The following is a 57,376-nucleotide window of genomic DNA, read 5'->3' as shown; positions in this document are numbered from 1 at the left end:
AAATCCCGATGGATCCCGCCGGAGCCGACGGCGCCGTGGGTGTCATTCTCGAAGAGATCAAGCGTCAAGCCCGCACGGCCCGGGAACTCGGCCCGATCGGGGGGAGGTTCACGCGGTACCCGCAGAAGTATGCCGTTCACACGGAGCCCTTCACCCTGGTGCATTCGGTCCAGGCCGTTGCAACGGCGCTCTGGAAACCGGATCACGGGAACTACGCCGATACCCGGGGTATCCACCTGACAGTTCCCGGAGCGCTGCCGTACCCCGGACCGCCCGATGCCGCGGCAGTCCGTGCGGTCGTCGAAGAGTTGAGGGCGGTCCTGGATGCCGTCGGAGCTGCCGTCCGGAGGGTGCCGAAAGATCGCCTCGAACGGGGCTGGATCGCATCGCTCGACCAGAAGGGGCTGCGGCTGCGCCTGCCCGAACTCGGTCTCGTGAGCTTCGTCGGCGACGGGACGCTGCCGGCGCGCCAGTACACGGAGCACCGCTGCTACTACCGCGTCGCAGGTCCCAAGGAGGGGATCCATGTCCCCTTTATCTGCCCGAGCGATCTCGCCCCCGTTGAGGTGGAGCTCTCTGCGAGCGGAGAGACCGCGACCGGCCTCGGCATCCGCAGGAGAGAGGTCTTTGCAGTCACCGGCTCCAACGCCGAAGGGAAGAGCACGTTCCTGCAGGCTGTGATTGCCGGCGAGGACGATCACGCGATCGGGGACGGCCGGGAGCGCGTGGTAACGGTATGGGGTCTGCGGCAGGCCTGTGCCGGCTGCCGGGAGTTCCGCGGAGAGCGCATCGACATGTTCTTCCGCACGCTGCCCCCCGGTCTGCAGGGAACCCCGTCGTCTGTCCACGGCCAGGGAAGCGGCTCGATGGTGATGGCAGAGCAGGTGCAGAAGGCGGTGGAGGAGAAGGCGCCCCTGCTGATCATCGACGAGGATCAGGCGGCCACGAACCTCCTGGTGCGGAGCTGCCTCCAGAGCGAAGATATCACCCCCCTCTCCGCGATCCTGTCCGAGAATCGCGGGGCTCTCGGGGAGACCGCTCTCCTCTTCGCCGCCTGCAGCATGGACATCCTCACCGCGGAGGCCGACCGTATCCTCCTCCTGGAGCGGCACGCGGCGAGAGCGGTGGACAGGAGCGTGTTCCGGAGGATGGTCTGCATCCACCTGGAGCAGACGCTGGAGCGGCTGCGGGAAACCCCGTTCCGCGGCGCTGCGGAGAGCGGACAGGAAGAGGAACGGGATGGAGGCAACCCTCTCTCCGGTCTGCAGCGATCCGGCACGCTGCGGGTGCAGCGCCTCAGTTCTCGGGAATGACGTGGACGGTCGACGCCTTGAAGGATGCATAGACCTCCCGCCCGATCCGGAGATCCAGATCCTCGGCGGAGCGGATCGTGACCAGGGCAGTGATCGGGACGCCGCAGTCGACGACCACGTGCGCGAACGGCCCGGAGGGGACGGTGCGCACGATGGTTCCCCGGTAGAGGTTCCGCGCACTCGTCTTCCCCCGCTCTCGCAGATCGAGTGTTACGTCTTCGGCACGGAACAGGACGCTCACCCTCTGCCCCGGCAGTGCGGCTGAAATGCCGTGGACGATGGTCCCGCCTACATCCACATCGACCTCGCCGTTGCGGTTCGAGGTCACCGTGCCCGGCAGTATATTCTCCACCCCCACGAAGCGGGCGATGCTCGTCGCCCGCGGCCTGTGGAAGATCTCGAGGGTCGTCCCGACCTGGGGGATCGTTCCCTGCATCATCACCCCGATCCGGTCGGCGAGGCGCTGCCCCTGGCGCATATCGTGGGTGCTGAGTACCACCGTTGTGCCGGATTCCCGGTTCAGCCGCTGCACAAGCTCCTCGATCTTCTCCACCGAGGGGGGGTCCAGGTTTGCCGTGGGCTCGTCCAGGAACAGGATCTCGGGGTCTGTCACCAGCGCCCGGGCAAGGGCGACCCGCTGAGCCTCACCCCCGGAGAGTGTGAGTGCGGAGCGGTCAGCGTAGTCCGGAAGGCCGATTGCACGAAGGGCCTCCCTCACCCGTCTCTCCACCTCCGCGCCGTTTCGCCTCCGCACCTTCAGTCCGATGGCGATATTCTCGTAGACGCTGGCGTTGAATATGACGGGTTTCTGGAAGAGCATGGCCATGCGCCGCCGGACCTCGAATACGGTGCCACGCCGGTATACGTCGTCCCCGAATAGATGGAGGCGCCCACCCGAAGGAGGCTCGATCAGATCCAGGATCCGCAGGAGAGTGCTCTTCCCAGCACCGCTCGGGCCGATCAGCCCGAAGAACTCCCCCTCCTTCACCTCGAGGTCGATGCCGGAGAGGACCATTCTCCTGCCATACTGTTTGGACAGCGCTTCTGTATGGATCATGACGCATCCCACCCCCTTCAGGAGTTCCGGTACCCTCCCCGGAAGAAGGATCCGTACTGTGCAAGATTCAGAGCCAGGTTCACGACGACCGCGACACCGAGGAGAATGATCCCGAGCGCGATGGAGAAGCCCCACTCGCCCTTCGTCGACTCGAGAGCGATCGCGGTGGTGAGCACCCGGGTGCTGTGGCGGATGTTCCCCCCGATCATCATCGCCGCGCCGACCTCCGCGATCGCTCGTCCGAACCCGAGTATGACCGCTGCCAGGATCGCGAACCGCGCCTCTCGGGCAAGGATCAGGATGGACTGCGCCTTCGTCGCCCCCAGAGATACGATATGCTGCCGCATCTCCTCGCCGATGCCGCTCATTGCGGAGATGGTCAGGCCGGTAATGAGGGGCATGATGAGGATCATCTGCGCCAGAACCATTCCCGCCGGGGTGAACAGAAGGCCCAGGAAGCCCAGCGGCCCCGCGTTGGAGATGAGGAGCAGGAGGAGCAGGCCCGCCAGCACCGTCGGCATCGCGTAGAGGGTCTGGATGGCATTGATCAGGGCCCGCTTCCCGCGGAACTCGATGGAGTGGATGAGGGCTCCGAGCGGTATGCACAGGGCGGATGCCAGCAGCGTGGCGGTGAGGGATACTGTGAGCGACAGAATGGTAATCTCGATGACTTCTGGATCTAACGTGACGATTAGTTCAATCGCCCGTGAAAACCCTTGCATTATCGCATCGACCATGGTCATCCCTGTCCCGGCAGCACCCGGAGATTCATATTGTATCTGTCATGCTGTTGCATTATACTCTCCCCCCATCCCGATCAGAGCAGGGGAGCTGGAGCGATCCGGATTGCATGGAGAGAAAACATCTGCTCCCAACAGGCGGCCATTCGCCTGATTTTCCGGGCTTTCCCAGGATTTACAAAAAAGAGGGAAGGGTTTCTCATCCGGATGCGCCGGTCGTCACATTCCCTGAGCAGACACAATTGAAGGGTGCCGCAGAGCATGCATCGGCCGGGATCGAGGTGAAGAGCGGTTTGCCGTACTTCTCGGTCCCATAGCTGCCGACGATCTCTCGTCCCTCTTCCGAGAGGATCCAGTCGATGAACCGGTTTGCCTCTGCAATATTCGCATTCGGGTGTTTGGTCGGGTTGATGGCCATGACACTGTAGCGGTTCAGGAGACTGGTGCCCTCGGAGATGATCGGCGTGAGGGCCAGCTGCCCCTTGAATGCGAGGTACGTACCTTCGTCCGTCAGGGTGTAGGCACCCTTCTCGCTGGCCATGACAAGCGTGTCTCCCATGCCCTTGCCGGCTTCGAGATACCATGCACCGGATCCCTGGACGTCCCGGGTATAGTTGTACTTGGCATTCTTCCAGATCGTCTTCTCGGTGCCGTGGGTTCCGGAATTGTCGCCGCGGGAGACGAACTGAACCCCGGCTGTTCCGTTCTTCCCCAGGGCCATGAGCCGGGCGAATCCCTCTTCCGGCGTCAGGCCGCGGATGCCCGCCGGATCGGTCTCGGGCCCGACAATCAGGAAGTAATTGTAGGCGAAGCAGCGGTGGTTGACCCCCCACCCCTCGTCGAGGAACGCCTTCTCCTGGGAGGGAGAGTGCACGACCTCGAGATCCACGTCGCCGCTCTTTCCGAGCTCGAGGGCCTTTCCCGTGCCCTGCGACGTGATTCGAAGATCCACGCCGTACTTCTTCTCGTAGAAGTCCTCGATCGCGTCCCAGAGACCGGTGTCGTCCAGGCTGGTCGTGGTCGCGATCAGGAGCGCTCTGACCGGTCCCGCGGATGCTGTCGATGCCTGATCCTCCAGGGGGGGACGTTGCGCTGTACACCCCGCACAGAGCAGGGTGAGGACTGCGATTGCCGCTACCAAGAGAAGGGGAATGATCGTATGCCGCTCATCCATAGCTAAAGATGGCGATGAGATTAATAATATGTTTCTATTTTGCATGTGTTGTTAATTATATATATTTAACCATGAATCCTCTCTCGGATTTCACGGGCCGGACACATCGGGTCTTCCGCAGCTGCGGGTGAGGACGGGATCGCTGCGGTGTCCGCACCCCCGTCTCGTGCAGGATCCTGCGAAACCTTCAATGAGCTCGCCGTCGACCTATCTCCGTATGTTCGGGCCGATCGACATCGAACGCTGGATGAAGGGCAGGAAGTCAGGTCTTGCAGAGGTGAAGGGCCAGGTGGAGGCGATCATCGCCGAGGTGAAAAACGGCGGAGATGCAGCCCTAATAGAGCTCTCCGCCCGCCACGGGCGGGCACCGATCGAGAGCATCGCTGTCTGCGACGAGGAGATCGATGACGCCTATGACCGGATTGACAGTGCACTCCTGGAGGCGATCGTGGAGGCGGAGGCCCGCATCGCCGAGTTCCATGCACTCCAGCGCCCCCGGGATCTCTGGCTGAAGCAGGTGGAGCCGGGCGTGATCCTGGGTGTGAAGACCACACCGCTCGAACGCGTGGGTGCTTATGTGCCCGGCGGAAGGGCCGCGTACCCGTCCACCGCCCTGATGTGCGTGGTACCGGCGCGCATCGCCGGCGTCTCCGAGGTCTGCTGCTGCTCGCCCCATCCCATCCATCCCGCGACCCTGGTGGCGCTGGACGTCGCCGGCGCCGACGAGATCTACCGCGTCGGCGGAGCGCAGGCGATCGCTGCGATGGCGCTCGGGACCGAGAGTATCCGCCCCGTGCAGAAGATCGTGGGCCCGGGCAATGTCTACGTGACAGCGGCGAAGATGCTGCTCCGCGACCATGCAGAGATCGACTTTCCCGCCGGTCCCAGCGAGATCGGAATCGTCGCAGACGACACGGCGAATGCGGAATTCATCGCCATCGATATCCTGGCCCAGGCGGAGCACGACCCTCAGGCCGCCTGCATCCTCATCACACCGTCGGGCGAGCTTGCCGCGAAGGTTGGAGCCCATATCGAGCGGCTGCTGGAAGCGTCAGGGAGGAGGGATATCATGCGCCAGGCGCTCTCGAACTCCGGGTATCTCCTCGTCCGCGATCTGTCGGAAGCGGCGGACGCATCCGATCAGGTCGCGCCCGAACATCTCTCCATCCAGGTCGCGGACCCCCTGTCGGTGCTGAACAGGGTGCGGAACGCCGGCGCCATATTCGTGGGGCCGTATGCCGCAGTCGCATGCGGCGACTATGCGGCGGGGCCCAACCATGTGCTCCCCACAGCCGGATACGCACGCACCTACTCCGGCCTGGACGTGATGCACTTCTGCAAGACGAGCAGCGTCCAGATCGTCGACCGCCTTGGCATCGAATCCCTGGGCGACGTGGTGGAGAGGATCGCCGATGCGGAGGGTCTCTTTGCCCACGCCGATTCGGTGCGCATCCGGAGACGCCCGAAGCAGAACCCGTAATCACTCCGAATCCGTCTCACCTGCAGCCCGACCACCGGGCTGCGTTCCGGGCATCTTCGGAGGAAGTACCGTAATATACTTCAGAAGGCATAGAACCCATGGTGAGGGACTCCTTGGATGAGAATCTGAAGAAGGCGGAACTGAAGATCTCCGGCATGACCTGCGCCACCTGCTCGGTGATCGTCGAGGAGGCGCTCTCGCGGGTGGAGGGCGTCTCGAGCGCCCGCGTGAACCCGGGAACGGAGACCGCGGTCGTGGAGTACGATCCGTCGCAGGTGCGGTTTCCCGTTCTGGAGAGGGCGGTGATAAACGCCGGCTACGGTGTCGAGAACGAGCGGGTCGCGATCCGGGTCGGCGGCATGATGTGCGCCGTCTGCGCCGAGACGATCGAGCAGGCCCTCCTGGGGCTCGAGGGGGTGGCTGCCGCCCAGGTGAACCTGGGAACCGAACGGGCATACGTCACCTACAACCCCCGCATGGTGACACTCGCCGATATCCGCAGGACCATCGAGGAGAGCGGCTACCAGTACCTGGGACGGGAGGAGGAGGAGACGCGCGATCTGGAGCGTGAGGCGCGGGAGACGGCGCTTCGCAGACTGCGAAACCGCACGATCGTGGGATTCGTTGTCGCGGCCCTGCTGATGGCGCTGATGTTCGTCCCGACACCGTTCATGGACAGCATGCCCTATATCCTCTTCCTTGTTGCCACCCCGCCCTTCCTCTACCTCGCGTATCCCATCTTCCTCGCGGCCTCCCGCGCTCTTCGAAACGGCGTGCTGAACATGGACGTCATGTACTCGCTCGGCATCGGGGTCGCCTACACCGCGAGCGTGCTCGGGACGTTCCAGGTGGTGCTCAACCGCGACTTCCTCTTCTACGAGACGACGGTCATGCTCGCTGCGTTCCTCACGCTCGGGAGGTATCTGGAGACCCGGGCGAAGGGAAGGACGTCGGATGCGATCAGGAAGCTGATCGGGCTTCGCCCCCGCACCGCGACGGTGATCCGCGACGGGCATGAGGATGAGGTCCCGATCGATGGCGTGCAGGTGGGGGATATCCTCCTGGTGCGGCCGGGAGAGAAGGTGCCGGTCGACGGCATCGTCGTCGGGGGGGGGAGTTTCGTGGACGAGTCGATGATCAGCGGGGAGCCTATACCTGTCGCGAAGAGGGAAGGGGACGACCTGATCGGCGGGACACTGAACGGGAACGGCGTACTCACCTTCCGCGCGACGAAGGTGGGGAGAGACACCGTGCTCTCCCAGATCATCCGTCTCGTGGAGAACGCGCAGGGCTCCAAGCCGCCGGTGCAGCGGATTGCCGATACGGCGGTGAGCTACTTCATCCCTGCCGTCCTCGCCATCGCCGTCGCCACCTTCGTCGTCTGGTACCTCGTTCTCGGGAGCACGCTCCTCTTCGCTCTCACCGCCTTCATCGCGGTGCTGGTCATCGCCTGCCCCTGCGCGCTCGGTCTCGCCTCCCCGACGGCGGTGACCGTGGGGCTCGGGCGGGGGGCGGAGCTCGGCGTGCTCATCAAGCAGGGTGAAGCGCTGGAGATACCCGATCGTCTGACCGCGGTGCTCTTCGACAAGACCGGAACGCTGACACGCGGAAAGGCGGAGGTGACCGATGTTGTGAGCGTAACGGTCTCGGAAGAGGGGCTCCTCGCCCGTGCGGCCGGCGTGGAGAGAAACTCCAGCCATCCCCTCGCCGAGGCGATCGTGCGGGCAGCGGAGGCGCGGGGGCTCGCTGTCCCGGAGAGCGAAAGTTTCGACACGTTCGGAGGGAAAGGCGCGACCGCCAGCGTCGGCGGGGAGACGATCCTGATCGGGAACCGTGCGCTCTTCGCGGAGCGATCGATTCCGATCTCACCCGAGGCGGAGAAGCAGTTGCTGGAGCGGGAGACGCAGGGCAAAACGGCGATGCTCGTCGCGATCGATGGGCAATTGGGCGGTATGATCGCCGTCGCCGATACGCTGAAACCGACGGCGCACGCGGCGATCCGAGAACTGAAGCGGATGGGGCTCTCTGTCGTCATGATCACCGGCGACAACTCCCGAACCGCGGCCGCGATTGCGCGAGAGATCGGAATCGACGAGGTGCTTGCAGAGGTTCTCCCCCAGGACAAGGCGGGGGTGGTGCAGAAGCTGCAGGCCAAAGGGGAGATCGTCGCATTCGTCGGGGACGGGATCAACGATGCTCCCGCCCTGGCTCAGGCCGATGTGGGCATCGCTATCGGGAGCGGCACGGATGTCGCGATCGAGAGCGGGGATATCGTGCTCATCAAAGACGATCTCATGGACGTGGTGGCCGCAATCCAGCTCTCCCGGAAGGTCATGTCGCGGATCCGCCAGAACCTGTTCTGGGCGTTCGCGTACAACACGGCCCTAATACCCCTGGCTGCAGGTCTGCTCTACCCCTTCTTCGGCATCACCTTCCGTCCGGAGTATGCCGCCTTCGCCATGGCCCTCTCCTCGGCCACCGTCGTCTCCCTCTCCCTGATGCTCAAAGGATATATACCACCTGCGAAGAAGGGTGTAGCTGCGGAGCAGTCATGGCAGTAGATCCCGTATGCAAGATGCAGGTGGACGAGGCGACAGCCCGTTACAGGAGCGAGTACAGGGGGAAGACCTACTATTTCTGCGCGCCGGGGTGCAAGAAGAGGTTCGATGGCGACCCTGAAGCCTACCTGAAGTGAAAGCCGGATCCCGGGACGATCGCGGGTCTCCTTCGTTGGTTCAAAGAGCCGGCATCGTTTCGACGGTGCAGCCGAGGCGCGATGCGGTGATCGGCGGAGGCGGTCACGCCGGTTCGCCCGTCATCCTGACGCACGGGCACGGGTGCGGAGTGACCACCCCTACGGGTATCCTGAAATCCCATCCCCAGGACCCTGCCCCCTCCGTAAACGCCCGGCCGGCGTGGGAGATGGATTCATGCGCTCGACCTCCGCACTTTTCGTCCCAGGCGCATCGTAATACCCGGGAGAGGGAGCGCGCATCACCCTGCGCCTCCCCCCCAAAGCGAACGGTGGTCCGGACAGGATCCCTGCTGATCTCTGCTGGCGGCTGCGATCCCTGCATCGTTCCTGCCTGTGCCGAAGAGAAGAGGCGTACCTCCGCTCATCTCCGCCGCTCAGCTGCTCTCCCCCGCTCTCCCTGTGTACCCTTCCGGACTCCCGGGACGGTGCGGGATGGAGCGCATGTGCGGAGAGAGGGACGAGAGATCGATCCGTGCCGATTCACTCTCTCCCGTACGCGCCACAGAGATCGCTTTCCAGGGTGCGTGACGGCGCTCTCCCACGTCGCCTTCGTGCCCGGAGGTGTGCCCGGTTATCTGCAGGCCTTTCCGGTCGAATACTCTCCGGCAGCGGAGACCGGAAGAGTGCCGCCTCCCCCGCGGCGGCATCGCGCCGGATGCCGCTCCGCCTGAACCCCGATGGTGACAGGCAGCGGTTCTGAAAATGGTGTGAAGGCGGCCTCGAAGGTCCTCTTCGGGATCGGCCGGGAGGGTGTAACGGCGTACGGGAATCGATCGGCCGATCCCTCACACAGCCTCTTTCTCTTTTTTCAGCGCTTTTTCGAGCTGTTTCCGGCGGCTGATCTCTTCTTTCAGCCGCTTCTGGGCTTCAGTCAGCTCGGTGCTGCGCTTCACCACCATCTTCTCCAGCATGGACCGGTACTTCTTTGACTCCCGCTCCACCTCCTTCTGCTCGGTGATGTCCTCGATGGTGGCGACATAGCAGGTGATGCCCAGATCGTCCCGGACGGTGTTGATGGCCACGCGGGCATCGAACTGCGAACCGTCATTCTTGTAGCCCGTGAACTCTCCCCGATAGCTTCCCTCCTCGATGACGGTCTTCACCATCCGCTGGTACTTCGCCCGGGGCCCCACGAACTCCTCGAGCTGCCTGCCGATCACCTCGTCCATGTCGGAGCACCCCCACAGAGAGACGGTGGCATCGTTCACGTACACCAGGCACATCTCGTGATCGAGGAGGATCATCGGCTCCATGGCCGAGGCCATTGCGCTGTGCTTGATCATCAGAGCCTCTTCGATCTGCTTCCGCTCGGTGATGTCGATCAGATAACCGACCACCTCGCACGGGTTTCCATCGGAATCGCACACCAGACGCATCTCGTCCTGAATCCAGCGGAACGATCCGTCTTTGCCCTTGAACCTGTACTCTGTGTTGATGGAGCCCTCCCGATAGAGGCGGGGGAGGTCCTCCGCCAGGAACTGTTTTTTATCCTCCGGGAAGATCTGCTGCTGCCAGAACTTCTGGCTCCCGATGATCTCCTGGGGCTCGTAACCGATCACCTGCTTGATGTTGTCGCTCATGTAGGTATAGACAAAGTGGCCCTGATCCTGGATGTCTGCGCTGTAGATGGCAGCCGGACTCGCCACCAGCAGCCGCTGCAGACGTGACTTCGTGGATTCCAGCTCCTCTTCAGCGAGCTTGCGCTGGAGTGCCACGGAAGCCTGGTTGATGAACGTCTCGATGACGGACTTGTCTCCCAGGTTGGACCCTTTCTCCACCATGATGATGGTGACCCCCAGAAGCTCCTCTCCCGCCGTGAATCCGACGAGGTAGAGGGTTCTATTCTTGAGATACGTCTCTATGAGCGAGAGGACACCGGGCGGCACGCTGTTGGCGGCGAGCTTCTGGAACCCGCCCCGCATCTTCGTGAGCGTGCCTTTCATGCTCTTGCGTCTTGCCAGGTCCGAGAGCTGGAACGACAGACCCTCGAAGACCTTCTCCATCGCCTGCAGGCGGGGATTGTCGTGCTTTTTCATCCCCGAAACGGCGAGGATCTGCAGCCGCCGATGCTCCGGACTGTAACTGCCCACCAGAACGACAGAGTTCCGGATCCGCCGCTGCAGCTGCTCGCCGAAGTGGCGGAAGATCTGTTCCGCGGAGGAGAGTGTCACGAACTTCAGGGCGGATCGCGACAGGAACGTCCTATCGCGTATATACTCCTTCTCCTTCTCTTCCAGCCTCTTCCTCTCGGTGATATCCAGGAGCGATACCACGCACCGCTCCGTTCCGGGAATGAGGGAGAGAGTGATGATGAAGTCGTGGACGAATCCGTTCCGGTCGACCGCTTTGCATTCGCAGGGGGGGAGCATGCCGGAGGCCGGATCCTTCAGGAGCGCTTCATAGTGCTCCGAGAGCCGATCCGAATGCCCTTTCGGGATCAACTGCTTCCACGTCTTCCTGCCCTGCACCTCCTCCTTGGTGTAACCCATGATCACCTCGAACTCACGGTTCACCATCGCAATGGTCAGATCCGGCTCGAGGATGATGGTTGCCGTGCCCGTGGTCTCGAAGATGGTGCGGTATCGGGCCTCCGAGTCCTTCAGGGCCTCCAGGATCCGTTTCCTCTCCATCGCATACTTCAGGGAGCGTGCCAGGAGCGCACTGTCCACCTCGCCTTTGAAGAGGTAGTCCTGGGCACCGGCCTGAACGGCCTCGATGCCCGTCTCCACGTCGTGGAGCGTCGTGAGCACGACGATGGGGACCTCCGGCGCGTGCTCGATCATCCGCCGGACCGTGTCGAGCCGCATGCTGTCGGGAAGCATCAGGTCCAGGAGCACGACATCGATCTCTCCGGTATCCAGGAGTGCCAGCCCATCGGCGAGGCATTCTGCATGCTGCAGGACAAAGGGCGATTCCGGCACCTCCTTGAGCATCTCCATGATCAACCGCGCGTTCGCACGGTCGTCCTCAACCAGAAGCACCCTCGTTCTTCCTCTCATTGGCATACCTCTCCTTTCTCGGCAGCCGAACAACGGTCAGCCAGAACTCCTCTATCGATCGGACGACGCGAAAGAACTGATCCAGGTCCGGGGGTTTGGTGATGAAGCAGTTGACGTGCAGGTCGTAGGCGCGGATAACATCCTCTTCCGCCTGCGATGTCGTGAGTGCCACCACCGGAATATGCCGCAGATACTCGTCGGACTTGATCTCCGCAAGCACCTCTCTGCCGTCCTTCCGGGGGAGGTTCAGGTCGAGAAGGATCAGGTCCGGCGTCGGAACCCGGGCGTACCTCCCCTCCCTGTGCAGGTATGCCATCGCCTCCACCCCATCCCCGACGATGTTCAGATTGTTGGGGATACGTGCATCCCGGAGCGCCTCGATGGTGAGGCGGACATCTGCCGGGTTATCCTCGATGAGGAGAATCTCGATAGGTTTCACCGTCACACTCCCGATTTCCTGGGTTCATGATTTAATGGTACTGCGAAGTAAAATAGTGATCCCCTACCGCTGCCGGTACGACTCCCCGTGTTCGCGGAATCCTCCGCACATCCCCGCGGCCAGCCTCCGCCATGCCCCGATCCCCTCCCTCCAGTTCCCTCTTCGGATCTGGCCAGGACTGCCGTGCGGGGCGGGCCTGAACGCAGGACCGGCATATGGGTCTCCCGCCCTCCCGTGCGCCCGTCCCGAAACGGAGACCGCGGGTCAAAGCGCTATCACCGTCCGAACCGGATCTCAAGCAGCTCCTTGAACATGCGGATCCCATCGGATCCCCCCACCTTGGATTCCCCGCGATTGCTCCACTCGATTGCCAGTTCTCCGACTCTGCACCCCTTCTGTCGCATCCTCCAGAGGAGTTCCACATCGAACGTGAATCCCCGTGACCGCACTGCGGGGAGAATATCCCGCAGCGCGGTCATCCTGAAGGCCTTCGCTCCGCACTGCGTATCGCTGTAAGGCAACGAGAAGATGACTCTCACCAGGAGGTTGAAGAGGCGGCTCTGCAGCCTGCGGGTCAGGGGCTGCGGTTCGGGGATGACGGACTCCGGCAGCCATCGGGAACCGATCAGGCCGTCATACTTCTCCAGACCCGCGAAGAGCCGTTTCATCTCGCGAAGGGACGTAGAACCGTCTGCATCCATGAATCCGACATACGGCCTCTCCGCCTCCCGCAGGCCGGCGATCACGGCTCCCCCCTTTCCCTGCCGTTCGCGGAACGAGAGACATCGCAGGTGCAGCGCGGGTTGCGATCGCGCGAACTCCTCTGCAACTGCCGCCGTATCGTCCGTACCGTCGCAGACGAGGATAATCTCACCTGTGAACCTTACCAGTTCTTCGCTGAGAAGGTGGTGGATTCGCCTCTCCTCGTTGTACGCCGGAACCACCAGAGTGCAGTCGGTCTCCCTGACGGTCATGTTCTCCCGCGGGATGGTGCTAGCGGTGACCCTCCAGGTGCTGCCGCAGGGCTGCACTCCCTCCGTACTTCTCGGCAATCGCGAGCGCCTGCCTCCGCAACGCAAGGTGCTCCTCCAGGCACCGTGCCGGTGGCGGCGCCTTTCTGAGCAGCGCGGACGTGTTCTCGGTGATCTGGATCAGCTCCGTGGCGATGAGGGCGTTCAGCCAGAGGAGATCCGAGAGCATCTCCTCGATAGTACCGCTCTCCATATGTACTACAGAACGACGCGCGATCAATTAATGGTCACCGATGGCAGAGATCTTCGTCCTGTCCAGGACCGCCCGCGCATCCCCCTTCGGACGGTCGCGTCGGCAGCAGGCTCGAGCCGGAAAGGACTGCATGGGCGGGAAGGCAGGCAACCTCTCTCCAGCGGGTGGCGTCCGGCCGCGGGAATAACGACAGGGGGCGGGCTCCCGCTGACGTCCATCCGATAGTGAACCATCCGATAGTGAAGAGGAATCGACGCCGATCCCTCTAGATTGCGCCCCGAGCAGCGGGTGCCGGATCCTTCGTGTACCGGGAGGAGCATTCGGGTCGTTTCAGGAGCGGATGCGGGCGATATCCCCGTCCCGCTGCGCGGTCGGACCTCCCCGGAACAGGGGGTCGATTTGCGTGCATGCCTCGCCGGGAAGATGTTGCAGGACTGCTTGCTGAAGAAGTCACGCAGGAATGTCCGTGCCCCCCATCCCGGGGCACGATAGGTGCGGGGCCTCCGAACGATGCGATCTCCTTCTCCATTCCCCGGGGGGTACACGACCCCCATGCGACCGTGAGATCGTATGTGCGGGATCCCACGGGAAACGATGGTCCTATGGTATCGATGCCGCTATCGTGCGGCACCCGGCGGACGCCGGAAGAGGATGCGAACGACCCGCACGAGTATTGCGACAACGGTCGCGGCAACGCCCAGGATCAGGGCGATCCGAACCGCAAGCGTGACGATACCGGCACCCGCCAGCGAAGAGAAATCGAAGGGGAATACCCGGTACACGGTATAGAGGACGGCGATACCGAATATATCCAGGAGGATCTTCGCAGTCTCCCGGAGGAGGAAGGGATCGTACGCCAGGAAGATGAGGTTAGCGACGATCGCGGCAACGAGCGCGAGGTCAAGGACAGGGAGCACCTGGTTCCAGGCATCGGTCACGAACGGGATGCCCCAGAAGAGGAGATTGTTCGCTATGTACAGGATGACGACGTTGACGACAATCGCGGCTATGTATTCGGATCTCCCCGCCATACAGCCTCCGTCAGCGGCTCCCCCCTGCCGGAGGGCGCTGCCAACAGCCCCGGAAGTCTGCTGGGCACCGGTCCCATAAATACCTGGCGGTTGTCCCATCCAGAAAGGCTGCCGCCATCGATCGAGGGAAGTTAATAGGATCCTGCGACAGAGTACAGGAGGAGAGCATGGAACCGTCAGAACCAGCAAAAGATTCCTATCTGGAGTTGATCCGAAGAAGGGGAAGAGATGCAAACCCCTTCTTCCGCCTGATGGGCATCGAGATCAGCCGGATCGGTAGCGGCGAAGCCGAGCTGACGATGCGGATACGCCCCGATATGGCAAACGGGGCGGGGTGGCTGCAGGGCGGTATCTACCTCTCCCTCACCGACGAGGCGATGGCGCTGGCCCTCTACAGCGTACTCGGTCCCGGCGAGGGCGTAGCGACGATCTCCGAGAGCACCAGCTTCATCCGCGGTGCACGGGAAGGGGGGCTGATCGCCCGCGGCAGGGTGGTGAGGAGAGGGCGGCGCGTGGCATTTGCCGAGGGCGAGGTGCGGCGCGAGGGCGGGGATGCGGAACTCCTCGCGAGAACCACGGCATCGTTTGCAATCCTGCAGGAACCGGAACGAGGGTGAGAGGGGCACGCTGCCCGCGCATCGGCCGTTTCGGGCGGGGGTTGGAGAATAGGAGTTGCAGGAAGGCGTGCATATATACCGAAGCGCCGCGAATAAATAAGTATAGGTGAGGGAATTGAAGTATATCGTCGTAACCGGCGGCGTGATGAGCGGCCTGGGAAAAGGCATCACGTCTGCATCGGTTGGCCGAATCCTGAAAAACCGCGGTTACGAAGTGACCGCGGTGAAGATCGACCCCTATCTCAATATCGATGCAGGCACCATGAATCCTGCGCAGCACGGAGAGGTCTTCGTCCTCTCCGACGGCAGCGAGGTCGACCTCGATCTCGGCAACTACGAGAGGTTCCTTGATATCAACCTGAACGCCTCCCACAACATCACCACGGGGAAGGTCTACCGCACGGTCATCGAAAAAGAACGGAGAGGGGATTTCCTCGGGAGCACCGTTCAGATCATCCCTCACATCACCGACGAGATCCGCTCCTGCATCCAGAGGGCGGCGCTGCAGGAAGTGGATCACGGCAAGACCGCGGATATCTGCATCGTCGAGGTGGGCGGCACCGTGGGCGATATCGAGAGTATGCCATTCCTGGAAGCGATCCGCCAGATGCGCGGAGAACTCCCCGATGCCGACCTCGTTCTCATCCACGTAACCCTCGTCCCCGTGGATACGATGGGCGATCTCAAGACCAAGCCGACGCAGCACTCGGTGAAAGCGCTCCGGGAACTGGGGCTCTCCCCGGATATCATCGTTGCCCGCAGCGATCGCGTGATCGGTCTGGCAACCAAGAAGAAGATCTCCGCCTTCTGCGACGTCCCCCAGAAAGGCGTCATCAGCGCGACCACAGTGCCGGATATTTACCAGGTCCCCATGGAGATGGAGAAGGAGGGGCTGGCCGACGTTCTCACCGATCTCCTGAACCTGGAGAAGAGAGTACCCGACACGGAGTGGTACCGCCTGGTAATGAGGGAGTACACAAACCGCATCACGGTCGCGATCGTGAGCAAATACGGCATCGAGGATGTCTACATCAGCGTCAAGGAGGCGCTCAAGCACGCCGGCCGCGCACTGTCGACGGAGGTCAAGATACGCTGGCTGGACGCGGAGAGTTACGATACCGCCCATCTCTCCGATGTGGACGGCATTCTCGTGCCCGGCGGATTCGGCACCCGCGGTATGGAAGGGAAACTGCAGGCGATCGGCTATGCGCGCCGTGAGAAGGTGCCCTACCTGGGTCTCTGCTTCGGATTCCAGCTGGCGGTGGTGGAGTACGCACGCGGCGCGCTCGGCTGGGGGGATGCGACCAGCCAGGAGCTCGGCGACGGGCGGCACGTCGTCGCCCTCCTGCCGGAGCAGGAGGGAGTGAACGATCTCGGCGGCACCATGCGCCTGGGGGACTACCCCGTCCGCCTGAAGGAAGGCACGCTCGCGATGCACCTGTACGGGAAGGCGGAGATCGTGGAGCGGCATCGCCACCGTTACGAGGTGAACCCGGTCCACATCGACGACATGGAGGAGGGCGGGCTGGTATTCTCCGGATCGAACGGCGATCGGGTGGAGATCTGCGAGATTCCGGATCATCCGTTCTTCCTGGCGACGCAGTTCCACCCCGAGTTCCGTTCGCGGCCGACCACCCCCTCGCCCCCCTTCCTGGGTTTTGTGAGGGCCTGCCTGGATAGGCAGCGGGGGTACCAGCGGTGAGGTGATGCCCGTGAATGCAGAGAAGTTCATCGACAGGGCAGTTGAAGAGATCCGGAACGCCTCCGCCGGCGAAAAGGTCGTGATGGCCCTCTCCGGGGGAGTCGACAGCTCCGTCTGCGCCAGTCTCGGCGCCCGGGCGATCGGCGATCGGCTGATCCCGATCTACGTGGATACCGGCCTCATGCGGAAGGGTGAGACCGATAGGATTCGGGAGACCTTCCAAGAGCTCAATCCGGTCGTCGTGGATGCGGGGGGCGAGTTCTTCTCCGCCCTCCGCGGGGTGACCGATCCCGAGGAGAAACGGAAGGTGATCGGGGAGAGATTCATCCGCATATTCGAGCGCGAGGCGAAACGAAGCGGAGCACGGCACCTCCTGCAGGGCACCATCTATCCGGATCGGATCGAGAGCGAGGGAGGCATCAAGAGCCACCACAACGTCGGGGGGATGCCGCTCCGCATCGAGTTCGAGAGAATCATCGAGCCGCTCCGCGATCTCTACAAGGACGAGGTGCGGGAGATCGCGGGCGCCCTAGGACTGCCGGCGGAGATCCGGCACAGGATGCCGTTCCCGGGACCGGGTCTGGCTGTGCGCGTGATCGGCGAGGTGACGCCGGAGAAGATCGCCGTCGTTCGGGAGGCGAACGCGATCGCCGAGGAGGAGCTCGTTGAGACGTATCGGCCCTGGCAGTGCTTTGCCGCGCTTCTCGGACGCGGCACCGGCGTCAAGGGCGACATCCGCTGCCACGGCTGGATCGTGGCCATCCGCGCGGTGAACTCGAGGGATGGCATGACCGCCGATCCGCTGGACGTGCCTTTTGCGGAGCTGGTTCGGATCGGCTCCCGCATCGCCTCGGAGATTCCGGAGGTCGCGCGGGTGGTCTACGACGTCACCCCCAAACCCCCGGCGACGATCGAGTACGAATGAGGAGGAAGAGGTTATCATGGCAGATTATCCGGTTCACTCTTTTACGGAGCTCGAGTCCCGCTACTACCAGCCCACGTTCTCGCGGGCGATCCAGATCGTGCGCGGGCGGGGCTCCCGCGTCTGGGATTCGGAAGGAAGGGAGTACATCGACTGCGTCGCCGGAATAGCGGTCTGCAGCACGGGACACTGTCATCCGGCAGTGGTGAAGGCGATCTGCGATCAGGCGCGGGAGCTGATCCACTGCTCCAATCTGTACTACGTGCCGCATCAGGGGGAGCTGGCGCGGAAACTGGCGGAGATCACCGCCCTCTCTCGTGTCTTCCTGACCAACTCCGGTACGGAGGCGACAGAGGCAGCGATCAAGCTCGCGCGGATCGCCACGAAGAGGAAGAAGTTCGTTGCATTCGACCACGGTTTCCACGGCAGAACCCTCGGCGGGCTTGCTGTCACCCATAAGCCTGCGATCCGGGAGCCGTTCGAGCCGCTCGAGCCCCGCTGCACCTTCCTGCCGTACGGGGATCTGGAGGCCGTGCGAAAGGCCGTGGATGCCGATACCGCCGGCATCTTCGTGGAGCCCGTCCAGGGGGAGGCGGGCGTCATCCTCCCGCCGGAGGGCTTCATCGCCGGCCTGCGGGAGATCTGCGACGATACCGGAGCCCTCCTGATCGTCGACGAGGTGCAGAGCGGGATGGGTCGGACAGGGAGCTGGCTCGCCATCCAGCAGGAGCGGGTGGAACCGGACATCGTGACGCTGGCAAAAGGGCTTGCCAGCGGATTTCCCATCGGTGCCATGGTCGCCAGGGAGGGGCTCCTCTTCAAGAAGGGCGACCATGGAAGCACCTTTGCCGGCGGGCCGATCGCATGTGCGGCTGCGCTCGCCACCATCGGCGTGATCGAGGATCTCCTCCCGGAGATTCCAGCAAAAGGCGAACGGTTCCGCCGGGGTCTTGCCGCCTGCCGTCCGCGCGTGCGGGGCCTGATGATCGGCATCTCGATCGGGGAGCGCTGCCCCGAGGTGCAGCAGCGCTGTATGGATGCCGGACTTCTCGTCAACTGCGCCGCCGACGGCAATCTCCGCCTTGTACCTCCACTGGTCATCCAGAACGAGGAGATCGACAGGGCGATCGAGGTCATCCATGCGGCGACTGGTTAGGTCGTGCTTTACGGGAGGCGGCTACGTCTACGCGACCCGGGCCGAAGAGATAGCGCGTGCAGCCGGTCACACCCGCTGTGCGCGCCTGGCATCGAACGAGAGCCCGTTCCCGCCCTCCCCCCTCGCCATCGAGCGTGCGGTGCAGGCGATGCGCCGGGCAAACCGGTATCCGCCGGAGGTGCCCGAATCGCTCTGCCGCGCTCTCAAAAGATTGCATGGGGACTATCCGGTAGCGATCGGGAACGGTATGGACGGTGTCATCGAGACGCTGATGAGAACGCTCGTGGACCCCGGCGACACGGTCGTCATCGCAACACCGACCTTCTCCTTCTACGGCGTTGCCGCTACAGCGCAGGGGGCGTCCATCCGCACAGTACCCCGCCGTAAGGACTTCTCGGTGGACGTTGCGGCGTTCGTCGATGCCTGCCGGGGGGCAAAGATCGCCTTTCTCTGCACTCCCAACAATCCCACGGGAACCCTCACCCCCGTCGAGGCGGTAGAGGAGATCCTGAAGAGCATCGACGGACTGCTCTTCCTTGACAATGCATACGTCGAGTTCTCGGAGACCGATTATCTGCCGCTCCTGAAGGACCATGACAATCTTGTGATCGGCCGCACGATGTCGAAGATTTACGCCCTCGCCGGCCTCCGCCTGGGGTATGCGTTCATGCCTGCCTGGCTCCTGCCGTACTACCGCAAAGCGGCGACCCCGTTTGCCGTGAACGCGGTGACCGCGGCAGCCGCCGAGGGGGCCCTTGCCGATCGGGATCTCGTAGAGCGGACGCGGGCTCATGTGAGGGCATGGAGGGAGATCGTTCGGGACCGCGTGAACTTCCCCACCTTCCCCTCGGAGGCCAATTTCGTCCTGGTGGACGTGCGCCCGCACACGGGGGATGCGGTGATGGAGAGGCTGGCAGCCAGGGGGGTGCTCGTGCGCTCCTGCACCAGTTTTCCCATGCTCGGTGATCACTATATCCGCGTGAGCATCGGCGATGCATGGGAGAACGAACGGTTCCTGGAAGAGATGAATCGGCTATGATGGTGGGCATTACCGGCGTTCCCGGGACCGGGAAATCCAGTGTCGCTCGGGAGCTGGAGGACAGGGGGCATCGTGTCGTCCGCCTAGTGGATGAAATCGGGAGTTATGTCTGCGAAGAGGATATCGATCGGATGACCGCGGTCGTCGATGAGGAGCGTTTTGCGGAAGAGTTTCCTCCGGTGGAGGGGTTCGTGGAGGGGCTCCTCGCGCACTTTCTCCCCTGCGACCGGGTGGTGGTGCTCCGCTGCCGACCCGATGTGCTGCGGGAGCGTCTGGAGAAGCGGGGCTATCCGAAGGCGAAGATCGACGAGAACGTCGAGGCAGAGGCGCTCGACGTGATCCTGATCGAGACGGTCGAGCGCCATCCCCCGGAGCATATCCTCGAGATCGACACCACGATGCTCTCGCCGGCGGATGCCGCGGACAGGATCGAGGGGTTCCTCGCGGGAAGGGTTGCTCCATCCTGCGGAACGCTCGACTGGTCGGAGTACGTGATGCGACGATGACGCTGGATCGCCTGCGGCCGTATACGGGGGTGATGCTGCGACCGCTGATCGCGGCCTGCCGGTGGGCAGGCATCACCCCCAATGCCTTCAGCGTCGCATCGTTCCTTGCCGCCTTCCTGGCCGGTTTCGCCTTCTACGCACAGCAGATCCCCCTCGCGGTGGCGCTCGTGGGCGTGAATGCCCTCTTCGATGCGCTCGACGGAGCGCTCGCGCGAGCTCTGATGGTGGACGGGAAGAAGGGTGACTTCCTGGATCATGTCATCGATCGCTACGCGGACATCTTCATCATCACCGGCATATTTGCGGGAGGCGCCGCTCCCTGGGAGATAGGCATATTCGCCCTCACCGGTGTGCTGATGGCATCCTATCTGGGCACGCAGGCGCAGGCGGTGGGTGTCGGCCGCTACTACGGCGGGATTCTCGGAAGGGCGGATCGGCTGGTTCTGATCCTCATCGCCGGCGTGCTGGATGTCCTCATCCCCGCGGGGGTATTCGGGTTGCCCTACCTGGGGTGGCTGCTCATATTCTTCGGCATCCTGGGTCACGCCACCGCAGCCCAGAGATTCATCTACGTCATCCGGAGGATCTAGAAGGGAGACGGGAGATCATCTGCGGTTGATCTCTTCCCGCACCCGATGAATGGCATCGTAGATCGCCCCGCGGAACTCCCTGCCTATCTCCTCCCAGGTCTTACCCTCCGCCGGAGCCCTCTCCGGCTGCCTCCTCCCCTCGTCCGATCGATCTCCGGAGAGACGGGAGAAGATATCGATGTACCCGAAGATCAGCACACCCAGGAAGAGGAACGGATAGACCAGGGGTTCTACGAACTCCAGCACCCGGAATACGTCGAGATTGTAGAGCTCGTCCACGAAGCGGAAGATGCGGAAGAGAAACGCGACCAGGAAAATGCTTGCGGTGGCAGAGAAGAAAGGCGCCGGCAGATTCAGCGGAAAAGCAAATGCGGAAAAAACCTCGGCGATCAGGAACATGACGGCAATAAAGACGAGAAGCCCCGCATTCAGCCATAGAAACCCCACGATGGCACTGAAAAGCGGCGCGTTCACATGGCCGGCAAGGAGTGTTATGATCGCAAGGACGACCAGGAAGAGAATGATTCCGATCGTTTTCGACAGAATGATCCAGGCAATGGATGGCTTTTCCTGCACCATCGTGCTTCTCCTCGATCGGGGTGCGATCGACTCAGGCAGCAGCCTCTCCGTACCATTTGGGGGAGGTGAGAGATAAGCATATCCACGATACGGACGGAATGGGGGGAGAATGCAGCGAGTCCTGCGCTCTGCCCTCCCGCTCTCTCTCGCTCCAGCAACCCCGTGTCTCTGCCCCGGGATCCATCGAGAGGGCCCGGTGCGATGGCGGTTACCGTGATGGTCTCTCTAACCTCGAATTTTCAGCGAGCGTGAAAATAGCACCAGGAACACGCCCATCCCGAAGAAGGCGAGCCCCGTGATCAGAGCCAGGGGGGAGCCCAATCGCAGGTAGTCCGTGACGGAGTAACCGGCGAAGAAGCCTGTCAGGTAGGATGCGACGCTCCACCTGCCGTTGAGCGCCGCATACAGGAAGGGGATCAGGGCGATGGGAAGGATCATCAGTGAGATCGTGTAGTCCCCCGCTACCGCAGTCTCCGGGGACAATCCGGCATGCTGCAGGCATATGACGTTGTACATGAAGTCCAGACCGATGCCGAAGAGATCGAGGTCCAGGGGGACGGCGCATCGCATCAGGGCTCCAGCGAACATCGAGGCGATGAACAGTTTCATCAGCCGATCCAGCAGTCTCATGCATGGAATTGGTTGTAACAGGTTGTATATATAGTTTGTATAATCTTTAATTCTGAAATTTCGATAGAATTTTGCAAATAAAATGAATAACATACCCAAAACGTGACGATTCCTTGCCACTGTACCATTGGAACAGGATTCGTCGATCGGTCAGAACCAGCGGTCGAGTGTCTTCTGGCCGCTGCTCTCGCGGAGTTTCGCGAGAGCGGCCTGCACGCGCCCCTCGGTGAAGTCGTAACGGTCCACCAGCATGGAGAGGACCCCCTCCGCATCCGGCGGATTCCACGCCAGGTCGTACCGACTCTCCACCGGCGGGTGAATGAAGAATGCACGGATCGGGCCGGGATCGAGATCGGGAAGGTGCTCCTTCAGCGCTGCATCAGCCTCCCCTTTCAGCACCAGCTTGAGGGCGGTCTTCGGCCCGATCCCGCGAACCCCGGGATTGAAATCCGTTCCTACGAGGATGCCGATGTCGATCAGCTGCTCGCGGGTGATCGAGAGTCCTTTCAGCACATCGGCCAGAACGATGCGTTCCGGGGAGACAACGACCGATCGGCCCCGCACCTTTCTCCGCCCGCTGATGGTCAGGTTCCGAACAAGCACCGGCGCGCCGAAGAGGAGGGCGTCGTTGTCCTGCGAGACGGCATAACTGGCTGCACCCTGCTCCACCATCCAGGCAGCCTGAGCCTCACCCTCGCTCGGCGCCTGGATCCAGGGGATTCCCATCAGGGTGAGAAGCTCTTTGGCACTCTCCAGAACGAGATCGTCGACGCGCGACGAAGAACGGGCCTGCCGGTAGGCTTCGTCCATGTCCCCGAGCGAGAGCGCTTCCCTCCAGCGCTCTCCAGCCGCCCTCCGGATCTCCCTGCGCTGTTCGATCGTCTCCGCCTTGAAACGGGGAGGCGTGCCGTCGAAGATGTAGACCGGGTTTATCCCCTTCTCCATGAAGTTGAGGGTCCGGAAAAATATGCCGGAGAGGTGGGATGTGACACGCCCTTTACTGTCCATCAGGGGCGTTCCGTCGGGCTGTCGGATGATCGAGAGAAACTGGTAGAGGGCGTTGTTCGCATCGATGGCGGCAACGCCCGAGAGGGTCTCCCACCCCACCGTCTTCTTGTACTCGATCAGGATATCCCGGATAGCGACGCCCATGACACGGATACTGCAGGTTTGTGCACGATCACCGATACATCCTCTTCGACAGGTCCTGCACGATGCTGTCGATGTGGCTGACGGTGTTCTCGTACTTCCTGCCCATCATATCCGATATCTCCTCGAGATTGACCCGCATGGTTCTCTCCCGCGCGATGACGTTGTTATCGAGGTGGTGGATCTTCATGCCCAGGGAGAGGAACAGTCCACCGAGCGAGAGCATTAAAAAGGTGGCGGATAGAGCGATGATCAGATCCTGCCAGACACGCCAGACGAGTGCCAGGGTGGAGATGACCATTATCAGGGTCAGCACGATGTCTCCAACGAATTCGCGAATCTCCATGAATTTAGATAACAAGGATTCATTAATTAAGCTAACTATAATGGATTGGTAGAAGACATGGACATACAGAAATTGTTACCGTTCCTCGGCATGCCCGCCCTGCTGATTGCGGTCGAGATTTTGGCGCTTCTACTCTCTTCACCCCTACAGGAGAGCGGGGCGATGGCATTTGAGGATCCTTCGGCTGTTGAAAATTCTTTAATATTTATCTTTTTTTTACTGGTGATGACTGCGATAATGCTCATTTTAATCAGAGTCCGAGTGAAATGGTTCATCAAGTACTTTATCGCATTTGCTATCGCAACCAGCTTATTTTATGTGTTCCTTGCAATTGCCACGATTCTTACCGGTGGTACCTTCTGGGGCTTCGTACTCTCTATAATGTTTGCGATTATTGCAACTGTCATTCTTTACAAGTATCCGGAATGGTATGTCATCGATGCGTTCGGGATCCTGATCGCTGCCGGGGTTGCGTCCATATTCGGCATCTCCCTTGCCATCCTCCCCGTCCTGATCCTTCTCGTCCTCCTCGCCGTCTACGATGCCATCTCGGTGTACAGAACGAGGCACATGATCACCCTTGCGGAAGGCGTGCTGGAGACGAAAGCCCCTATACTCTTTGTAATCCCGAAGAAAGCCGATTATTCGTTTGTGCGGGAGGGAGTATCCATGCAGAAGGGGGAGCGCGGGGCGTTCATCATGGGGATGGGTGACCTGATCATGCCCACCATCCTCGTCGTCTCGGCTAACGTCTTCCTGCGCGGGGAGACAACGGTGATCCTGACTATTCCCGCCCTCGGGGCGATGGCCGGCTCGTTCGTCGGGCTTGCCGTGCTGATGCACTTCGTCAGTCGGGGGCGTCCCCAGGCCGGACTCCCGCCGCTCAACGCCGGAACCATCGGGGGGTTCCTCCTGGGTTGCGCTATCGCGGGGGCGTGGGGCTGGGTTCCCTTTGTGTGAGGATCGCATCCAGGACTTCACCGACCCCGCTCCCCGTCTCGGTGGACATGTTCAGGAAGCCGGGCAGGGGTCGGATATCCGCCTTGTTCACGGCAACGATCAGGGGGACGGCGACCATGCCCTCCACCTCCTCCAGCAGGCGGCGCTGCTCTTCGAGAGTATACCCGCAGGTCTCGCTGGCATCCAGAATGAAGAGCACCGCATGCGCCACGTTCATCAGGGCGGAGAGCGCCTGCCTCTCGATCGGGTTCCGCTCCTGCATCGGGCGGTCCAGAATCCCCGGCGTATCCACGAACTGCACGCGCTCCCGTCCGACAGTACGGTGGCCCAGCAGAATCCCTCTGGTGGTGAAGGGATAGGACGCAACCTCCGGCTCCGCAGTGGTCACCCGTCGGATGAACGAGGACTTGCCCACGTTCGGGTATCCCGCCACGACGATCGTGAACTCGTCCCGGATGTCGGGCAGTTCCCGAAGTGCGTTCCGAACATCGTTGAGGTAACGGAGATCTCCATCCACCTGGTGCACGATGGACGCGATCCGTGCCACCGCCCGTCTGCGGACAGTGAGGGTGTCCTCGGCATGCCGCATCAGACGGGCTTCGCCAATGCCGACCTGCATTGCGCTTCTCGCTGCCCAGCTCACGGCGCCGAGCGACTTTTTCACGCTGCCCACACCGAACAGGATGTCCACCATATCTCGGTAGAAGGGGGGGACCGAATCGATGGATGGAAATCTGTGGACGATGTCGTCGAGGCGGTCGTGCACCGCCTGTGCGATGGATCGAACGAACTCCTCGTTCGCACGGTCCCTGTTCCGTTTATCCTTCATCTTCTTTGCCGCCCGCCGCAGACTTCTGTCGAGGACTTCATCGGCGGTCGGCACGGTTGGTATACTCTCGAATTCCACGCGGCACAACCCATTTATGTATGGCAAACTAAGATGATCAATCATTATGGATTTATCGCTCATTCAGAGGGAGATCCTGATCACGCTCATCACCCTGTACCACCATCACTCTCACGCGATCAAGGGGGAAGAGATAGCAGAGGTGCTGAAGCGGAATCCGGGCACGGTCCGGAACCAGATGCAGGCGCTGAAGGCGATTGGTCTAGTGGATGGTGTGCCGGGCCCCAAGGGGGGGTATGTCCCGACAGGTCTGGCCTATCGGGAACTCAATCTCACGAACTACGAGCAGGAGGCAAACGTTCCCATCCAGCGGAACGGGAATCCGGTGCAGGGGGTTCGGGTCAGCGAGATCGACTTCACCACGCTCTGCCACCCCGATCTCTGCCATGCCGACGTGAAGGTCATCGGAAGCATCCGATCGCTGGAGATCGGAGAACGGATAACGATCGGCCCTACCCCCGTCAACAAACTCCTCATCCGAGGGGAGATCATCGGCAAGGACGAGGTGAAGCAGGTTCTTCTCGTCTCCATCTCCGAGATGGTGTCGCTCCCCAAGAAACCGATCCGGCACTACATGAGCTCCCCCCTCATCTCGCTTCCCATCGGCGCCACACTCGAGGATGCGATACGCCTCTTTTCGCTTCATCGCGTTCATGGAGCCCCTGTCATGGACGGGGATGCGCTCAAGGGGATCATCACGCTGACGGATGTTGCCGATGCGCTTCGGCAGGGCAAAGCCATGGACACATCCATCCGCGAAGTGATGACGACCGACGTGGTCAGCGCTCCTTCCAGTACCCGCCTGTTCGAAGTGATAAAAAGGTTCAAGGAGAGGGAGATCGGTCGACTGATCGTAACGGAGAACGACAAGCCAATAGGCATTCTCACCCAGACCGATATCATCCGGATACTCCCCTCCCTGTAATTCTTTTCTCCTCCAGGGGACGCGTACCATGCCGCTCACGGAGTTAAGTATATATATTGGAATCTCTATTCTGTGTCCAACGACCTCTGGCAGCCGTTCGGGATGAGAGGGTTGCCGGATTCCAGGAGTGGATGAAACAATGGCAGAGTTACCCCATGCGCCTGTCGGCAGGATCATTAAAAACGCGGGAGCGGAACGTGTCAGTGCGGATGCAGCCGAGGAGCTTGCTTCGATCATGGAGGAGTATGCGAACAGGATTGCAAAAGAAGCGATCAAGCTGGCCAGTCATGCAGGGAGGAAGACTGTTAAAGCGCCCGACATCCGTATGGCTGTGGAGACTGTAAGGTAGAAAATTCGGGCAAATACAACCAGATTTCACCAAAAAATACCGAATCACAACAATTTAAATAGTAATAAGTACCCTTTTTCTGTATATGAGTAGAACCTTCTCCCGCGCCCTTGCGAGAAAGAAAATTATGAGCAATGACGGAATGGTCATCGGCACGCTGAAAAATATCATGGTGGATCTGGAGTCCGGGCAGGTGGTGGACCTGATCGTCAAGCCGGATCCGTCTTTCAATACGGAAGGCTACCGCATGGATGGGGACCGCATGTTCATCCCCTTCGAAGCCGTGAAGGACATCAAGGACTATATCGTCGTCGACCGCTATCTATCCAAGAAATAATCCGATATGTGCTTTTTGCGGCGGGACGGTTAATTTTGCCGCTTTTTTCGACCATTCCTCCACAACGTCCGGGGATACGGCGGGCGGCATCCCTCCGGGATGCGGCGTTATGGTGTAAGAAGATCTGTTGCGACTCCTCGCTCACGCCTCCGGAGGGGAGGGGGCTGCTCCGTTTTATTCCCCCTGCGAATGGAGCTCAGTCGGCTGGATTCCCGCCCAGTGGCTCGTAGTTGTGGTTCCTGCACAATCGGAATGCGAGGCGGAGTGGTTTGCTATGGTTTGCCGGCATCCGATCCGGCAGGATGTGAGGGCAGGTGCACCATGCAGAGATCCAGGTGATCGGGGTGCGATGATGTCTGCGGCTCTGAACAGGCATCGGTTTTTCCACGTGGATCTTCCACCGGCAGGTATCGCACATCGGTTCAATCGGAGTCTGGGTCGGAGATTCCAGGACGAGTTTCTTCATTCCCCCGCCACCCCCTTTAGATGCGTGGAGCGTGTTGCAGTAAAATAAACGCGATGTTATAGTACTTAGTTATATAAAAAACATTGCTTCAACCTATCATCCGCTTCCAGACCGCCCCGGCGAGCCCTCCGGTGAGACACGGCATTTTTCGCGGAGGGGATTCCGGCTCTCCCATCGCAGGGAGAACCGGCCACGGTGTCGGATGCGGATCGAAAGAGTCTGCATGGACCGCTCGCCCGCGCACCGGTACAGTCGGGCGGGTGCTGCTGCAGAGGAGGGCACCGCTCCGCCCCGCGGATGGGGGCGCCTCCCGGCCACCGGAGAGGGTTCTTGCCCCGGGAAAAAGGACAGCCCTTCGATCCGGGCGGCAGGAACTCCGTCCTCCGTCAGGAATCGTCATAAAAAAAAGTTTCCGCCCGACAGGACGACGGTAGCGGAATCGGCAATGCGGATCGTCAGCGATCCATCGCGAACAGATGCCGGTACTTCGCGATCGCCTCGACCACTCCCTCGCCGAACGGTTTTGATGTCACCCATGCCGCCGCACCCTTCGCCTCGGGATGGGCGTTCGCAACGGCAATCCCGATTCCGGCTGCCGCCAGCATCTCGGTGTCGTTCTCCGAATCCCCGATTGCCATGAACTCACGGCTCTCGAGCCCCATTGCGCGGGCAAGCCGGGTCAGGGCGATCCCCTTGTTGAGGTCGGGAGAGAGCAGGTGTATGGCAAATCCGGTATGCACCACGCGTATGGGAAAATCGGACAGGACGCTGCGCACCTCGCCCACGTCCACCGTCGGACCGAATGCGACGTCGGAAAACCGATAGTTGGGGCTGTAGAGGTTCAGCCTCTTCCCCTGCGGTCCAAAGTGGGCCTCAAGCCTCCGAAAAGCATCCCAGGCCAGCGACTGATCCCCAAAAATATGGAGGTCTCCATCGTAGCCGACACGGAACACGCCGCCATTTTCGGCAATGAACGTTCCTGAAGTGCCGATCATCTTGGATACGGCGTCCATGAAGCAGGCGGTGTTGCCGCTTGCCAGCGTCACTTCGATGCCTTGGTCGAGGAGACTGCGGAGACACTCGATGGCAGCGGAACTGATCCTGCGGCGTCGATCAGTCAATGTACCATCGATGTCGCATATGATGGCTTTTAACATGGTTTGAGCCCTGACTGCTCAACCATGAATGTCGCCTCGCCTTCCGGCAGGTTGGGACTGTCCACCAGCCTGGCGATCCGCTTCCCCCCTTTGCTCTTCCGCAGGTAGAGACGGAACGTCGCCGTATGCCCCACGATGTTCCCTCCGATGGGCTTGGTGGGATCCCCGAAGAAGACACCCGGGTTGGACATGACCTGGTTGGTGACCAGTGCCACGGCGTTGTGTTCGTCCACCAGCTTGAAGAGCTCGTGCATGTGCCGGTTCAGCTTCTGCTGCCGCGACGCCAGAGTTCCCCGCCCCGCATACTCCGCCCGGAAGTGCGAGGTCAGCGAGTCCACGATGAAGAGGCGGATGGGCCTGTCGCTACCCTTCAATTCGGCAGCAAGTTCACGGGCGGTCTCGATGAGGAGCATCTGGTGATCGGACGTGAGCGCCCGCGCCACCTGGATATTGCTCAGGAACTCCTCCGGACTCCCGATCTCGATGCCGAGCCCGTTCAGGCCGTTCACCATCTGCTCGATCCTCTCGGGACGGAAGGTGTTCTCGGTGTCGATGAACAGCGCACTTCCCGCGAGCCCGCCGACTTCCTCGGGAAGCTGGACGTTCACCGCCATCTGGTGAACGATCTGGCTCTTCCCGGACCCGAACTCCCCGTAGAGCTCGGTGATGGCCTGCGTCTCCATCCCTCCGCCGAGCAGGTTGTCGAGGTCCGGCACCAGGGTCTTCAGTTTCCGCACATTCTTCCTCTGCTCGAACACATCCTTACCCGTCTTGAACCCGCCGATGTCGGCCACTTCGCGGGCAGCCTTGATGATCTTCTTCGCCGTGGACTCTCCGATCTCCGCGGCTTCGGCCAGCTCCGCAGGGGAGGCGGTGGCAATGCTCTCGATGGTGCTGAAACCCGCATCCCGCAGTTTATCCGCAGTTGTGGGTCCAACACCGGGGAGATCTTCCAGATACGTGGTTGCAGACATTCGTATCATCTACCTGGCATTCTCGATCTCGAGCGGTCAGCTCAGATACCATCTTTATATACGCAGTACCCCATAAAGGTGTTCAGCCGTGCAGCGCGAAAGTGAAGGGCCTGCATGGCCAGTCCCGTAAAAATTCCGCGATTTAAAGAGATCCGATCTCTGGCAGTTCCCGCTGTGGTGCGTATATCTCCCAGCAATGTCCGCACTCCGCACGTGCACCCCGCAGCGAGCCGTCGGGGGGACGACATCCGCACCGAACCTCCCCGAAACCGGTCCTGGCCTGAGCGATGCGCCGCGGCAGAGATTCTCGGACATCTTTCCACCCATGCGCCTGCAACCGCCGTTCCGACGCCCCCTCCCGCAAGAACAGAAGTGAGCCGGACGGGGATCAGAGACGGTCCAGGAACGATCGCGTACGGGCGATGAGTCGGGCCCTGTCCAGAACGATCCTCTCGCTCGACAGGACCTGCAGCCTCCTCTGGCATGCCAGCCCCCGAACCCTCATCTCCGATCCAGGGGGGAGTTCCCCCTCCAGCATATAGTACTCCCTGCCATCGTCTATCGCGGTGCCGTACAGGGTAGCCAGAACGGTTCCCTGAAAGACGATCTCCTCCGCCTCCCGGCAGCACCTGACGAGAACGCTGCCCCGCTGGAGGGAGAGCTCGAGACCTCCCTGCCGGCTCTTGCGGGCAAGCGCCCCGTGCACTTCCACGCTCTCCCCGGGCATCAGAAGATCCCTTGCCATGTCGCCCCAGAAGACAAGCCGCACCTCCCCGTCCTGGCAATCGAGGATAGCGTTTCGGACGAAGGACTGCTCTCCCCGCCGATCGGTGAAACTTCGCATCGGCTCGACGGTCTTCAGCGTCCCGCGGACGGAGTATGTCCTCCCTTCCTCTATCTCGCCGGGCCGTGCGAACGGGATCTCGACATCCGCGGCCAGAGGCTCGATTCGCCCCAGCTCGTCCAGATGGTACTCGAACCTCTCCGCCCGTGATACCCTCTTTGCACCCCGGATGCGGTAACTTCCTCCCGGTTCGACCGTAGCCAGGAGCATCGGCGCCCAGCAGACCAGGCGCACGGTTCCGAAAGCCCCCCCGACAATCGCCTCCTGCATCTCGCCCGCGCTGCCGTCCCGCCGGCAGAACTCCCGTATCTCCCCCTTCGATAGGACGTACGCCTCGATATCCTCGATGCCGTTGCCGGCTGCCGCTACAGCGGCAGCGGCGCCGTCGAGGTGGATCTCGCAGACGGCCTTGCGGAGAGCGAGGGCGTGAACCTCGATCGGGCCGTTCGCATGAGCCTGCTGCGGGCGGCCGATGATCTCCAGCACTTCCCCGACATCGATCTCGTCGATCGCGGCTGCCTTCTCATCCCACAGGACGACCCGGACGCGGCCGCTCTCATCCCCCACCTGCAGGCTCGCCACCATGCCGTGGCTGCCATCCGAGCGGACGAACTCCCGGGGAGGGGAGCATTCCAGGATCTTCCCGAAAAAAGAGAGAAGAGATGCCCGGGCGGTGAGATCGCGAATCCTGACGTGGTGGCGGCCGCACTCCTTGACGACCAGCATGGCTGCAGTCTCCTCGTCCAGGAGGTCTCCGCTCTCCTCGATCTTCGCCTCTACTCTCTCCTCGAACTCCTCCCGCGAGAGCAGATCGTCCACGAGGGCATAGTGGAACTTCACACGGGCACCCCTACAGCCAGGGCGGGCGGATCATGGCAGCTGCGATATCGTCAATCCCCTCTTCGCGCCGCATGCAGGCAGCCCGATCCCGGCTGACGATGACCTCCGCGCAGCGTGGGCGGGCGTTGTACTGGGATGCCATGGCAAATCCGTATGCGCCGGTATCCAGGAGAGCAACGATGTCCCCGGCCTTCAGGGGCGGCAGCTTCCGCTCGACAGCCAGGAGATCCCCGCTCTCGCAGATGGGGCCGGCAATGGTATACGTCTCCGATGCGGGCTGATCCGCCTTGTTTACCGCAACGACCTCGTGGTAGGCATCGTACATCACCGGCCGCACGAGAAGGTTGAACCCGGCATCTACATTGGCAAACTGTCGGCTCGTCTTCTTGACCGAGTTCACGCGGGCGAGCAGCACAGTCGAATCGGCGACGAGTGACCGCCCGGGCTCGACCCAGAGCTCCGGTCGGATGCCCGCATCGACGATGCCCTGCAGGAAGACGGGCATCACGCCGGACGCGTACTCCTCGTACGTGGGAGCCGTATCCGTCTCCCGGTGGTAGGGAATGCCGAGCCCGCCTCCGAGATCGATGAACTTCAGATCCACCCCCTCGTCCACAAGCCGTACAGCGATCTCCATCATCACCTCCGTAGCACGCGTGAAAGGCTCGACAGACAGGATCTGGGAGCCGATATGGCAGTGTATCCCGACCGGATCGATATAATCGCAGGCAAGCGCCTCCCCATAGGCGTCGGGGATGCTCTCATGCGGGATTCCGAACTTGCTGCTGGCGAGCCCGGTGGCGATCTTCGGGTGCGTTGGGACCTGCAGGGCTGGATTGACGCGGAACGCGATCTCCACCCTCCTGCCCGCGGCAGCGGCGGCGGCATCCAGCTGGTGCAGCTCGTCGAAAGAGTCGACGGAGACGCGAATGCCGCTCTCCACCGCCCTGACCAGATCCGCGGGGCTCTTGGAACTGCCGTTGAAGAGCAGATGCTCCGGCGGCATGCCGGCCTGCAGGGCGAGGGCGAGTTCGCCCGAGGAGAAGACATCAGCCCCGGCCCCCTCGGATGCCAGTATGGTCAGGATTGTGACGTTGCCGTTTGCCTTGGCTGCGTAGAGGATCCGCACGTTCGGGTAGTAATCGGAGAGCGCAGTATGGAATCTGCGGTAGTTATCCCGTATACGCTCCTCGCTTGTCACGTAGAGCGGAGTCCCGAACTGTTCTGCCAAGGTTGCGAGATCGTGATCGCCCATGTGGAGGTGACCGTTCCGAACCGAGAGATGGGGAGGCAGCCTCACGGTTTCAGCCTCCGGATCCGCGATAAAGCCTCCTGTATCCGCTCCACGGAGCGGGTGACGGCAAACCGCACGTACCGCGTGCCGTACTCCCCAAAACCGACTCCCGGCGTCGCCACGATGCCCGCTTCATGCAGGAGGCGGGTCGCGAACGTCATCCCGTCGGGAACCTCCATCCAGACGTAGAAGGTGGCTTTCGGGGAGTCGACGGCGAAACCCATGTCGTTCAGTCCATCGACGAGCATATCCCGCCGCTCCGCGTAGATGCCGCACGATCGCGCGATACAATCCTGCGGACCGGATAGCGCCGCGATCGCTGCTCTCTGTACGGCGTTGAAGATACCGGAGTCCACGTTGGTCTTCACCCTTTTCAGGCCGTCTAGGATGCTGGCATTCCCGCAGGCCATCCCGATGCGCCAGCCGGTCATGTTATAAGTCTTGGAGAGGGAGTGCATCTCCACTGCACACTCCATCGCGCCCTTCGTCTGCAGGAAAGAGGGTGCACGGTAGCCGTCGAAGGCAATCTCGGAGTATGCGTTGTCGTGCACCACGACGATCCCTCGATCCAGCGCGAGATCCACCACCTCCCGGAAGAAACCCTGCGGTGCCACCGCTGCCGTGGGATTGTTGGGGTAGTTGATGAACATGAGTTTCGCCCGCTTCAGGACCGCGTCGGGTATCGCCGATAGATCGGGGAGGAATCCGTTCTCGACGGAGAGAGGCATCGTGTGCACCCTTCCTTCGGCGAAGAGCGTTGATGTCCGGTACACGGGATAGCCCGGATCCGGGACCAGCACGTAGTCGCCGGGATTCACGAACGCCTCGGGGATGTGGGCGATGCCGTCCTTCGATCCCATCAGGGCGACCACCTCGTTCTCCGGGTTCAGCGTCAGGGAGAACCGCCTCCCGTACCAGGAGGCGACAGCATTGCGGAACTCCTGCATGCCCACGTAGGAGGGGTAGTGATGATTCTCCGGATCGCGGGCTGCAGCGCAGAGGGCATCCACGATGTGAGCGGGCGTCGGGAGATCCGGATCCCCCACGCCGAGGTCGATCACGTCCACCCCGCTCCGCTGCTTCTCCGCCTTCATCTCATCGATACGTGCAAACAGATAGGGGGGCAGATTGCCCATGCGTTCCGAGTACATCCATCAATTGTTTGTTGTGCGGGCTATTAAAAGCACTATCGGGTACAGCATCGGAAACGATCGGTGCCCTGCTGCGATGATACACGATCCGCACGGAGCCTGAAGGCCGGGCCCGAAGCCCTGGCAGGGCTGCACCCCTCGCGCGAAGATACGGGCGTCAATGTTCATGGATAGCGATGCCGAAATTGCGCTTTCGAGCAGGGCTGCGCCGTATACGCGTGAGGGGATGCGGCGTGAGGTGAGCGGCGTCATCCGTCTCCTCCGCCTGCAGGATACCATCACCCTTCGCTGCCGGGGCGAGCATTCGGAGAGGAGGGGGCGCATATCCATCCGCGAGCAGGGCACGGCGGGATTGCACCCGATCCGTATGCCTTTCGTCAGGCCGGGAGGAAGGGAAAGCCCGGTTCGCATGAGCCGTCTCCGCTTACTACATCGCAGACGGGACACACCAGTGATGGTCTCCCCTGTCCCACGGGGCGGAAGTGAATGTGATAAGGATCCGCAGCAGAATGATGTTGGGATGAACATGACAGTTGATGACATAGTTGTCGTACTCTCAACTGCACCGCCGGAGGACTCTCCGAAGATCGCCCGCAGTCTCGTGGAGGAGGGTCTTGCCGCCTGCGTCAATATCGTCGCCGTCCGCTCCTTCTTCCGCTGGCAGGGCGAGTTCTCGTACGAGCACGAGGATCTCCTCGTCATCAAGACGCGGAGAGAGAATATGGATGCCCTGACATCCCGCATCCGGGAACTGCACCCATACGACCTGCCGGAGATCGTCGCTCTCCCGGTCGTGGGGGGATTCGAGAAGTACCTGGAGTGGGTAGCCGGAGCCGGAGAAGTATGAACACCTGCACGGTTCGGGCAGTCCAGATTCGCGGCAGCGAAGTCCGCGCCATCGTCGATTCCGTCAACCGCGAGGATGCCGTCTCCCTGTACGTCAACGATCGCCTGTTCGCCACGCTTGTGGCGAGCCGCGATCAGCTGCGGGAGCTCGGAGCCGGATTCGTGGTCTGTGAAGGTCTGGCGGATCGGGTCGAGCACGTTGAAGCCCGCGGAACCGAGGTGCGGATCCGCGCCGATATTCCGAACGCCGTGCAGAGGGGGATCGGATCCTCCGGGGGCATCGACATCCTGCGGGAGCCCCGCAGGGTTGCATCCAGCCTGCGGATAGATCCGGAGATGGTCTTTGCCGTGACAGAGGCGATCGTCTCCGATGTATGGCGGGAGACGGGCGGTGTCCACACATCCGTCCTCTTCTCCGAAGGGGAACTCGTGGCCACGAGCTCGGATGTGGGGAGGCACAACACCGTCGACAAAGTTGTCGGCCACGCGCTTCTGAACGGCATCGATCTCTCCCGCTGCGTGATCGGGTGCACGGGGCGGCAGCCCCGGGGGATGGTGTCCAAGGCGGCGAACGCCGGAGTGCCCATCGTCATCTCGAAGGCGGCCTCGACGGATCGGGGGATCAGCACCGCAGAAGAGACGGGGGTCACTCTGATCTGCTTCGCCCGGGAGGGGCGGTTCACCGTCTACACGCATCCGGAGCGGATCATCGGGCTGTAACCGATCCCCGCCGGCATCCTCTGTTTGAGGCGTCCGGGGGCAGGCGGGCTGACGCCCGCCCGCACGACGCAGGGCGATCCCCGGGATCGCTGCCCGGAGGCGCCATGCCCCGGGCGGAATGGCCGGCCCGACGCAGGATCCCTGGAGCACGCCGTGCGGGCGATTGGCGGACTCATGGCAAAGCTTCAAATGCAGGATGCGCTGAAACGTCAGCATCGGAGGGGGCATGCGGGCAATCACCGGCATCGGCAAGCTCGTCACGGCCGTGATCGTCACCCAGCTCGCCGGGGTGATTGGTTCGGCATTCACAGCCCCTTCCATACCTGTCTGGTATGCATCCCTGGAGAAGCCGTGGTTCACACCACCCTCGTGGGTCTTTGCGCCTGTATGGACGACGCTCTATCTTCTCATGGGGATCGCCCTCTACCTGATCTGGGCGCGGGGGCTGGACCATCCTGGCGTGATCCCCGCGATCGGAGTGTTCTCCATCCAGCTGGTGCTCAACGTCCTGTGGTCGTACCTCTTCTTCGGCCTGCAGTCGCCCCTGCTGGGTTTCGTGGAGATCGTGCTGCTGTGGATCGCGATAGCTGCCACGATCGCCCTCTTCTACCGCGTATCCCGCGCTGCTGCCATACTCCTGGTCCCCTACATCGCCTGGGTGACCCTGGCGGCCTTTCTCACGTACGCCATCTGGATTCTCAATCCCTGAGCGAGTGTCCATCCTCGCCTCCATGCGCAATGCAGCGGCGTTCCCCTCAGCCGGGAAGCGTATTGGCTCCTACGGTCAGGAATCTGCCTTCCACCGCGACCCCTCCTTATCGGACATCCGCCTGTTGGCAGCAATCGTCCTGTGCCGGAGGAGAACCGTGGCATTGGCCGCCATGAACCTGATCCCTCCGAGGACGGGGTATGATCGCCGCTGCTCGAGTGTCTCTCCCGCAGGCATGGGGAGCGGTCTGCTCGGAGGGGGACGCGAAGCGATCGGACTCACCCCGGCCGGACAAGGCACTTCCGCAGGGACTACAGGGGATCGCGGATTCTGAACGGGAGCGCCGCACTCAGGTGTGCCATCTCTTTCTCCGCCGGAGCGATCGTCTTTGCGGATGCGGTAGGGCAGGATGCTGTGCGGCGATGAGATCCGAGACGGGGGATAGCATCCTTCCCCTTCTCGGCTGGCAGCCTCCACCCCCTTCCGTTGCGGCTTATTCGAACCGGCGGGAGGGGGTCTGCCTGTGCGTTCTGCGTTGCAGTGCATCGCGGGGAGACCGGGGACGAACGGAACCCGGAGTGCCGTCTGCGTGCGATAATCCTCGTTCCCGCTGACCCCGAATGCGAGGGATCGGGCATCCGAGTGACGGCTGCGGTGGTCTACACGGCGCGCATTCTCGCGGTGCGACACGATCCCTTCTGATGCATGCAGGATGGAGATGAGAAAACCGTATCGGCCTTATGGTTCGCGCTCCTCCATGAAGTACCGCCGGTTTATGATCCGCCATGCGATGAGAAGCTGCCCGATCTCGGTCGGGGTCAGGTAGGTGCGGTGTTTGTAGATGGCCCGGGGCGGACTCTGCACATGCTGCTCGATGCTCTCCTCCAGTTTCTCCATCACATCGTAGCGGAGTTCGCCATCGAAGGTGAGCACGCTCATCTCCCTTCCGGCCATCTCCTCGCGGCCGAACTCCAGGAGAAAACTGTTCTCGGAGAGGGAGAGCAGGGCAAAGAGGTCGAAAGTGAGATCGATATCCTGAATCGCCTCCTCCAGTCTGCTCTGGCAGATCGAGACGCGGTATATATTATGGATCGGCCCCAGATCCTCGCCATACTTGGAGAACGAGATCTTGATCAGGGCATCGGCGTATTCGCACTGGGGGGCGACGTATCTCTCGTAATCGCGGGCCCGCGCCTCGAGCTCCTCCACCACCTCCTCCCGGCGGTATCCCCGAACCTCCATGTCGCGCTGGATCTTCCAGTAGCGCTTCACATCCGCATCCGGATCGACGAAGATCTTGAAATCCATCAGTTCGCGCAGCGTCGGTGTGAAGAACGCGTGCAGACCTTCCAAGATCACGATCTTGGTGGGGGTGAAGCTGACCGGGGGCTCGATCGTCCCGGTGATATGGTTGTACACCGGCTTCTGGATGGTCTTTCCCTCTTTGATATCCCTCAGATGCTCCTCGAGACGCCGGAAGTCGTTGGCTTCAGGGGCAAGGGGCGTGACGCCTCTCTCCCGCCGCTGTTCGCGGTCCAGGGTATGGTAGTCGTCTAAGGTGATGGTCGAGACCAGATCTTTGCCGAAGATCTCGCGGATTGCGTTGGTGAACGTAGTCTTGCCGGATCCGCTGTCGCCCGCCACGCCGATCGTGAAGATGGTAGGGGATCGGAGGATGATGTCTTTCAGGCGCGGCATGGGCACAGGGGATGGATATTGCGGGCGAGCACGCAACCTGTTCAATGACCGCAAGCTCCACGACCTTGGAAAGCCTCTCGCATTCGAACCGGTGTGGTGCATGGATCTGGCTTTTTCCGGTTCACACATATATACTGATCTCCCGGTGTGAGGAGCGTACAAGAACGGAACTCCTCAGGCAATTCCGAGCGCTCCATGCTTCTCTGCGATATTCTCTGCCAGGCGATCCAGCGCCTGGTAGTCCTTCTCCCTCGGATAACCCTTCACCAGCACCGGATCCAGCTGCTCGAGTTTCACCGACTGGAGAAGCTCGGTCACCCGCTGCAGTGTGGCTCCGCCCCACCCGAACGATCCGATGAGGGCCATGTAGCGAATCTTGGGGCGGAGGAGGTTGACGAGATAGAGCGCAGCGACAACCCTTGGGTGCGGTCCGAAGAGCACCGTCGGGGATGCGATCACCATCGTCGCCGGATCGACGATCGCCGTCGCCAGCCGGGCGGTATCGTCGGAGGCCAGATCTACCGGTTCGACATCCACCCCCCTGCGTATGAGCGCATCCGTGAGGTATCGCACCATGTCGCGCGTGGTGCCGTGCATGGAGACGTAGGGAATCACCACACGGTTCGCCACACGATCGGAGGCCCAGTCCGCATAGGCGTCCAGAATGAACGAGGGGCGATCGTGCATGGGACCGTGGCTTGGCGCGATACAGTCGATCTCCAGCCCTGCGAGCCTCTGGAGGTAGGTGCCGATGCTGCTTCGGAAGGGCATCATGATCTCGGCATAGTAGAGTTTTGCGAGAGCGTACAGCGCGGACGGCTCCGGAGCGTGGAGGCTGCTCGTCGCCATGTGCGACCCGAGAAAATCTCCCGAGAAGAGGATCTTCTCCTCCTGCAGATAGGTGAGCATGGTGTCCGGCCAGTGGACCCACGGCGTCTCCAGGAACTGAAGCGTCCTGCTCCCGAGAGGAAGGGTATCCCCGTCCTTCACGACCCTGCACCGTTCCGGGGGGACGTCCAGGAGGAATCCGAGCAACTCCTTGCCTTTGGCGGTGCTGCACACCTCCGCACGGGGGAAGAGCTCCAGGATCATCGGAAGGGACCCGGAGTGATCCTGCTCGGCATGGTTCACCACCACATAGTCGATCGCATCCACGTCGAGCCGCACAAGATTCCGGATCAACTCCTCCTCTCCGGACGGGTCAACGGTATCGATGAGGGCAGTCTTCTTGCTTCCCTGCACCAGGTACGCGTTGTAGCTCGTGCCATGGGGCAGCGGCACCAGTGCGTCAAAGACTCTCCGCTCCCAGTCGATGGCGCCAACGGAGTACACGCCGGGTTTCATCTCTCGAACGGTCATTTTTATCACCGATTTCGTGGGCTGTCTGACAGACGGCACACTGCACCGCTCAGAACATCGCATTCGCTGCCGGTATCCACACTATGAACAGGATACGTATTAAAAAGTCCCTTCCCTTTCCGTTCCTGCGGAGTTGCTGCCCGCAACCCCGTAGCCCCGTTCCTCTCCGTATTGATGCCCCATAGAACGTCCCGGGGTGTCTCTCGGACCGCCTGTGCCCAGCCCTCCAGGACAGCAGGTGGCGGCTCGCCACGTCCGCCCCCGTCTCCAGACAGGGGTGAACGGACCTGGCAGGCGGATGGATTCGACTCCTGGTGCAGGGAAACGCCGGCATTCACGGCTCGCTCTTTTGATGCCGTATCGCCTCCCGCACCCCGCGGCAAACACGAGGATCCCGGAGCCGGACGAGCCCCCGGAAGAGACAAATTAAATAGTGTTAAAACAACCTAATCTTATATAATCCACCGGCATTCTGATTTCTGTACAGGGAATTCCAGCAGATGCTACCCCTCTATCGGGATATCCGCAGGCCTGCAAGATGCAACAGGGAGTCATACCATGAAACAGATCGCCTTCTATGGCAAGGGCGGAATCGGGAAATCCACGACATCGGCAAACGTCTCTGCCGCCCTCTCCGAGCTGGGGCTGCATGTGCTGCAGATCGGATGCGATCCGAAGCGGGACAGCACACGCATGCTCATGCACGGCACAAGAATCCCCACCGTGCTCGACCTGATCCGCGAACGCGGCGACGCCGCCATCCGGGCCGAGGAGGTGGTGTTCAAGGGCTACAACGGAGTCCGCTGCGTGGAGTCCGGTGGGCCGGAGCCGGGGGTCGGGTGTGCCGGACGGGGCATCATCGCCACGTTCCAGCTGCTCGAGAGGCTCGGTGCGCTCAATGGGGACGTCATCGTCTACGATGTCCTCGGCGACGTGGTCTGCGGGGGATTCGCGATGCCCATGCGGGAGGGCTACGCGCGGGAGGTCTACCTCGTCACCTCCGGAACGCTCATGTCCCTCTACGCGGCGAACAACATCGCCAAAGCCATTGCGCGCCTCTCCGGGCGCGGGCGCAGCTGCTGCCAGCTCGGCGGAGTGATCTGCAATGCCGCCCCCCTGCACCGGGAAGAGGAACTGGTGGACGCGTTCGCCCGCCGCATCGGCTCCCGCCTGATCGCCCATATCCCGAGGGATCGCATCGTCCAGCTCGCCGAACTGCACAAGCAGCCTGTGGTCGAGTATGCGCCGGAATCCGCGCAGGCCGGCACGTACCGCGAGCTGGCGCGGTTGCTCCTGGAGAACAAGAGACTGGATATTCCGACCCCGCTCGAGATGGATGAACTTGAGACCCTTGCCCTTGAGTACGCATAGGTACGACGGCTGCACCCTCAGCGGTGCCCTCTCGGTCACCACGCAGGTGATCGATGGAGTGACCATCGTCCACGGTCCCGCCGGATGTGCCCACCACAACTTCTCCCTTCTGCATGCAACCCTTCAGGAGAACGAATATCCCTTCCTCCCGCGGATACTCTCCACCAACCTCGACGAAGGCAGCATCATCTTCGGCGGCGAGGAGGCGCTCGAAGATACTATCCGCACTGCGCTCGCCATGGATCCCCGCTCGATCTTTGTGGTGAGCACCTGCATCGCCGATACGATCGGCGATGACGTCGGCGGTGTCTGTGCGGCGGACTGGGGCGTCCCCGTGATCCACATCCCCACATCCGGTTTTTTTGGAGGTGCATTCCACCATGGTTTCCTGCAGTCCCTCCTGTCTCTCCTGGCGCTCTCGGGAACGGAAGCGTCCACGGATACGGAGAAGACAGTGAACCTGATCGGGGAGAAGAACCTGGAGTACGAGGTCGAGGAGAACTACCGGGAGGTGGCGAGGCTTCTCTCCGCCCTCGGACTGGAGGTTCGGGTACGCTATGTGCGGAACATCTCCACTCGCATGGTCGCGCAGCTCGGGAACGGTGCATTGAATATCCTGCGCGATCCGGGGATCGCAATGCTGGGATCAGCCCTTGCCAGCAGGTTCGGAACGCCGTTCCTGCCTGCATTTCCCGTGGGACTGCAGGGAACTCTGGAGTTTATCGCGAGCACCGCCGACATCCTCGGGATCGACAGCACTCTCCCGCAGGAACAGGAGCGGGCACACCAGGAGGAGATGCTCCAAGAGTACGCCGACCTCGCAGGAGAACGGATCTCCCTGCAGCAGAAGGGCTCTCCCATCGATATCGAGCCGGCAAGCCTCTCCCTCGCGCAGGAGATCGTCCCCCGCCTCGGGATGCATCTGGACGATGAAGGTACACCGGTTCCCCTTCCGGTGAGCGCCCCCGTGGGAACCGCCGGGGTGCGCCGCATGCTCCACCGCTGGAGGCGCGCCCTGCATGCCTGATCGCCCCCCGCGTCCCTGCGAGAATCCTCTCTGGCCCTGCGGCATGAGCGGTGCGGCGGCGTGCCTCTCGGGATTTGCGGATCTCGGCGTGATCGTCCACGGATCCAGCGGATGCTACTTCTATACGGCATCGCTGCTCGAACCTCCGATCTACGGCACCTGCATCCTGGAGAGCGAGATCATCTTCGGCTCCCGTGATCGCCTGCAGGAAGTCGTGGATGAGCTCCGTGCGCGCTACGCGCGCGTTGCCATTGTGAACACCTGCGTGCCAGCCGTGATTGGCGAAGACCTTCGGGGCATGCTGGATCGTCCCGGCCTTCTGATCATCGACAGTCCGGGTTTCTCCGGCGATCTCGAGAGCGGCTATCGAAGAGCGCTCGGCGCACTCTCGCCCGTGAACGACGGGGAGCGGGAAGGGGTGAACATTGACGGGTTGAACCCGGCGGACCCCTTCTACCGGGGAAATGCGCTGGAAGCCCTGCGCCTGCTCAATCTCGCCGGCGTCCCACCGGCGACATGCATCGCCAGGGATCGGCTGGACTCCCTGGCCCACTGCGCTCCCGTGACCCTGACAACGAACGAGGATCTCCAGAGCGGCGTCGGAGACCGCGCAGGGTCTCTGCTCGGTCTGGAAGCGGTGGAGGAGGCGTTTGCCGAACTGGCCTCCCGGTTTGAGGACATGGACCTGGACGCGATCTCCCTCGAGGCGTTGAGGGCGAAGGAACGCATCCAGCATGCCTGCGACAAGCATCTCCGGCGTTTCGATCCCCCTGTCGCCGTGGTCTGTGGCAACGCCTCCTACGCTTCCTTTGCCGCGGGCATGCTCGAGGAGTTCCTGGACGCGCAGATCGCCTGTATCGCCGTGCGGAACGATCCGGTGCCGTCCGCCCACCCGTGCGAGAAAGTAACGAGCCTTCGAAGGATGGAAGAGATACTCACCGATCATGCCCCGGATCTGATCCTTGGATCCAGCTACGAGCACTCCCTCTATCCGACCGCAGCGTTCTGCGGTCTGATACCCCCCATCCGCAACCGTTACCTCCTGCACGCCCGCCCTCTGATCGGCATCGAGGGCGCGATGGTCTGCATGGAAGATGTGCTCAACGCCTGCCGGAACCAGCGGCAGGGTATCCGGCGGACATGAGGTTACCGGACGCGAATGATCGGCGAGGATTCCGCCATCCGGAGGGTGATGGCACCCCGCCGATCTCCCGCACCTCCCCTCTGCCGCATCTCACGGATCCGTTGCCTCAGATCCCGCCGAGGATGACCTCTGCGACGCGATCGCCCACGTCGTCCGTGCCCGCCGATCCGCCCATGTCCCGCGTCACGACGCCCGCCTGAATGGTCCTCTCGATGGCTGCCAGAACCGCATCTGCCGCCTCGTGCTCCCCGAGGTGGTCGAGCATGAGGGATCCGGCCCAGATGGCGGCGATGGGATTGGCAACGTTCATGCCCTTGTAGCGGGGCGCCGAGCCATGGATCGGCTCGAACATCGAGACCCCCTCGGGGTTGATGTTCCCGCCCGGCGCCAACCCGAGCCCCCCCTGGATCATCGCCCCGAGATCCGTGATGATGTCCCCGAACATATTGGGCGTCACGACGACGTCGAACCACTCCGGGTTCTTCACAAACCACATGGTGATCGCGTCGACGAAGGCGAACTCCGTCTCCACCTCGGGGTAAGCGCGAGCCTCTTCGGAGAAGACTTCCCGCCAGAGCCCGTAGACATCCGTGAGCACATTCGCCTTGTCCACCGATGTCACCTTCCTCCGCCGCTCGCGGGCGAGTTCGAACGCGTAGCGGATAACCCGCCGCGAACCTTCGCGGGACAGGACACCGATCTGGTAGGCAATCTCCTCCGCATCGCTCTCCGCCTCGAGATCGAACTTCACCTGGTAGAGATCGCGGATCACCTCCAGGTGGCGCTCCTGGGCACCCTGGAAGCGGGAGCCGATCCCCACGTAGAAGTCCTCGGTATTCTCCCGAACCACGACCAAATCGATGTCTGACGGGTTTTTATCCCGCAACGGAGTCCATACACCCTCCAGCAGCTTTACCGGGCGGAGATTGATATACTGGTCGAAGTAGAAACGGAGGGCGAGGAGTACCCCCTGCTCGAGAACACCGGGCTTCACCCGCTCGTCCCCGATCGCACCGAAGTAGATGGCATCGAACTCGGAGAGAGCGGAGAGATCCGCCTCCGTGATCAGCTCCCCCGTCCTCAGGTAGCGTTCGGCCCCGATATCGAACTCCGCCCAGGCGACATCGAACGAGAACCGTTCGGCGGCAGCGTCGATCACCTTCTTCCCTTCGGCGAGCACCTCCGGGCCGATCCCGTCCCCGCCTATTGCTGCAATACGGTACACCGCACCCCCTCCTTCAGGCTCCGTGCGTACGGGACCAGTCCGCCTGCGCGGACGATATCGCGCACGAAGGCGGGTATCGGCTCCAGGGCGTACGACCTGCCGCCCACGATCAGGGTGCTACCGTCGAGATCGACAGCCGCCGTCTCACCGTCCTCGATCCCGCTCGTATCCGGACAGACGAGCGGGAGCAGCCCGATGTTGATCGCGTTGCGGAAGAAGATCCGTGCGAACGATTGGGCGATCACCACCCGTACGCCCGCCCCCTTCAGGGCGAGGGGGGCATGCTCGCGCGACGATCCCGAGCCGAAATTGCTCCCCGCCACGATGATGTCCCCCGGCCGTACGCCGTTCGCGAAATCGTTTCGGGTACCTTCGAACACATGGCGCGCCAGCTCTTCGGGATCATAGATGGTCAGGTACCGCCCCGGTATGATCGCATCCGTGTCCACATCATTCCCAAACTTCCAGACTCGCATCCGCCTACACCTCCCTCGGATCCGTGATCTCTCCCGTGACAGCGCTTGCGGCTGCCGTTGCCGGTGAACAGAGATACACGGAGGCCTCGGCGCTTCCCTGCCGCCCCCGGAAGTTGCGGTTGGAGGTGGAGAGGGAGACCTCCCCCGGGGCGAGCAGCCCGAATGCTCCTCCCATGCACGGTCCGCAGCAGGGCGCTTCGACGAGGGCACCTGCTGCCACGAAACGTTCGATCAACCCTCCCCGAAGCGACTTCAGGTACTCCTCCCGCGAAGCGGGTATGACGATGACCCGCACCTCAGGGTGGAACATCTGATCGCCGAGCACCCCCGCGGCTTCCCGGAGATCCTCGTATCGACCGTTCGTGCATGAGCCGATGAACACCTGATCGACAGGGATGCCGCTCACCTCCTGGACGGAGACGACGTGGTCCACGTTGTGGGGAACGGCTATCTGCGGCTCAAGATCCGTCACGTCGTACTCCCGCCAGCCTGCGTACAGGGCGTCTTCGTCGCTGGACAGCGCAAACGGCGTCATCCCCCGTCGGGAGCGGATGTACGCCCAGGTGACCGCATCCGGAGGCACAATACCTGCCTTTGCGCCCATCTCGATCGCCATATTGCAGCATGTCATTCTGCCTGCCATATCCAGGCCCGCAATCGTCTCGCCGCCGAACTCGAGCGCCTGATACGTGGCCCCGTCCGCACCGATGTCGCCGGTAATGTGGAGGATCAGATCCTTGGCGCCGACGCGGTCTTCGAAAGTCCCCCGTATATCCAGGCGGATGCTCTCCGGTACCCTGAAGTAGAGAGCCCCGAACTTCAGCACGAATCCCATGTCCGTGGATCCGATGCCGGTGGCAAAGGCTCCGCTGGCGCCGTACATGCAGGTATGGGAGTCGGCACCGACCACGATCTCTCCCGGGGCTGCCTCCCCCCTCTCCATCACGACCTGGTGGCAGATCCCCTCGCGGAGGTCGTAGTTGGGTATATTCTGCTCCTTTGCAAACTTCCGCATGAACATGTGATTCTCTGCCGCCGCGATGGAGTCCGCCGGCACCTGGTGGTCGAAGAGGATCGTAATGGATCCCGGATCGAAGACGCGGTCTCCGCCCATCTCCCGGAATTTCTGGATGGCAAGCGGACCGGTGATGTCGTGGATCATGGCACGGTCCACGGGCGCCATCACCACCTCTCCGGCATGGATCTCTCTGCCGCACTTCTTCGAGAAGATCTTCTCGACTACTGTCGCTCCCATTCGCAATCGTCATATCAGTTGATCCTGCGAGATATTCTATCTATGCTCCGCATGCGTCGATGGACATACGTTCCGAGCCCGATCGGGAGAGATCCGCCGGCAGTTCGGGAGGCGGCGGGGCTGCAGCGGACGGGATGGTGTCACCGCCCGCCGGGCGAATGGGGGATGGAGAAGAAGAATACGGAACCCATACCGGGTTCGGACTCCACCCAGATCCTGCCACCGTGTTGCTCCACGATCTTCCTGCAGATGGAAAGCCCGATACCGGTACCCGAATGGGCGTCCTGCGTGTGCAGCCGCTGAAACATCTCGAATATGCGCTCATGGAACTGCGGGTCGATCCCGATGCCGTTGTCCCGGATCGAGAAGATCCATTCCTTTCCGCACGGTTCCGCCCGGATATGGACCCGCGGACTCACCCCTTCGCGGTGAAACTTGATGCCGTTTCCGATCAGGTTCTGGAGCAGGCGCACCATCTGGATCGCATCCGCACGTATCGTCGGGAGGGGATCGCGCGTCACCCGGGCCCCGGTCTCGTCGATCGCGGTGCGCAGATTTTCCAGGGTTTTCTCAAGCACCGCTTCCATGTCCAGCGGTTCAGCAGCCAGCTCGCCGCAGGACACGCGGGAGTAGATGAGAAGATCCTGGATGAGCGCCTGCATTCGGGACGCCCCTTCCACAATGAATCCCATGAACTCATCGGCATCCTCATCCAGCCTGCCGCCATAGCGGCGTGAGAGGAGCTGCGTGTAGCTGACGATCGCCCGCAGGGGCTCCTGCAGGTCGTGGGAGACGGCATAGGCAAAACGTTCCAGGTCTTCGTTGCTTCGCTGCAGCTCCCGGGTAACCGCGACCGGAAGGTCGCCAGTCCCCGACGGAGCGGGGATGTCCCGTGCGGCAACGAACACGGACTCGATCCCTCCGCCTGCAGTGGAAAGTGGGGTGAATACAAACTCCATCGCAGTGCGGCGGACGGGGTGCGGCATCTCGCATGTGATTGCCGCACCGGTCTCGCGCATCCTACCGATCGCCGCATCGAGGGTCTGCAGGCTGCCCTCGGGGAGTCCCAGATCATGCCACCTCATGCCGATGACTGCGTCGGCGTCCCGCTCGAGCGACTGCGCTGCCGCTCGATTGAGGTATTCGAACTGAAGATTGGAGTCGAGGATGTAGATCTGGACCGGCAGCATCGAGAGGAGGGCCAGCATCTGATCGCGGTGCGCATTCACCCGTGCGCGATATCCTTTCAGCACTTCTTCTTCGCGGCTCCTTCTGTCGGTCAGATCCTGGACCGACTCGATAGCTCCGAGAACCTGCCCATCGGCATCGTTCCAGAGGGATGCCCGTTCGCAGATGACTCCCTCCCTGTCCTGATGGAGGAATGGAACCCGAGACTCGGCGCATATCGCACCGCCCTTCCTCTCGATCCGCCCATACTCCTGCTCGAGCCTGTCATCATGCTCCCGGATCATGTCGATGAGCATCGGTCGCTTCCGCCCGTAGAACGGCAGGGCATAGCTGCGATCGGCGGTGCCGAGGATATCTTCCCGCCGGATACCGGTGAGTCTCTCCATTGCTGCATTCCACGCAACCACCCTCTGTCGCCTGTCGATGGCAAACGTGGCTTCGGGGTGCGAGTCGAGGATGTCCAGGGACCGTGCCCGGATGAATGCCCGATCCCCCGGACGTGCCTCGCCTCCGTTCGTCGCGTCACCCTCCGGCCCCCTACAGAGCCGCCCGCTCCTCCTCCAGGCGTCGCGGCTCTCCGGCGTCGGAAGGACCGGATTATGTCCGGAGAGTGCGGCTGAAGTGTGCGCACCGCAGGAATTCGAGAGGTGGTGCCTCGCCAGGGATGGCGGAGAGCTGTTCCTCATGACAGCGGGGCTTCGCGGATCCGGTCCGTCATCGGCATTTTTCGGTTCGGCATGCCAATCATCCCCGCATCGGAGTCTGCGATAGAAGTTGGGCGGTATCACGGTGCTATCCCTCTCCCGTCTCGCACCACTGCATGCAACGGGCGAGATTGCGCCCTGCCGATCCTGCAACAGACCGGATAGTCGTATGGAGGCATTCCGCAGCTACCTTCCGATATCCACCAGACATACTGTTTTTACTCCCTTCGGTGCCCGATCCATGAACCTCCAGATGGCATCGGTCGGCGTGAGATGGCAGGCTTTGAGGCGAACTCGCTCCGATAAATCTATGCAGTGATACTTCAGCCCGAGCGCATAAATTTATCACGACCGAGAAGGTTCATCGGATCGATGAACCTTATCTTCTCGTGTCGCGGCTCGTGACAGACCCCCGAGTGCTACTGATAGAATCAGCCGCAATATCGACGGGAGGTATAGCCCGCAGAATGGCAGGACAGAGACCGCTCGATTGTTCCCCGGTGTACCCGCCCCGCTGGGACGCCGCCTTCCGAGTTCCCGATCTGCCACCTTCCCGCGCTCTTACCTCTGCAACGAGGGACTCTCTCACGAGATTCGGATAGGGTCCGAACGCGCGGAGACGGAATCGGATCCCGCTCGTGGTCCACGGCTTCCCCTGCACGACGGTGTCCGAAGGAATCCCTCTCTGCTGGAGGAAGGTCCGGTCGGCCGGAATTTGCACCCTCCAGCCCTGGCAGGGAGAGACCTCCGCGCACGGAGCGCTCCCGTCTCCACGGGTATGGTTCGCCGGTGGCCAGACTCGAATGCCCCGCCGGAGTATCGGGCGGATCCGTGCTGCAAGCGATCGTTCGAGCCGCGGGCCGTCCGCGGATTAGATGCAGGGCTGACAGGAGAGAGCCGGGGGGTGTCAGGCCGACCTCATGCCCGCACAATCCGGAGTACGGAGAGCGTCTCGCCCTCCAGTTCCTTTGTCTGTACCACCCCGGCTCTGCAGCCACTCCTTTCGAAGAGCGATAGAACCTCCTCCACGCCCGTCAGCGACGAGACGAGCAGCAGGAGCCGTCCCCCCGGAGCCAGTCGATCCAGGACGATGGCCGCAAACCGTTCGATCACGCATCTCCCGCTCCTCCCCCCGTCGAGAGCCACCTCCAGCCAGTCGTCGATCCGCTCCTCGGGGGCGGTAGGGAGGTATGGCGGATTGAACAGGATCAGGTCGAAGGTCCCGCAGATGCCGGCGGTCAGATCCGTGCGGATCACGTCCAGACCGCGGCCATGCGCCATGGCTGCAGCGTGGGGATTCACCTCGGTGGCCGTCACGGTGATGCCCCTGCGAGAGGCCAGCGCCGCAGCGATGTGGCCGCCGCCGGTCCCGACTTCGAGCACGCGGTCTCCCGGTCTGACCTCCGCGAGCGCCACCTCTGCGAGGAGGAGAGTGTCGGCCTCGACGGGGTAGACCTGATCGGCATCGTACGGGCTCAATGCGGATCCCGCCTCACACCCTGCCGCATAGAGAGACAACGGCGGAACGGCAGATGATTCCCGAACAGTCGGCCCGAGGGATCATGCTGCATTGGCGATCCGTGCGAACTCCTCCAGATTGAGATCCTCCGGCCGTGCGTGCAGGATCCCGTCAGGAAGGTCTCGTTGCATCCTCTCGATAGTCTCCTCGTCCAGCAGGCCGCGGGCGCTCCGAAGCCCGTTACGGACCGTCTTCCGGCGGTGGGAGAAGAGCACCCGCACCATTTCCGCGTACAGCTTCCGATCGCGCAGGGGATAGGGGGGCTCCCGGGGACGCAGCTTCACCACCGTCGAGCGGACCTGCGGTTTGGGAGTGAAACAGCTCGGGGAGAGATCGAACAGTCTGGTCACGTGCGCGTAGGTCTGAACCATGACCGACAGCCTCCCGTAGTCCCGGGAACCGGGCTGTGCGAGCATCCGCTGGGCGAACTCGCTCTGGTACATCAGAACGGCTTCGTCAAACCCGATCGCCAGCAACCGGAAGGTGAGCTTGGACGAGAGGGAGTAGGGGAGGTTCGAGATGACGGACTCGAAGAAGGGGAGATCGCAGCGGGATGCATCCCCCAGCAGCAGTTCGAGCTGTCCCGCCCTGATCTCCGGAGCGAACGCCCGGCCGAGGTCTTCGAACAGCAGCGGATCGATCTCGACCGCGATGACGACGGCACCGTGATCCAGGAGCGCACGGGTCAGGTTCCCTGTCCCCGGTCCGATCTCCAGGATGCGTCTGCCGGCAACGTCGATTGCCCCGACGATCCGTTCGATGGCGCGTTTATCGACTAAGAAATGCTGATCGCGTGGAGCGCTCATTTTGTTGTAAAGAGGCGGTATTTGGTCTCAGGGTCTTCGATTTCTTCCAGAATCCGGCTCACTATCATCTTCTCGGGCTTGGTGATCGCCTTGATCCTCTGTCTCAGATCCTCGAAACTCGTAAAAGGCCGCTTCTCCCGCTCCGCTAGGATCTCCCACATCAGCTTCTTGCCGATACCCGGGAGGAGATGCAGCATATGAAGACGGGGAGTGATCGAGATCGCCTTGTTGAAAAACTGGACAAACCGCTCCTCGTTCTCCAGGACAATCTTCTCGACGGCAAAGGGCAATTCCAGCCGTGCCGTCTGCGTCAGCTCCTCGTAGCCGATGCGCCGCTTCACCCTCTCGATCTTCTCCCGCTCTTCATCGCCGATATACACCTTCTCGTGGATGGCGATATTCTGCGTTTTGGGTATGAGCTCGAGGAGCTTGAACTGGTCGACTCCGACCGCCTGGATGATCGGCTCCCGCTTGTACACCGGGCGAGGGTCGTTCGCATAGCCTTTGGGAAGGAGATCCAGTACTAAGGCGTAGATCTCCTTCTTCTCCGTCTTCATGCCGGTACCCTTCTTCAGTAATGGGCCATTACTAGGTCGATGATGGCGTCCAGTTCTTCTCCTGTCAGTGTAAACCGTTCTTTCGCGTATATCGCACGAAGTTCATCCCGAGTGCGAGGCATGATGTTGGCTATCCGGAACGCGATGTCGGGTTTCATCTTCTCGTGTTTCAGGAGGGCCTCCACGAGCTCTCGCGATCGCTCGGGACTGGTCTTGCCGAGGTGATTGGCGTGTTCGATGCTCCGGCGGAGTTCATAGGAGAGCTCCCGCTCTTTACTCCTCCGTTCACCCTCCAGCGCCAGCAGGTTGGCGCGGAGTTCCGGAAGGGTGATTCTCTCCTCGCTCAGGACCGCCTTCACCTTCATATTCATTCCCTGCGCAGATTAGAACCTTTGAGGTTTTAGGTGTTGCGGTCTGGCGATGACGACTTTCCGGGACTCCCCATCCGGAACTTCGAGAATCCATGCCCGTCCACGCTGACCGACGACTGTTCCGGTCCTCCCATGGAACCGGCGGTGGGGCATTCCCTTCTGCGTGCTCGGCTCGCAGACGATGTGAACCTTCTCTCCGATCTCAAACTTCCGGATGACGGATGTGACAGGCAGTATACCCCGCCGTCGAAGATCCTTTTTCAGTTTGTACCGGGTCTTCTTCCGCGGACCGTGATGATGCGCCATGGTACGTGTCTCCTATCTTATTCAACCAGCACCACGTCGAGGTCGACGACATGCGCTTCGCACCCGAGAAGTTCAGCAAGGCTGGGATGGGTTCTGCCGTTATCTCCGGATACCAGCTCCTTGATATAGAGTCCTGCTTCCCCGACGACGTCGATTAAAAATCTCCCGTCTTCGGAATGCACCAGATCTATATGGACAACGCGCCGATCCCGCACCTTATCCGCCCTTCTGTGAGCCACCCTCTGGGGAGTGCGCTGGTGGATTACCGCGCCTTCCAGGCGGCTCAGGGCACCATTCACTTCGTCGAGGGAGACATCTCCCGAAACCTCGACAAGGATTCTGTACTTTTTATACCCCTGTTTCGATTTAAGGGTTTCCACCTCGCTCCGGTTGCTCCACCTCTGAAACGAGACTCCGACCCGCCCCTCCGCCTCCCGATTCACGCGCTCTTCGAGATCGCCGAGATCGAGGCTCCGCCGCCGCGGGCTCACGATCTCCATGACGAAGGGGCGCCCGCTCCCGAGCATCCGGGCATCGATGTCCTCCCGCCCGGAGCCATGCAGAACTGCATCGGCCGCTTCGAACGCACGGATCAGGGGGCGGCCGATCAACTCCTCGACGGAGTCCTGGTACATCTTTCCACTGAATCCGCAGCGCTCGCAGCCTTTTCCCCGGCAGATCCGGCAGTCCCAATGCGTCTGGGGTATGCCGCGCTCGAACTTCAGGTACCGTCCGTAGATGAAGAGGGGGCTGATCTGGATCTCAACGCGATCCTCCGCGAGATCCAAGATCGCCACCACGTCCGGGCGCGCAAAGTCCACACTCTTACCGCTGATCCGGGACACTGCCTTTCCCACCTCGCGGTTCATCTCGGCCTTGAAGGGCTCGGGGCTCGAGAGCGAGAGATCGCTCCAGACCATCTCCTCGCTCTCGGCGGCTATCGGCGGCACACGCGTGCCGATCAGGAACGTGGCATACTCGATCCCCTCGAGTGCGGCGACCACACGCTCCGCCCAGAGACCGACGCTCCGGAAGGTGCCGCCGCAGATCCAGCAGCTCTCGGGCTCGCCCTCGCAGGGGAGATCCTGCTCGAGAGCGCGGACTACGCGGAGGCAGCGGCCACGCTCTGCGTTGGTCAGGCCGTGGGAGCGCTTTCCGAAGAATCTCCCCAGACAGTGGTCGCATATCGGACCATACACGAGTATCTTCTCCGTATCGTCCAGGACTGTCATCCGCATTCCCTCCTGTCCAGTTCGTTCAGGACGATGGTGATGGTATGATCGGCGTGGAGCGATCGGGGCCCTACCGAGTACCTCGGCAGATCCCGAATGCACGCCTGCTCTTCAGGGGTGAAGTTCAGGTGGTCGGAGAGGAGCCAGGCATCAGGGAGATCGGCATTATCCCGGATATCCGCCCCTGCCTCTTCCAGCACGGCAAACAGGTGCAGGTCCAGCAGTTCGGGCAAACCTCCGCGACGCACGAATACTCCCGGTGTGGATTCGCGGAATTCGGAGCCGCAGGGCATGGAGAGCGCTTTTTTAATGAGAGATCCTGCGCTGCGCTCGTCCGGAGAGAGATACCGCACCTCCCCGCCTAAGAAGAGGATCGTCTTGGGCGGATCCGGTTCCCCGCAGAGCACGAGGTAGCACGCAACATCCCGTCGGAGATCATGGGAGAGGAACAGGCTGGCGTTCACGGAACGACAGAGGATATCCATTCTTCCTCCGCTCCCCGGCAGGTCGTTCAGGCTGAAATCTCCGCTCGTCCTTGCGCGATGCCCGACAACGGCAAAGTGGTGCATGTCCACATGTATATAGCCAGCGGCGAATAAAAAGTAACCTCCCGGCAATTCAGTGGCTGGTCCATCCAACCGGCGTACAGTCCACGCGACAGCCCTTTTTCGGTCCGACACGCCACTGGGAGGAATGGTACATAATTGGCTCCTCACGGGGAGGTGGCGATGCGGCAGATAGAATACCCTCATCACAGGGGTGCTCCACAGAAAGGCGGTTGAGGGATGGTGCATTCTGCATTCATCCTATTGAGAGGGAGTGGCGCCCCACCACCCTCTCCCTACCGATGCGGCGGGGCCTGTTCTGGAATACCGATGCGTGCGCCTTTCGCATTCGCACGCGAGAAGGGGCCGGGATCGAGGACAGGCTGGAAAGCAACCCCATCCCCTCCTGCCCGGATCTATCGCAGTAAAGAGGGGGGGACCCTGAGGAGGGAGGGGAGCGCATCCCTCTCCCAGTAGTCCACTCCTCTGGCAATAAGACCTCTGAATGATGTTGTGCATCTCCCCTCTCACCCATCTCGGGAAAAGAGCCCGTTCACATCGGGAACATCCCCTCTCGATAGGCGAGATGGCGTCCCCCTCCTCCCACCAGGGATCCCATCGCAACCGTGAGAAAGAGATCTACGGGGGAAAGAGCGGGCTCGCTCTTCTCTGGCCCGATCCTATCGCACCGGTTGAGCTGAAGGGGAGAGCGCTACGCCCCATCCCTTCTCCCGAATTCCCCGCGGGCCGATCGACTTATGCCTCCGGCTGCAGGAGGGAGATGGCGGTCACCGCCATGGCGTGCGCCCCGACCCGTATCGCCTCGGGGGGCGGAGCGAAGAGTGGACTGTGCAGGTAGGGCGCATTCTCCTTCTGCGTCTCGGGCGTATCGACGCCAAGGCGCATGTAGCAGAGGCGCACAGGAGGGTCCCCGCCGCGGAAATAGCCAAAGTCCTCGCTTCCGGCGAGAGGAGGAATCTCGATGACACGTTCGTCCCCGAGCGCTCCGCGCAGCGCATCGACGATGCGCACGGTCGTCTCGGGATCGTTCTCCAGCGGCGGCGCCCCGTCCGAGATATGGCGGATGATGGGAAGGCGATCCCCGGGCATTCCGGCGGACATGGCAAGTCCGCGTGCAATCCTCTGGATCGAGTCGAGAATCCTGTCCCGGGTCTCCTGCGTGAAGAAGCGGAAGTTCAGGCGCAGGAGCACCTCATCGGGAATGGCGTTGTGCTTCACGCCGCCGTGGATCGCCCCCACGGTCACCACACCGAACTCCAGCGGAGAGAGTTCGCGGCTGCGGATCGTCTGGAGGGCGAGAACGACCTGGGCCGCCAGCACGACCGGATCCCTGGCGGCATCCGGATAGGCCGCATGCCCGCCCAGCCCGCGGATCACGAGATCCAGGGATCTGGAGCCGGCAGATACCAGTTTTTCCTGGTAACCGACGCTTCCCAGCGGGATTCCGGGCCCTGCATGCAGCGCGAAGGCGTAGTGCGGACGGGGGAACCGCTCGTAGAGCCCTTCCTGGATCATGGCGCGTGCACCGGACGTCGCCTCTTCGGACGGCTGACCCACGCAGAGGAGGGTGCCGCTCCACGCCGATCGGAAGCGGGCGAGGGCGCCGCCCGCCCCCAGCAGGACCGCCATGTGAAGATCGTGCCCGCAGGCGTGCGACACCCCGACTGTGACGCCGTTCGGTGTGCGGACCTTCCGCCGGCTCGCATAGGGGAGACCGGTCTTCTCCTCGATGGGCAGTGCATCCATCTCCGCCCGAAGGAGAACCACCGCACCCGGGCCGTTCTCCAGAACGCCCACGACACCGTGTCCTCCTATCCCCGTAGATACAGAGAAACCGTGCTTCTTCAGTTCCCGCGCGAGCGCATCCGCCGTGCGAACCTCGCTGCCCGAGAGCTCCGGATGCTGGTGCAGATCCTCGTAGAATGCCAGAAGTGCCGGATAGTTCTCGTCTATCCAGGAGCGGAGAATGCGGGTCAGGGACGGATCCATGGAGTCCTACTTCTTCCCGGCGAACCTCTTCATCATCCGCTGCATGTTGAACTTGTTGCCGCGCATGCTCTTGATCGCGTTCTGCATCATGCGGTGGTACTTGATCAGCTCCTTCACCTCTTCGGGCGTTGTCCCGGAGCCCTGGGCGATCCGCTGGATCCGTGAACTGGAGAGCACCTGCGGTTCGTCCAGTTCCTTCTTGGTCATCGAGTCCATGATGACCTTGTAGTGCTGCATCTTGACCGTGGTGACGTCGTAGGCATCAGCCGGAATCTCCATGCCGCCCAGGGGAAGCATGCTCATGATCTGCTTCAACGGGCCCATGCGGTTGATCGCCTCCAGCTGCTTGTACATGTCACGCAACGTGAACCGTCCGCGGAGCATCGCGTTTACATCAAGCTCCTCCCCGCCGATCACCTCTTCGGCCTTCTCCACGAGTGCCCGCAGATCGCCCATGCCCAGCAGTCGGGAGATGAACCCGTCGGGATCAAAGCGCTCCAGATCGTCGATCGTCTCCCCGCTGCCCACGAAAACAATGCCGCTCTTCGTCTCCGAGACCGCGGATAGGGCACCTCCGCCCTTTGCGGTGCCGTCCATCTTGGTGACGATCACGCCGTCGATGCCGATCGCCTCGTGGAACCGCCGGGCCTGCTCGCTTGCCTGCTGGCCGAGCGCTGCATCGATGACCAGCCAGCGGTGCGTGGGGAGTGCAATGGCGTTGATCTCCCTGATCTCGGCGATCAGATCCTCCTCCAGGGCATGCCTTCCGGCGGTGTCGATGATGATCACCTCGGTCGCGGGCTTCAAAGCAGCGATTCCGTTCCGAACGATTGCCAGCGCATCCTTCTCGTCGGGGTTCCCGTAGCAGGGGACATTGATCCGCGCGCAGAGCGTGCAGAGCTGCTGATATGCGCCCGGGCGGAACGTATCCCCGCAGATCACACCCACCCGAAGCCCCTTCCTCTGGAAGTACCGTGCCAGTTTGGCGGTCGTGGTGGTCTTCCCGCTTCCCTGGAGACCGGCCATCAGGATGGTCTGCGGCGAGAGACTCACCTCGGCGGTCGCCCCCATCAGCCGCACGAGCTCACCGTAGACGATGCGGAGAACGTGCTCGCGGAGGGTCATCCCCTTCGGGGGCTCCTCCTCGAGAGAGCGGCGCTTGATGGACTGCGACAGCGCCATCACCAGGCGGACGTTCACATCCGCCTGGAGGAGGGCCCGCTGGAGGTCCCGCACCAGCTCCTCGACGGCAGCCCTGTCGATAACCCCCTTGCCAGCGAGTCTCTTCAGCGCATCCTTGAGCGAGGTCGAGAGACGGTCGAGCATCCGCTACTCACCCCCCAGCAGTTCGTTCACCAGCCTCTCCGGCGAGAAGGGGACGATGTCCTCGTAACCCTGGCCCGTTCCTAGAAAGAGGATAGGCTTTCCGATGGTATGCGTGATGGAGATGGCAGCCCCTCCCTTGGGATCGATGTCCGCCTTTGTAAGGACCACGGCGTCCGATCCCACCCAGCTCTCGAACTCCTGCGCCCGCACCACCGCATCGTTGCCGGCAACCGCTTCGTCCACGTAGACAATCAGATCGGGCTTCATGACCCGTTTTATCTTCCCCAGCTGGTTCATAAGGTTGGCGCGGTTGTGGAACCTCCCTGCCGTATCGGCGAGGACCACGTCGATGCTGTGGGCAGTCGCATACTGGACCGCGTCGTAGAGGACCGCGGACGGATCCGCGCCCGGCTGGTGCTGGATCACCCGGATCCCCACACGCTCCGCATGGATGCCCAGCTGGTCGAGAGCGCCGGCGCGATAGGTGTCCCCGGAGCCAATCACGACAGAAAATCCCTTCTTCTTGAGATAGCTGCCGACTTTGGCGACCGTCGTCGTCTTCCCCGTCCCGTTCACTCCGGTAAAGAGTATCTTAACGGGCTTCTCGTGGTTCCGGACGTAGCCCTCAAGATCGAAACCGTCACCAAGCACGGTCAGCAGCGCATCGCGCAGCGCGCTGCTGACGAAGGTATCGGGGGATTCGCGCAGTTTCCTGTGTTTTCCGACGAGATCGTCCCTCACGCGCTCCACGATCGCCTCTGTCGTGGGGAGGGCGACATCGTTCTCCAGGAGCACCATCTCCAGCTCGGAGAGGGGTTCTTCGATGTCCTTTTCGGAGAGGATGAACTCCCCCTCCTTCACAAACGCCTTCACCTTATCCCGGAATGACACGGATCCCCTGCGAACCCCCGCCTCGTCGGACGCCGCCCGTACCGCAGTCGGCGCCTTCGTCCCCGCAGGTTCCGGCATCTCTCGGATGGCGGGTTCTGGAGGAGCAGCGGGGATGCTCTCCGCCGCTTCCGTCTCCCCCCTCTGGAGACTTGCCCCGAACTTTTCCCGGACGCTCTTGAGTTTATCCCGAAGGGAACCGAACATCGATGCGTTACCTGCCTTCTTCTCCCCGATATCCCGTCTCGATGCGGCGCGCGATCTCGGTCATCTGGTTCCGGATCTGATCCATGCTGGACGCCACCCTTTTCGCCAGGGCTTCAAGTTCCGTCGCTCTGTCCTGAAGGAACACCCGTGCGTCATCGTTGGTCTTCTCGACCACCACGTCCGCGCCGATGTTCACCAGAACCTTATCGGGCTGTTCTACCCGCACGCGGAGGGT

At 62.1% G+C, this 57,376-nt stretch carries 56 protein-coding genes (2 of these 56 running past the window's edge); 21 read left to right on the top strand and 35 right to left on the bottom strand.

What is annotated here, in order from left to right:
- Positions 1-1,313 carry the 3' portion of an ABC-ATPase domain-containing protein gene (locus QMC96_01115; GenBank protein MDI6875358.1) on the top strand. 181 nt of this gene lie to the left of the window's left edge, so only the last 1,313 of its 1,494 coding nucleotides appear in the window; the start codon falls outside the window, past its left edge; its stop codon occupies positions 1,311-1,313.
- Here the strand turns inward: QMC96_01115 and QMC96_01110 are convergent.
- From QMC96_01110 to QMC96_01100, 3 genes are all read right to left on the bottom strand, one after another.
- Positions 1,297-2,370 carry an ABC transporter ATP-binding protein gene (locus QMC96_01110; protein ID MDI6875357.1) on the bottom strand — a complete coding sequence of 358 codons (1,074 nt, stop codon included), beginning with the start codon at positions 2,368-2,370 and terminating at the stop codon, positions 1,297-1,299. The genes QMC96_01115 and QMC96_01110 overlap by 17 nt on opposite strands.
- Before the next feature lie 17 nt (positions 2,371-2,387).
- Positions 2,388-3,113 (bottom strand): ABC transporter permease, encoded by a 726-nt coding sequence (locus QMC96_01105; protein ID MDI6875356.1) that lies wholly within the window; start codon positions 3,111-3,113, stop codon positions 2,388-2,390.
- Between the two features lie 196 nt (positions 3,114-3,309).
- A complete protein-coding gene (locus QMC96_01100) occupies positions 3,310-4,284 on the bottom strand; it encodes a substrate-binding domain-containing protein (GenBank protein MDI6875355.1) in 975 nt (324 codons plus the stop codon).
- Positions 4,285-4,501: 217 nt separating this feature from the next.
- On the opposite strand from QMC96_01100, the gene hisD reads away from it, so the two are divergent.
- From hisD to QMC96_01085, 3 genes are all read left to right on the top strand, one after another.
- Positions 4,502-5,764, top strand: a complete 1,263-nt coding sequence (hisD, locus tag QMC96_01095; protein MDI6875354.1) for a histidinol dehydrogenase — start codon at positions 4,502-4,504, stop codon at positions 5,762-5,764.
- 98 nt (positions 5,765-5,862) lie between these two features.
- Positions 5,863-8,325 carry a heavy metal translocating P-type ATPase gene (locus QMC96_01090; GenBank protein MDI6875353.1) on the top strand — a complete coding sequence of 821 codons (2,463 nt, stop codon included), beginning with the start codon at positions 5,863-5,865 and terminating at the stop codon, positions 8,323-8,325.
- The gene (locus QMC96_01085) at positions 8,316-8,459 is read left to right on the top strand and encodes a YHS domain-containing protein (protein ID MDI6875352.1); all 144 of its coding nucleotides are present in this window, start codon (positions 8,316-8,318) and stop codon (positions 8,457-8,459) included. Before QMC96_01090 ends, QMC96_01085 begins: the two co-directional genes overlap by 10 nt.
- 845 nt (positions 8,460-9,304) lie before the next feature.
- Here QMC96_01085 and QMC96_01080 read toward each other — a convergent pair.
- From QMC96_01080 to QMC96_01060, 5 genes are all read right to left on the bottom strand, one after another.
- Positions 9,305-11,500 carry a PAS domain S-box protein gene (locus QMC96_01080; GenBank protein MDI6875351.1) on the bottom strand — a complete coding sequence of 732 codons (2,196 nt, stop codon included), beginning with the start codon at positions 11,498-11,500 and terminating at the stop codon, positions 9,305-9,307.
- Positions 11,487-11,963, bottom strand: a complete 477-nt coding sequence (locus tag QMC96_01075) for a response regulator (protein MDI6875350.1) — start codon at positions 11,961-11,963, stop codon at positions 11,487-11,489. The genes QMC96_01080 and QMC96_01075 overlap by 14 nt, the downstream gene beginning before the upstream one ends.
- 269 nt (positions 11,964-12,232) lie before the next feature.
- Positions 12,233-12,931, bottom strand: coding sequence for a glycosyltransferase family 2 protein (locus QMC96_01070; protein ID MDI6875349.1), 699 nt, complete (start codon positions 12,929-12,931; stop codon positions 12,233-12,235).
- A 19-nt stretch (positions 12,932-12,950) separates the two neighbouring features.
- Entirely contained in the window at positions 12,951-13,181 is a 231-nt protein-coding gene (locus QMC96_01065) for a hypothetical protein (GenBank protein ID MDI6875348.1), read from the bottom strand.
- A 617-nt stretch (positions 13,182-13,798) separates the two neighbouring features.
- Positions 13,799-14,212, bottom strand: a complete 414-nt coding sequence (locus tag QMC96_01060) for a hypothetical protein (protein ID MDI6875347.1) — start codon at positions 14,210-14,212, stop codon at positions 13,799-13,801.
- 167 nt (positions 14,213-14,379) lie between these two features.
- On the opposite strand from QMC96_01060, the gene QMC96_01055 reads away from it, so the two are divergent.
- The 7 genes from QMC96_01055 (at position 14,380) to QMC96_01025 (ending at position 20,744) form a co-directional block, all read left to right on the top strand.
- Positions 14,380-14,829: a PaaI family thioesterase gene (locus tag QMC96_01055; protein MDI6875346.1), complete on the top strand. Its 450-nt coding sequence runs from the start codon at positions 14,380-14,382 to the stop codon at positions 14,827-14,829.
- Positions 14,830-14,944: 115 nt separating this feature from the next.
- Complete coding sequence (gene pyrG / locus QMC96_01050; GenBank protein ID MDI6875345.1) at positions 14,945-16,531, top strand: CTP synthase (glutamine hydrolyzing); 1,587 nt, start codon at positions 14,945-14,947, stop codon at positions 16,529-16,531.
- A 4-nt stretch (positions 16,532-16,535) separates the two neighbouring features.
- On the top strand, positions 16,536-17,456 hold the full coding sequence (gene guaA / locus QMC96_01045) for a glutamine-hydrolyzing GMP synthase (protein MDI6875344.1): 921 nt from the start codon (positions 16,536-16,538) through the stop codon (positions 17,454-17,456).
- A gap of 16 nt (positions 17,457-17,472) precedes the next feature.
- Entirely contained in the window at positions 17,473-18,609 is a 1,137-nt protein-coding gene (locus QMC96_01040; protein MDI6875343.1) for an acetylornithine/succinylornithine family transaminase, read from the top strand.
- On the top strand, positions 18,593-19,648 hold the full coding sequence (gene hisC / locus QMC96_01035) for a histidinol-phosphate transaminase (GenBank protein ID MDI6875342.1): 1,056 nt from the start codon (positions 18,593-18,595) through the stop codon (positions 19,646-19,648). Before QMC96_01040 ends, hisC begins: the two co-directional genes overlap by 17 nt.
- The gene (locus QMC96_01030) at positions 19,645-20,154 is read left to right on the top strand and encodes an adenylate kinase family protein (protein MDI6875341.1); all 510 of its coding nucleotides are present in this window, start codon (positions 19,645-19,647) and stop codon (positions 20,152-20,154) included. The genes hisC and QMC96_01030 overlap by 4 nt, the downstream gene beginning before the upstream one ends.
- Positions 20,151-20,744, top strand: a complete 594-nt coding sequence (locus QMC96_01025) for a CDP-alcohol phosphatidyltransferase family protein (GenBank protein ID MDI6875340.1) — start codon at positions 20,151-20,153, stop codon at positions 20,742-20,744. Before QMC96_01030 ends, QMC96_01025 begins: the two co-directional genes overlap by 4 nt.
- A gap of 15 nt (positions 20,745-20,759) precedes the next feature.
- Here QMC96_01025 and QMC96_01020 read toward each other — a convergent pair whose 3' ends face one another.
- From QMC96_01020 to QMC96_01005, 4 genes are all read right to left on the bottom strand, one after another.
- Positions 20,760-21,323 carry a hypothetical protein gene (locus tag QMC96_01020; protein ID MDI6875339.1) on the bottom strand — a complete coding sequence of 188 codons (564 nt, stop codon included), beginning with the start codon at positions 21,321-21,323 and terminating at the stop codon, positions 20,760-20,762.
- A gap of 225 nt (positions 21,324-21,548) precedes the next feature.
- Positions 21,549-21,953, bottom strand: a complete 405-nt coding sequence (locus QMC96_01015) for a hypothetical protein (protein ID MDI6875338.1) — start codon at positions 21,951-21,953, stop codon at positions 21,549-21,551.
- Positions 21,954-22,103: 150 nt separating this feature from the next.
- Positions 22,104-23,105 carry a flap endonuclease-1 gene (gene fen / locus QMC96_01010; GenBank protein ID MDI6875337.1) on the bottom strand — a complete coding sequence of 334 codons (1,002 nt, stop codon included), beginning with the start codon at positions 23,103-23,105 and terminating at the stop codon, positions 22,104-22,106.
- 28 nt (positions 23,106-23,133) lie between these two features.
- Positions 23,134-23,448, bottom strand: coding sequence for a hypothetical protein (locus QMC96_01005; GenBank protein ID MDI6875336.1), 315 nt, complete (start codon positions 23,446-23,448; stop codon positions 23,134-23,136).
- Between the two features lie 57 nt (positions 23,449-23,505).
- On the opposite strand from QMC96_01005, the gene QMC96_01000 reads away from it, so the two are divergent.
- A complete protein-coding gene (locus QMC96_01000; protein MDI6875335.1) occupies positions 23,506-24,408 on the top strand; it encodes a presenilin family intramembrane aspartyl protease PSH in 903 nt (300 codons plus the stop codon).
- Here the strand turns inward: QMC96_01000 and QMC96_00995 are convergent.
- Positions 24,371-25,315 carry a 50S ribosome-binding GTPase gene (locus tag QMC96_00995; GenBank protein MDI6875334.1) on the bottom strand — a complete coding sequence of 315 codons (945 nt, stop codon included), beginning with the start codon at positions 25,313-25,315 and terminating at the stop codon, positions 24,371-24,373. The genes QMC96_01000 and QMC96_00995 overlap by 38 nt on opposite strands.
- Positions 25,316-25,361: 46 nt before the next feature.
- Here QMC96_00995 and QMC96_00990 point away from each other — a divergent pair, with 46 nt between their 5' ends.
- The 3 genes from QMC96_00990 (at position 25,362) to QMC96_00980 (ending at position 26,926) form a co-directional block, all read left to right on the top strand.
- Positions 25,362-26,240, top strand: a complete 879-nt coding sequence (locus QMC96_00990; GenBank protein MDI6875333.1) for a CBS domain-containing protein — start codon at positions 25,362-25,364, stop codon at positions 26,238-26,240.
- A gap of 139 nt (positions 26,241-26,379) precedes the next feature.
- Positions 26,380-26,589, top strand: coding sequence for a histone family protein (locus QMC96_00985; protein MDI6875332.1), 210 nt, complete (start codon positions 26,380-26,382; stop codon positions 26,587-26,589).
- A gap of 85 nt (positions 26,590-26,674) precedes the next feature.
- Entirely contained in the window at positions 26,675-26,926 is a 252-nt protein-coding gene (locus QMC96_00980; GenBank protein ID MDI6875331.1) for a PRC-barrel domain-containing protein, read from the top strand.
- A gap of 921 nt (positions 26,927-27,847) precedes the next feature.
- Here QMC96_00980 and QMC96_00975 read toward each other — a convergent pair.
- The 5 genes from QMC96_00975 to QMC96_00955 form a co-directional block, all read right to left on the bottom strand.
- Entirely contained in the window at positions 27,848-28,549 is a 702-nt protein-coding gene (locus tag QMC96_00975; GenBank protein ID MDI6875330.1) for a phosphoglycolate phosphatase, read from the bottom strand.
- Entirely contained in the window at positions 28,543-29,523 is a 981-nt protein-coding gene (radA, locus tag QMC96_00970) for a DNA repair and recombination protein RadA (protein MDI6875329.1), read from the bottom strand. Before radA ends, QMC96_00975 begins: the two co-directional genes overlap by 7 nt.
- Positions 29,524-29,911: 388 nt before the next feature.
- Positions 29,912-31,207, bottom strand: coding sequence for an OB-fold nucleic acid binding domain-containing protein (locus QMC96_00965; GenBank protein MDI6875328.1), 1,296 nt, complete (start codon positions 31,205-31,207; stop codon positions 29,912-29,914).
- Between the two features lie 10 nt (positions 31,208-31,217).
- Positions 31,218-32,507, bottom strand: coding sequence for a diaminopimelate decarboxylase (gene lysA / locus QMC96_00960; GenBank protein MDI6875327.1), 1,290 nt, complete (start codon positions 32,505-32,507; stop codon positions 31,218-31,220).
- Positions 32,504-33,652 carry an LL-diaminopimelate aminotransferase gene (locus QMC96_00955; protein ID MDI6875326.1) on the bottom strand — a complete coding sequence of 383 codons (1,149 nt, stop codon included), beginning with the start codon at positions 33,650-33,652 and terminating at the stop codon, positions 32,504-32,506. Before QMC96_00955 ends, lysA begins: the two co-directional genes overlap by 4 nt.
- Positions 33,653-34,178: 526 nt before the next feature.
- Here QMC96_00955 and cutA point away from each other — a divergent pair.
- From cutA to QMC96_00940, 3 genes are all read left to right on the top strand, one after another.
- Complete coding sequence (gene cutA / locus QMC96_00950) at positions 34,179-34,499, top strand: divalent-cation tolerance protein CutA (protein MDI6875325.1); 321 nt, start codon at positions 34,179-34,181, stop codon at positions 34,497-34,499.
- On the top strand, positions 34,496-35,218 hold the full coding sequence (gene fdhD, locus QMC96_00945) for a formate dehydrogenase accessory sulfurtransferase FdhD (GenBank protein ID MDI6875324.1): 723 nt from the start codon (positions 34,496-34,498) through the stop codon (positions 35,216-35,218). Before cutA ends, fdhD begins: the two co-directional genes overlap by 4 nt.
- A gap of 226 nt (positions 35,219-35,444) precedes the next feature.
- Positions 35,445-35,927: a tryptophan-rich sensory protein gene (locus QMC96_00940; GenBank protein ID MDI6875323.1), complete on the top strand. Its 483-nt coding sequence runs from the start codon at positions 35,445-35,447 to the stop codon at positions 35,925-35,927.
- A gap of 738 nt (positions 35,928-36,665) precedes the next feature.
- Here QMC96_00940 and QMC96_00935 read toward each other — a convergent pair.
- Positions 36,666-37,625 (bottom strand): phosphoribulokinase, encoded by a 960-nt coding sequence (locus tag QMC96_00935; GenBank protein MDI6875322.1) that lies wholly within the window; start codon positions 37,623-37,625, stop codon positions 36,666-36,668.
- A 174-nt stretch (positions 37,626-37,799) separates the two neighbouring features.
- Positions 37,800-38,984, bottom strand: coding sequence for an FprA family A-type flavoprotein (locus tag QMC96_00930; protein MDI6875321.1), 1,185 nt, complete (start codon positions 38,982-38,984; stop codon positions 37,800-37,802).
- Between the two features lie 558 nt (positions 38,985-39,542).
- Here QMC96_00930 and cfbC point away from each other — a divergent pair.
- From cfbC to QMC96_00915, 3 genes are read left to right on the top strand one after another with little or no spacing between them, the layout of a single operon-like run.
- On the top strand, positions 39,543-40,355 hold the full coding sequence (gene cfbC, locus QMC96_00925) for a Ni-sirohydrochlorin a,c-diamide reductive cyclase ATP-dependent reductase subunit (GenBank protein MDI6875320.1): 813 nt from the start codon (positions 39,543-39,545) through the stop codon (positions 40,353-40,355).
- Positions 40,342-41,382, top strand: coding sequence for a nitrogenase component 1 (locus QMC96_00920; GenBank protein ID MDI6875319.1), 1,041 nt, complete (start codon positions 40,342-40,344; stop codon positions 41,380-41,382). The genes cfbC and QMC96_00920 overlap by 14 nt, the downstream gene beginning before the upstream one ends.
- Complete coding sequence (locus QMC96_00915; GenBank protein ID MDI6875318.1) at positions 41,375-42,526, top strand: nitrogenase component 1; 1,152 nt, start codon at positions 41,375-41,377, stop codon at positions 42,524-42,526. Before QMC96_00920 ends, QMC96_00915 begins: the two co-directional genes overlap by 8 nt.
- 106 nt (positions 42,527-42,632) lie before the next feature.
- Here the strand turns inward: QMC96_00915 and QMC96_00910 are convergent, their stop codons facing one another.
- From QMC96_00910 to pfdA, 15 genes are all read right to left on the bottom strand, one after another.
- Positions 42,633-43,751 (bottom strand): 3-isopropylmalate dehydrogenase, encoded by a 1,119-nt coding sequence (locus QMC96_00910; protein ID MDI6875317.1) that lies wholly within the window; start codon positions 43,749-43,751, stop codon positions 42,633-42,635.
- Positions 43,730-44,227, bottom strand: coding sequence for a 3-isopropylmalate dehydratase small subunit (locus tag QMC96_00905; protein MDI6875316.1), 498 nt, complete (start codon positions 44,225-44,227; stop codon positions 43,730-43,732). The genes QMC96_00910 and QMC96_00905 overlap by 22 nt, the downstream gene beginning before the upstream one ends.
- A gap of 4 nt (positions 44,228-44,231) precedes the next feature.
- Complete coding sequence (locus tag QMC96_00900) at positions 44,232-45,482, bottom strand: 3-isopropylmalate dehydratase large subunit (GenBank protein ID MDI6875315.1); 1,251 nt, start codon at positions 45,480-45,482, stop codon at positions 44,232-44,234.
- Between the two features lie 140 nt (positions 45,483-45,622).
- The gene (locus tag QMC96_00895; GenBank protein ID MDI6875314.1) at positions 45,623-47,356 is read right to left on the bottom strand and encodes an ATP-binding protein; all 1,734 of its coding nucleotides are present in this window, start codon (positions 47,354-47,356) and stop codon (positions 45,623-45,625) included.
- A gap of 936 nt (positions 47,357-48,292) precedes the next feature.
- A complete protein-coding gene (locus QMC96_00890; GenBank protein ID MDI6875313.1) occupies positions 48,293-48,853 on the bottom strand; it encodes a methyltransferase in 561 nt (186 codons plus the stop codon).
- Between the two features lie 81 nt (positions 48,854-48,934).
- On the bottom strand, positions 48,935-49,699 hold the full coding sequence (gene rsmA / locus QMC96_00885; GenBank protein MDI6875312.1) for a 16S rRNA (adenine(1518)-N(6)/adenine(1519)-N(6))-dimethyltransferase RsmA: 765 nt from the start codon (positions 49,697-49,699) through the stop codon (positions 48,935-48,937).
- Positions 49,696-50,256 (bottom strand): DUF655 domain-containing protein, encoded by a 561-nt coding sequence (locus QMC96_00880; protein ID MDI6875311.1) that lies wholly within the window; start codon positions 50,254-50,256, stop codon positions 49,696-49,698. The genes rsmA and QMC96_00880 overlap by 4 nt, the downstream gene beginning before the upstream one ends.
- Before the next feature lie 14 nt (positions 50,257-50,270).
- Positions 50,271-50,621, bottom strand: coding sequence for an RNA polymerase Rpb4 family protein (locus tag QMC96_00875; protein MDI6875310.1), 351 nt, complete (start codon positions 50,619-50,621; stop codon positions 50,271-50,273).
- Positions 50,622-50,639: 18 nt separating this feature from the next.
- A complete protein-coding gene (locus QMC96_00870) occupies positions 50,640-50,933 on the bottom strand; it encodes a 50S ribosomal protein L21e (GenBank protein ID MDI6875309.1) in 294 nt (97 codons plus the stop codon).
- 17 nt (positions 50,934-50,950) lie between these two features.
- Positions 50,951-52,165, bottom strand: coding sequence for a tRNA pseudouridine(54/55) synthase Pus10 (locus QMC96_00865; protein MDI6875308.1), 1,215 nt, complete (start codon positions 52,163-52,165; stop codon positions 50,951-50,953).
- Positions 52,162-52,734 (bottom strand): tRNA (pseudouridine(54)-N(1))-methyltransferase TrmY, encoded by a 573-nt coding sequence (gene trmY, locus QMC96_00860; GenBank protein MDI6875307.1) that lies wholly within the window; start codon positions 52,732-52,734, stop codon positions 52,162-52,164. The genes QMC96_00865 and trmY overlap by 4 nt, the downstream gene beginning before the upstream one ends.
- A gap of 732 nt (positions 52,735-53,466) precedes the next feature.
- On the bottom strand, positions 53,467-54,720 hold the full coding sequence (locus QMC96_00855; GenBank protein MDI6875306.1) for an amidohydrolase: 1,254 nt from the start codon (positions 54,718-54,720) through the stop codon (positions 53,467-53,469).
- A gap of 6 nt (positions 54,721-54,726) precedes the next feature.
- Positions 54,727-56,046, bottom strand: coding sequence for a signal recognition particle protein Srp54 (locus tag QMC96_00850; protein ID MDI6875305.1), 1,320 nt, complete (start codon positions 56,044-56,046; stop codon positions 54,727-54,729).
- A gap of 3 nt (positions 56,047-56,049) precedes the next feature.
- The gene (ftsY, locus tag QMC96_00845; protein MDI6875304.1) at positions 56,050-57,141 is read right to left on the bottom strand and encodes a signal recognition particle-docking protein FtsY; all 1,092 of its coding nucleotides are present in this window, start codon (positions 57,139-57,141) and stop codon (positions 56,050-56,052) included.
- Positions 57,142-57,148: 7 nt separating this feature from the next.
- Positions 57,149-57,376, bottom strand: partial view of a prefoldin subunit alpha gene (pfdA, locus tag QMC96_00840; protein MDI6875303.1) — the 3' portion only. Its footprint extends 210 nt past the window's final position; only the last 228 of its 438 coding nucleotides appear in the window; its start codon lies beyond the right edge, outside the window; its stop codon occupies positions 57,149-57,151.

The sequence above is a fragment of the Methanomicrobiales archaeon genome (assembly GCA_030019205.1).
Taxonomy (GTDB): domain Archaea; phylum Halobacteriota; class Methanomicrobia; order Methanomicrobiales; family JACTUA01; genus JASEFH01.
This window is presented reverse-complemented; position numbering and strand designations above follow the sequence as displayed.

Coding starts and splice junctions, on each gene's coding strand:
- QMC96_01110 (MDI6875357.1), bottom strand. CDS start 2,370: ATGATCCATACAGAAGCGCTGTCCAAACAGTATGGCAGGAGAATGGTC.
- QMC96_01105 (MDI6875356.1), bottom strand. CDS start 3,113: ATGACCATGGTCGATGCGATAATGCAAGGGTTTTCACGGGCGATTGAA.
- QMC96_01100 (MDI6875355.1), bottom strand. CDS start 4,284: ATGGATGAGCGGCATACGATCATTCCCCTTCTCTTGGTAGCGGCAATC.
- hisD (MDI6875354.1), top strand. CDS start 4,502: ATGTTCGGGCCGATCGACATCGAACGCTGGATGAAGGGCAGGAAGTCA.
- QMC96_01090 (MDI6875353.1), top strand. CDS start 5,863: ATGGTGAGGGACTCCTTGGATGAGAATCTGAAGAAGGCGGAACTGAAG.
- QMC96_01085 (MDI6875352.1), top strand. CDS start 8,316: ATGGCAGTAGATCCCGTATGCAAGATGCAGGTGGACGAGGCGACAGCC.
- QMC96_01070 (MDI6875349.1), bottom strand. CDS start 12,931: ATGACCGTCAGGGAGACCGACTGCACTCTGGTGGTTCCGGCGTACAAC.
- QMC96_01065 (MDI6875348.1), bottom strand. CDS start 13,181: ATGGAGAGCGGTACTATCGAGGAGATGCTCTCGGATCTCCTCTGGCTG.
- QMC96_01060 (MDI6875347.1), bottom strand. CDS start 14,212: ATGGCGGGGAGATCCGAATACATAGCCGCGATTGTCGTCAACGTCGTC.
- QMC96_01055 (MDI6875346.1), top strand. CDS start 14,380: ATGGAACCGTCAGAACCAGCAAAAGATTCCTATCTGGAGTTGATCCGA.
- guaA (MDI6875344.1), top strand. CDS start 16,536: ATGCCCGTGAATGCAGAGAAGTTCATCGACAGGGCAGTTGAAGAGATC.
- QMC96_01040 (MDI6875343.1), top strand. CDS start 17,473: ATGGCAGATTATCCGGTTCACTCTTTTACGGAGCTCGAGTCCCGCTAC.
- hisC (MDI6875342.1), top strand. CDS start 18,593: ATGCGGCGACTGGTTAGGTCGTGCTTTACGGGAGGCGGCTACGTCTAC.
- QMC96_01030 (MDI6875341.1), top strand. CDS start 19,645: ATGATGGTGGGCATTACCGGCGTTCCCGGGACCGGGAAATCCAGTGTC.
- QMC96_01025 (MDI6875340.1), top strand. CDS start 20,151: ATGACGCTGGATCGCCTGCGGCCGTATACGGGGGTGATGCTGCGACCG.
- QMC96_01020 (MDI6875339.1), bottom strand. CDS start 21,323: ATGGTGCAGGAAAAGCCATCCATTGCCTGGATCATTCTGTCGAAAACG.
- QMC96_01015 (MDI6875338.1), bottom strand. CDS start 21,953: ATGAGACTGCTGGATCGGCTGATGAAACTGTTCATCGCCTCGATGTTC.
- fen (MDI6875337.1), bottom strand. CDS start 23,105: ATGGGCGTCGCTATCCGGGATATCCTGATCGAGTACAAGAAGACGGTG.
- QMC96_01005 (MDI6875336.1), bottom strand. CDS start 23,448: ATGGAGATTCGCGAATTCGTTGGAGACATCGTGCTGACCCTGATAATG.
- QMC96_01000 (MDI6875335.1), top strand. CDS start 23,506: ATGGACATACAGAAATTGTTACCGTTCCTCGGCATGCCCGCCCTGCTG.
- QMC96_00990 (MDI6875333.1), top strand. CDS start 25,362: ATGGATTTATCGCTCATTCAGAGGGAGATCCTGATCACGCTCATCACC.
- QMC96_00985 (MDI6875332.1), top strand. CDS start 26,380: ATGGCAGAGTTACCCCATGCGCCTGTCGGCAGGATCATTAAAAACGCG.
- QMC96_00980 (MDI6875331.1), top strand. CDS start 26,675: ATGAGTAGAACCTTCTCCCGCGCCCTTGCGAGAAAGAAAATTATGAGC.
- QMC96_00975 (MDI6875330.1), bottom strand. CDS start 28,549: ATGTTAAAAGCCATCATATGCGACATCGATGGTACATTGACTGATCGA.
- radA (MDI6875329.1), bottom strand. CDS start 29,523: ATGTCTGCAACCACGTATCTGGAAGATCTCCCCGGTGTTGGACCCACA.
- QMC96_00955 (MDI6875326.1), bottom strand. CDS start 33,652: ATGTACTCGGAACGCATGGGCAATCTGCCCCCCTATCTGTTTGCACGT.
- cutA (MDI6875325.1), top strand. CDS start 34,179: ATGACAGTTGATGACATAGTTGTCGTACTCTCAACTGCACCGCCGGAG.
- fdhD (MDI6875324.1), top strand. CDS start 34,496: ATGAACACCTGCACGGTTCGGGCAGTCCAGATTCGCGGCAGCGAAGTC.
- QMC96_00940 (MDI6875323.1), top strand. CDS start 35,445: ATGCGGGCAATCACCGGCATCGGCAAGCTCGTCACGGCCGTGATCGTC.
- QMC96_00935 (MDI6875322.1), bottom strand. CDS start 37,625: ATGCCGCGCCTGAAAGACATCATCCTCCGATCCCCTACCATCTTCACG.
- QMC96_00930 (MDI6875321.1), bottom strand. CDS start 38,984: ATGACCGTTCGAGAGATGAAACCCGGCGTGTACTCCGTTGGCGCCATC.
- cfbC (MDI6875320.1), top strand. CDS start 39,543: ATGAAACAGATCGCCTTCTATGGCAAGGGCGGAATCGGGAAATCCACG.
- QMC96_00915 (MDI6875318.1), top strand. CDS start 41,375: ATGCCTGATCGCCCCCCGCGTCCCTGCGAGAATCCTCTCTGGCCCTGC.
- QMC96_00905 (MDI6875316.1), bottom strand. CDS start 44,227: ATGCGAGTCTGGAAGTTTGGGAATGATGTGGACACGGATGCGATCATA.
- QMC96_00900 (MDI6875315.1), bottom strand. CDS start 45,482: ATGGGAGCGACAGTAGTCGAGAAGATCTTCTCGAAGAAGTGCGGCAGA.
- QMC96_00895 (MDI6875314.1), bottom strand. CDS start 47,356: ATGAGGAACAGCTCTCCGCCATCCCTGGCGAGGCACCACCTCTCGAAT.
- rsmA (MDI6875312.1), bottom strand. CDS start 49,699: ATGAGCGCTCCACGCGATCAGCATTTCTTAGTCGATAAACGCGCCATC.
- QMC96_00880 (MDI6875311.1), bottom strand. CDS start 50,256: ATGAAGACGGAGAAGAAGGAGATCTACGCCTTAGTACTGGATCTCCTT.
- QMC96_00875 (MDI6875310.1), bottom strand. CDS start 50,621: ATGAAGGTGAAGGCGGTCCTGAGCGAGGAGAGAATCACCCTTCCGGAA.
- QMC96_00870 (MDI6875309.1), bottom strand. CDS start 50,933: ATGGCGCATCATCACGGTCCGCGGAAGAAGACCCGGTACAAACTGAAA.
- QMC96_00865 (MDI6875308.1), bottom strand. CDS start 52,165: ATGACAGTCCTGGACGATACGGAGAAGATACTCGTGTATGGTCCGATA.
- trmY (MDI6875307.1), bottom strand. CDS start 52,734: ATGCACCACTTTGCCGTTGTCGGGCATCGCGCAAGGACGAGCGGAGAT.
- QMC96_00855 (MDI6875306.1), bottom strand. CDS start 54,720: ATGGATCCGTCCCTGACCCGCATTCTCCGCTCCTGGATAGACGAGAAC.
- QMC96_00850 (MDI6875305.1), bottom strand. CDS start 56,046: ATGCTCGACCGTCTCTCGACCTCGCTCAAGGATGCGCTGAAGAGACTC.
- ftsY (MDI6875304.1), bottom strand. CDS start 57,141: ATGTTCGGTTCCCTTCGGGATAAACTCAAGAGCGTCCGGGAAAAGTTC.